The sequence below is a fragment of the Ruegeria sp. CDSC054 genome (assembly GCF_059610645.1).
The window spans coordinates 55,789-113,459 of the sequence record NZ_JBXWOA010000012.1 but is presented as its reverse complement, the minus strand read 5'-3'; the positions used below and the strand labels follow the sequence as shown (position 1 = coordinate 113,459).

The window sequence follows — 57,671 nt, the reverse complement described above, 5'->3', positions numbered from 1 at the left end:
CTCAATCGCCGCAGCCACCACCGTCGCCCGAAGCACAGTCACCTGCATCTTTGTCGGCAAAAGGGTCATCACTTTCAAAAATCAGCGTCAGCTCACTTCTGGAGGTCAGGCAATTGAGGGTGATCGCAAAACAGACAAGCGGTACGCTTAGCCAAAGCACTCCAAACAAAAGATCGCCACTTTGAACAATGGAACTAGCACCGATGCAAATGAACACCAGCAAGAAGATCAGCATTGTGAAAGTACCAACTCTGTCTTTCCGCTTCCAAATCCCTTTTGGGGGTGTTCCAAACAGGTTCGAATAGGCTTTGACTGTGGCTTTATAGTCATCCAGATGTTGGGGCCCTTGACTGCCGGGGTTGTGGTGTACTGTTTTGCCCAGCTTCTTGCAAAAGACATCCCAATAGTCGCGGCTGTGTTGCATGTGCAAATGCCAAACAAAATCGACCGCGCTTGAGGGGACGTTACGCTCTGGTCGCATGGCACAAAGATACATGAACTTTTGATATTCGGCGATAGCCACATTGGCGGTATCGCGAGAGATGCGGTTTTCGGCCATAAGTTGTTCAATGAATGGCTTGCCCGCAGCATCATCAGGCATTTTATGCGTCTTAATCAGCTCCCATAGCTGAGTATTGAGAGAGGTCATCGGAGCCTCCTATGTTTTCTCTTTTTCAATTTTTGACTAGCGCACAAATATGACAAGCATGTGACACCTTGCCGATCTTCTCGGCATGTCGAAGCACTCACAGATTACGTTTGATGTCCCGTTCTACGTTCGTCATCAAAACTTCCTCCACCCCCAATCAGGGAATTTGCAGGAAGCGTCCAGAGAGCCCGTGAATACCCGCACACTTGTAAAAAGTGCCGCTTGGGACACCACTCGCTGTTACACAGTACCCCCGCAATCAAGCGCCAGATTTGAACCCTCGGAAATGCGGCAGTGATTAGCAACAAAATGAGGGCGCGGATTTGGTATTCATTCTTTCATTGCCAAGCGATTATGTTCAAAAACTAGGGTAGCAACACACTGAGATTGGGTGGTTCAGAATTCAATAGACTTTCATTTTGTGTTGGCTAGAAGACGCACTGCGAGTGCTGGGCAACCTCCTGGTGATACAAGTGTAGGGGATTTTCTCGAGATCGCAGAGAAAGGCACCTGGCGAAGAGATCGAAAAAACATCGCTTGCAGTAGATTCGAAGTCTGCTCGGAAATGCGTCGTGCTTTTTACGCAAATCACTGAATAGTTTGTGGGATTCAGCCCTATATGGGTAAAATGCGCACGATCAAGGCATTGGTTGCGAATACTCGTCACAACGAGGTCAATCTCGGCCTCATACCCAACCAATCTTAGTGCTGCCGTCTTGCCGAGCGTCGCAACGCCGCCGCCATACATTTCTCCGGTATAGCGGCACGTGCCATCACCCACAGCAAGGACTTCAAACTCTGCCATGACCGGAACGTTGCCAGCCAGGTCAGACTTTGCGCCGATAGCCAAATTGACCAGCGCGCCTTCACCTGCCACATGGGCCTGATTTGCACTTTCCGGATCATGGAACAGACCCATCAGTACGCCTTTTACCCCGCCTTCAATCAGTGCCGCCAACAGTCCAGTGGTGTCGGACGTCCCGCCTGCCCCAGCATTATCTTGAACATCTGCCAGAACGACTGGCCCTACCCGACTTTGACCGCATGTCGAAACTGCCTCCTCCAAAGACAACATCGTGCAATCAAGATCTGCTTCCCGGGCCGCAAACAAGTTGACGATTTCTTCAGCGGCGGCGGCGGCGCTATCGGCAGTGGCTGCATAAGCAATGCACGATGGGCCGGTGTCGGGGAAATCCGCCGCCGTGAATCCAAGAGCGATCTCCGCCAGAATTCCCTGCTGCTCCAACCTTGTCGGCGTTAGATAAATTTCATCGAAAGGAGGAGAACCAGTGTATTGCGCATGCAGGGGGATGAGGTAAGGCACGGTCCGGAACGCCTTGTATAGGGCTCCGCCAGTTAGCAATCTTTGCAATACCGGAACGCACCTGGCACCTGTCTCTGCCATATCCAAATGAGGGTAAGTGCGAAAAACTGACAGGTAGTCCGCATGCGCCACCATCCGAGCCGAGACGTTGGCGTGTAGATCCAAACTTGCGACTACAGGAACAATGGAACCGACAACCTCTCGGATGCGGCGCAGAATCTCTCCTTCACCGTCAGCATGGCTTTCGGTGACCATTGCCCCATGGAGATCAAGATAGACGCCGTCGATCGGGCCTGCATCGCGAATACCGTCCAAAAGCATCCCGCAAATCGTCTCAAAGGCGTGATCGGTGACATGCGCGGACGGCTCGGCTGAGCACCACAGAATTGGCACAACCTCAAACCCAGCCGCTTTAGCGGTCGCAGCAAATCCTGCGATCGGTAAGTTCATGCCATCGGTTTCCAACAAGACCTTTTCGCCGCGCAACATTCCGGGCCAGGAATCCGCCATCTCAAACTCGTGCAGACCGGCCTTTGTCACACCAAAGCAGTTCGTTTCATGCTGGAACCCTGCGATCACAATACGCCCGGTCGTCATTTCGTACGCTCGATTACTTGTTCAGCATGCGGCACACCAAAGACAATTTGACCATTGCGGATCGTTTCAAGCACCTGTGTATCGGTCAGGTGCTCAGGAGCGATTAGTGGGTTACGCGAAAGGATAACGAAGTCAGCTACTTTACCCGGTTCGATAGACCCACGCTGATCTTCTTTGAAGACCTGCCAAGCGGCATCGATGGTCTGAGAACGCAAAGCTGACAGAACGCTGATCTTCTGATCCTCGCCCAGTACACGGCCTGAAGAGGTTTTCCGATTTACCGCGCAATGGGCCAGGTGGATCGGACGTGTTGGCGTGACCGATGCATCATTGTGGATCGTGTATCGCACGCCAAACCGTTCTGCTGATGCGGCCGGGGATATCCGCTCGGACCGCTCAGGCCCAAGGAAGGAGTCGTAATGGCGATCCCCCCAGAAATACACATGAGCGGGGAAGAAACTAACAGTAAGACCAAGCTGGGCCATGCGCTTAAGCTGATCATCCCGCAGGGCCTGACCGTGGATGATAGTATGACGGTGATCTTGGCGTGGGTGCGCCTGAAGCGCTTTTTCCACCGCATTAATGAACATCTCGGCACCGGCATCACCATTGCAGTGGCAATGAATCTGCAAGCCCGAACAATGGAGTTTGCTGACATCAGCATCCAGCTGCTCTTGCGAGGTGTAAACCATTCCGCAAGGATGATCTGGGTCCGTCGGCCTGAAATAAGGGGTCGACAGAAAGGCGGTCTGCAGTTGAAAGGCTCCATCCGTGAACAGTTTGCGCGGACCCAGTGTGAAATGCGGGTTGCCGGGCCAGTTCGCGCCGATCCATTGGGTACTTAGCTCTGGCTCCAGACTTCCGACGGGTAGCAGCTCGATATCAATTCCCGGATCCTGATCTGCGGGCAGGCTAGCGAAGTGATCCAGCATAGTTTGCGACGTCCAGGCATTTTGGGCATAGGTCACCCCATGGGTCAGATATTCGTCACGGCAGGCGTCAAAGCCCTGCCAGAACCTTTCGCGGTCGATCAGGAAATCGGTATCGCCCATCTCGCCCATGGCCGATAACCCTTCGATCAATCCCGTTAGGGCTCCGGTTTCGGGATCACGGCCAAAGCGGCCGCCCTCTGGGTCAGGTGTGTGACGGGTTACACCGCGCCTTTCCAGCGCAAGAGAATTGGCCACACCATTGTGGCCCGAGGCATGGATTACCCAGATTGGATGACGTTGCGATACGTCGTCCAACTCGGCCCGCGTCGGCATGCGACCTTCGAAAATAGAGGTATTGTCAATCGACACCCCCATGATCCATTCACCCTCGGGCGTTGCGTTGGCCTTTTCCCGAAGCCTGTCCAACGCCTGCGCCATGGTCCGGCAATCCCCTAAAGGAGGCGACGACAAGTCAACTCGGAACAGCCGAATGAACCCCGGATCCGGGAAATGCCCGTGCGGGTCAATAAACGCGGGCATCAGGGTGCGCCCCTGCAGGTTGCGTTCCTGAGTATCTGCAGGCATGCAAGCGCGCAGATCGGCCTCGGTTCCAACGTTCTTGATCTTGTCTCCTTCGGTCAGAACGGCCTCCGGCGAAGAATTCTGCGCATCCATAGTCAGGATTGTGCCGTTGAAAAAAAGTGTACTTGGCATTGGATTTCCTACTACGACAACGGCGCCAGACAACGCAGCCCGTGGCCGCCGTCCACTTCCCATTGTGGGGTCTGAGTGCAAATGTCCTTTGCAAAAGGACAGCGTTCACGGAATTCACATCCAGAGGGGCGTTTGAGCAGGCTGGGAGGCTCACCTTTTAGGGCGATCCGTTCCAACCGCGCATCCGGATCGGGTTCAGGGTTGGCGCTTAACAGGCAGCGGGTGTATGGGTGGCGCGGATCGCTGAAAATCGTCTCGGTTGTGCCTTCTTCTACCAACCGACCCAGATACATGATGCCCATTCTGTCGGCCACGTGGCGTACGACGCTGAGGTTATGGGTGATGATTACCATCGCCAGACCCAGCCGTTCGCGCAGATCGTTGAGTAGATTCAAAAGTTCACCCTGTACCGACACGTCGAGGCCTGCGGTCGGTTCATCCGCGAGGATCAATTTCGGCTCCAGCGCCAGCGCTCGGGCCACGCCTACTCGCCGCGCTTGCCCACCCGACAACTGGTAGGGATAGCGATCTGCAAAATGCGTGGGCAGATTGACCATTTCCAGCAGTCGCTTGGCTTCTGCATCCAGATCTTTGTCTTTCATACCCTGAATACGGTAAGGCTCAGTGATCAGGCTGCGGATTGTCAGACGCGGCGACAGGCTTCCCACCGGATCCTGAAACATCATTGCCATGTCTTTACGCAGCGGACGCATGACACGTTCCGGCGCGCCGCGAATTTCCTGGCCCTCAAAAGTGACTGAGCCGTCTTGCGCAGGCGCAAGACCCGCAATGGCGCGAATAACAGTCGTTTTGCCAGAACCGCTTTCGCCAACCAGCGCGTAAGTCTCGCCGGGTTGCACGGTAAAGCTGACACCAGCCAAAACATTGACTGGGCCATAGCTAGTTTTAAGGTCCACGACGTTCAGCAAGCTCATGTTGTGACCTCCTCGTGGTTTAGCCAGCATGCGGCGTGATGGCCTTCTTTCAATTGATCCAACGGCGGAACTTCGGTGGCGCACCGTGCCATCGCTTGATCACAACGATCGCGGAAGATGCAGCCACCCGGTAGGTTGGCCAGATCAGGCACTTCACCGGGAATGGTCGGCAAAACACGCGCTCGTTCTTTGATATGACCGGGGTCACATTCGATCAGGCGGCGTGTGTAGGGGTGTTTTGGGTTGTGAAAAATCTCACGTACGTCCCCGCTTTCGACAACCGCACCAGCATACATCACCACCACCCGGTCACAGAGTTCCGCGATCACGCCCAAATGGTGCGAAATAAACAGGATGGCACAGTGAAACTCGCGCTGCAGCTCTTGCAGGCGTTCGATGATCTGCACCTCTAACGTTGCGTCCAGCGCTGTCGTCGGCTCATCCGCGATCAAAAGGTCAGGTTCGGACATCAATGCCATTGCAATGGCGATCCGTTGGCGCATCCCGCCCGAGAATTCATGCGGATACTGCTTTAGGCGCGCCTCGGGATCAGGAATGCCAACAGCGCCCAGCATCTTGGCCGCGTGGGCCAGCTTGTCCGCCTTTGACTGTTTGGAGCGGTGCTGAATGTCCAGCATCTGCTGCCCAATGGTCAAAACCGGATTGTGCGTTTGCATCGGGTCCTGAAAAACGATGGAAATGTCCGCCCCGCGCAGATCGCGCATATGTCGTTCGGAGGCCTGCAGCAAATCTTGCCCCTTGAACCTGATCTCTCCTTCGCGGAACCGCGTATTAGGCGCTGTCAAACGCAGGATAGACGAGATCAGAGTGGACTTACCGCAGCCGGATTCCCCGACGATGCCAACGATTTCGCCCTTGTTGACGTCGAATGTAATGTCCCTCAGAGCTTTGAGGTCACCACGGCCTGTTTCGTAATCGACGCTGAGGTGGTCGATTTCCAGAAGTGTCTCGGTCATCGCTGCTTCCTCAGTTTCGGGTCAACCACGTCGCGCAGGCTTTCGCCCAGAAATGTGAAACCAAGCGTTGCCAAGATGATCGGCAGACCCCCGCCCACCACCAGCCACGGCGTTTGACGGATCAGAGAATAGCCATCCTTAAGCAAAGCACCCCAGCTGGGCGTCGGGGGTTTCACACCCAGCCCCAAAAAGGACAGGCCCGCCTCCAGCGCGATGACTGTCGGGATATCCATCGCCGCCAGCACAGCTAGAACGCCGATGATATTGGGCAGCATATGCACGCCTAGAATGCGCGCCATGCTGGCTCCCATCGACCGCTCGGCCAGAATGAATTCAGAATTGCGCAGGGTCAGCGTCTGGGTCCGGGCCACGCGCCCATAGGTCGGGATTGAGGTTGCCATGACCACGAACACCACAGTTTGCAGACTGGGTCCGACAAGAGCCACAACGGCCAAGGCGAACATCACCGTCGGAAAGGACCGGATGGTATCGAAGAACAACATCAGAAGGTTATCCAGCCATTTCGGCCCATACCCGGCAATCATGCCCAATGTCAGGCCAATCGCCATTGCACCGAACACGGCCGGCAATGCAACCTTGAGCGCAACCTGCCCCCCCGCGATGACCCGCGAAAACGTATCGCGCCCCAATTGGTCTGTACCCAGCAGATGTGCGGCGGACGGTCCTTGCAAGCGGGATTTGATATCCATCGCAATCGGATCATATGGAACGATCCAATAGGCGAAGATTGCGCAGAACACGATTACGCCGACGATGATCAGGCCCATAAGTCCAAGCGGGTCACGGGCGACGCCGATGATGATCTGCCCAAGTTCGGAACGAGATTTTTCCATAACGCTCCCTCCTCAATGAGCCGTGCGTGCGCGTGGGTCGAGCAACGCATTGATCAGGTCTGCCAACGCGGTCGACACCACGAACAACGCCGTTGATATGAGGACCGAACCCATAACAATCGGGTAGTTTCGGGTGGTGATGCTATCGATCACCAGTTTGCCCAGACCCGGTCGGGCAAAGACAATTTCTGCAAAAACGGCGGAGCTGAGAAGAAAGCCCATCCCTACCCCGATCACGGTAACGACCGGCAAAATGGCGATCCGCAGTGCATAAACCATGACCACGCGACGCTCGGCGATCCCAAAGGCGCGCGCGGTGCGCACATGGCTTTCGCCCATAACCTCGAGCATCGAAGCGCGTACAAGTCGAGCAATATAGCCGACCCAGCTGAGGCCGATGGCAAAGGCTGGCAGAACCAGATGGTCGAGGCGGTCCCAGAACCCCTCTCCGGCACCGATGGCGGGAAACCATTGCAAATGCACGGCGAATACCAGCAGCGCTAAAAGCGCGACAACAAAGGCCGGGGCAGCCACGAAGCTGACGGATATTGCGGCGGCGATCCGGTCGATCAGCGTGTTGGGATGCGCCGCCGCATAAGCACCAAGTGCAATACCTAGGCTTGCAGACCACAGGATTGATGCAAAAATCAGTTCCAGCGTGAACGGCAATTGCTGGAACACGATATCGGTCACGGAACGGCCCGAGAAAACATCGGTTCCAAGGTCACCCTGCAAAAGGTTTCCGTAAAAGATCAAAAGCTGTTTCCAGATCGGTTGATCAAGCCCCAGCGCCGCTGTGAGTTGGGCCTGAAGTTCGGGCGTGGCACGCGGGCCCAGCATGATCTGGACCGGATCGCCAGGCACGGCGCGGATCATCAGGAACATGACGGTGACCGCCACGAACAGGATAAGCAGCGACAGCCCGAAGCGACGGGTTGCAAAACTTAGCATGGCCAACTGGCTCCTTGTGGCTTGATGGCGTTCAATTTGGCACGGCGAGCGTTATGCGCCCGCCGTACCCGGTCGACCTGGGGAGGTCAGGTCGCCTTGCCGAAATAGCGAAGCAACGACAGGCCATCTGGCCGCAATGCGGGAATGACGCGAGCGCTGTGAATAACCGGCGTTGCCTCATGGGTGATGAAGCGATAGGCGCCGCTTTCTTCCATTAGATCCTGCGCGCGCTGATACATTTCCGCCCGCTTTGCGATATCCGTTTCCGCAGCCGCAGTTTCGTGAATTTCGTTGAATTCCGGGCTGTTAAAGCGTTCCCAGTTCCATTTTCCGATCTGTTCAGGCGTGAACCACGACGTCGCATAATACGGATCTGGGGTCATCGAAAAACGGTTCAAAACGAGCTGCAGGTTTTCATTGTCGCCGGACGCCCAGAATGCACCGGATTCCAAAACGTTCACCTCAACCGTGATCCCGATCTGCGCCAATGTCGCCTGAATGATCTGAGCGGTTGTTGTGAAGGTCGTCTTGTTCAACGTGTCTAGGGTCAGCGTGACGTTGGTTTCACCGGACTCCGCTAGCAACTGCGCCGCTTTTTCAAAGTCTGCCGCGGGTGGCACAAGCGAAGAGGACCGATGCCCAGCAAGACCCGGTGCGATGATGCCGGTTGATGGCTCAGCAGCACCAAAATACGCCGCCTCCAGAATGCTGGGGACATCCACCGCGTGCTGAATCGCCTGCCGCAGTTTTTGATTTTGCAGCTTTGGATGCTCAACGTTCATGCCCATCCAGACATAATAAAGCGACGGTTTCTCGACCAGCGATCCACCATTGGGAACCCCGGCACGATACCGTTCGACCGAACCCAGCGACACGCGGGTGACGTCCAGTTCACCGGCCTCAAAAGCGATCTCGGCGGTGTTTTCATCATCGATCGGATAGATCTCGACGGTGTCCCAAGTGGGCGCGTCCCCTTTCCAGTCGGGGTTGCGCTTAAGAACAGTCTTTTCCTTGGGCGACCAGCTGTCGCGCAGGTAAGGACCGGATTCCGCAACCGGATCAGCGCCGATCCGGCCACCGGCGGCTTCGACCGCGGATTTCGACACGATGTTGCCGGTAATGTACGGAAGGGCGATCGACCAGATCGGTGCGAACGGTTTGTTCAGTACAATCGTGCCTTCACGCTCACCGGTCACATCCACATGGCTGAATGGCCCCAGATCGGGCTTGTTCGGACTGTCGGTCGCGTCGTCCACGATCCGTTCCATGCTGAACTTGACGTCCTCGGCTGTCATGGCGCCAAATCCATTGGTGAACCCGATATCGTCACGCAACGCGAATTTGATATGCGTCGGATCGACCTGCTCGATCATCGTGGCGGCATCCATCTGCCAGCCCCATTCCTCGCCTGGTTTGTACTGGATCAGCTTGTTGTAGATCGAGGCATGAACCTCTTCTTCAACGACACCAACAGAATGGGCTGGGTCCATGTTCTGCGCATCGCCATAGGCTCGCACCCGCAGCACGCCGTCATCTGCAGCAAGCGCACGGTTCGCCCATCCCATCGGAAGCGCCGTAGCGGCCCCAAGCGCCGTTGCACCTTTCAGGAACCTCCGCCGACCTACATTGGCCTTTGTCCATTCGATCTTCATAGTATCCTCCCTTGGATTAAGTCACAGAAGCCCGCGCGGAATGGTTTCGGACCATTCCTTCGTCAAAACTTCGATTTCATCTGCACCTTCAGTGGCGCTTAGTTTGCGGTAGAGATAGAAATTTTGCGTGTCGCAGGTCATCCGGCATTCGGTTGAGATGGCGACCTGCCAATCCGCTCGTTCGAAGGTGAAATTCCAGGCGGTCTCGAAACATGCGGATGCCGGATCATCGGGGTGAATGCCGTAGTGCATGCGCACGTCGCTACCGACAGTCAGATCATGGTAGGGATCGCGCGCTTTGCCATAGTCATCATATGTCTCCAGAACGATCCGACCATTGTCAGTCATGATGCGTTCGGATTGCGCGGATGGCAGACGCAATTGTTCAGCAGCAAGAACCGGATAATCCTGCGCCGGGCCAGGTTCCGAGGCTTGAACCTCGTGCGTGACGCCGCGCACCGGCAGATGCAGGGCGCATTCCTGTAAGTGCAAAGTCACCTCGGCCGAACGGGGCGATGGCCAAACGATCGGCCAGTACGACGTCGTCAGCGCGAGTCGCAACACGTGACCCTCGCGCAGATGATGCGCGCACTCATTTAGGGCAATCTCGGCCTCATAGATTTCACCCGGTTGCAGGGTTTCGGGCGCTTCGTGGCTGCGGTAGTGGCACAGGTTCAACGGACGATAGCTGATGCGCTGCGATACTCCTTCGGGCGAGACATCGCACAGCCTTGCGACAAGCTGGGCAACGGGTTGATCCACCGAGAACCGGAATTTTAGCTTTGCGCGGCCCAGCAGTTCCAGCGGGGCTTGCAGCGGTGCGCTGTCAAAACACACCGACAGGGCATCATCCCTTGCCTGGTCGCCTGCAAGTTCATTGTCGATCCGCATGCCAGCGCAGAAATACCCGCCTTCCCCGCCGACATGACTGGGCGAGGCTATTGAAACCGTATTTGCCGCCGGTTCCTGCGAAAACCCGCCGGGTGTCAAATGCCAGACCTGTTCGGACACGTACGGCGACGGCCAGGTGGTTTCGGCAATCCAACGACCTTGCCGGGCAGAGTTGTGCGCCGTCGGATTAAAATGCTCCTGCATGTACGTTCGGTACGCGGGCAGGTCCTCGGCCCCATTTTCCTGCCCCTTCAGCCAGCGGTCAAACCAGCCGATCACTTCGGAATGAAAGTCTGCAGGATCAAGTTTAGAGATGTGAGGATAACGGTGTTCCCACGGCCCGATGATGGCTTTGGTTGGCACCGTCAGACTTGCCGCCAAAGCCGGGGGCGCATTGACATAAGCATCTGCCCAGCCGGTGATTGCCAAAACGGGGGTTTGGATCGCAGACCAATCCTCGCAAACCGATCCATGTTTCCAAAACGCGTCACGCGTTTGATGGTGCAGCCAATCTGCGGCAGAGAATGGAACGGTTTTTAGCCGAGCCAGCCAGTCCTCTCGCCAGTCTGCACGAAGGTCCGGATCAGCGGGGCGGGTCAAATAGGCAAACATCTGGCTGCCCCAGTTCATGTTGTCACTCAGCAGGCACCCGCCGATAAAATGGATGTCATCCGCATAGCGATCCACGGTCGAGGCGACGCTGACAACGGCCTTCAAAGCAGGTGGTTGCCGAAAGGCCAGTTGCAGGCCGTTGAATCCGCCCCACGATATTCCGATCATCCCGATATGACCGTCGCACCAATCCTGCGCGGCGATCCAGGCCAAGACCTCTTCACCATCGCGCAGTTCCTGCTCGGAGTATTCGTCGTCGAACTGCCCTTCGCTGTCCCCGGTGCCCGCGATGTCGACCCGGACGCAGGCATAACCTGCGTCGGCAAATACGGTGTGTGTCGTTTCATCTCTTGGCGCGGTGCCGTCGCGTTTGCGGTAAGGCAGGTATTCCAGAATTGCAGGGGCGGGACTGGATTCGGGCAACCAGATGCGCGCAGCCAACCGTCGCCCGTCGGCGAGCGTGATCCATGTGTTTTCGATAGGTTCAATTGGCATCTGGTCGCTTGTCTGTTGCAAAGTGATGCCGAAGAAGAAACCGATTTGCAGATAAAACAAATTGTGCGATCTTGCGCGAACTGACGCGAATTGTCGTGATATAGCGTCAGAACGCGAAAGGTTTTGCCTATGTCAGAGAATTTTTCTGCCAACCTGCGATCATTATGCGCAGAGCATGGGAACATTTCGCAGATTTGCCGAGATATCGGCGTCAACAGACAGCAGTTCAATCGCTACCTGAACGGCGCCAGCCTGCCGTCTGCTCACAACATGCGCCGTATTGCGCGTCATTTCGACCTGACAGAAGCCGACCTATTCGCGGAAACAGCAAGTTTCGAACGAATGCTCAAGCGTGCTCTGCCACAAGCCGGGAATACACCTACGGACGCGTTTCTGGGCCCTTTTCGGGGCCAGCAAAAAAACCTGCGACGTTACGTAGGCTTCTATCATTCCTATTTCTGCACGCCGTCCTGGGAAGGTAAGATTTTTTGTTCCCTGATCCGAATTCAGGAAAGTGACGGACTGTTCACTATTCGATCCCGGGAAATTGCCACCTCGCCAGACAAGAGCACACACCAGATTTCGCGTTACTCTGGTCTAGTGACGATGCGGGGTAACAGGATATTCGTGACCGAACATGAGCTGGCGCGCGAAGGCAGCGTCGCCAATACGATTTTGTATTCCGCACACCGCCAGCAACTAAAATATCTGCGCGGCATGACCATGGGCGTCGCCTGGCGCCCATACCCGCACCCCTACGCAGCCAAAACAATCTGGAAGCGCTTGCACGAGCGCGTATCAGCACGCGAGGCCATTGCCTCCTGCGGTATCTACCCTGCCCAAAGCAATAGGATCGATCCAACTGTCCGGAAGCACCTTTACGAGATTTGAAGCGCCGAAGCGACACAAGCGGCGGCACATTTTCTTTGGTGCGGCATCCAATTCCGGTGGCAATTTTTGATCCAAGGTTCGCGAAATCTGATGTGTCGATCAGCCTGATAACGCGACTTCATTTCCTACCGCTCTGATTCCAGGATTTGAAGCCTGAGATAATTTAGCGCCAGCTTTGCAAGAAGGCCCTGTTGACGCCATGGCATGAACCTTCTCCACTGCTTTAGCCAACACTAACCTAGGATCAGGACTCGTTGTTGCTTCATAGCTATCAACCTTGAAAAGTTCTCACCAAAGGCAGAAACCGCTACGATGTTCGGAGGTCTTCACGCTTTTTGCCTTTGATGGTTCCATGCCCCATCGCTAATTCTCTACAAGATTGGGCGGCAGCACTATTGGGATCCAAGCGGCAATCGACTGGGAATACGCAATTGAAAGGCTTTGGCTACGAGAGGGGCTGAAAGTGCCCCTAAAACAACCGATGAAAGGACGGCTCTGGCTGAATCCCTCTCGGGACATTGCGTTGCAATGCCCTGCTGGGCAATGGATAGGTCGCGTGTTCGGCTGGATGGCGCTTAGTAGCTGGGGGTATCACCAGTACCGGTTGTCGGCTTTCCAAGAAGGGGTTTTGTCTCTACGTCCAATCTGAGCGTCGCCAAGGCTCATAACATGAATTTGCCTGGGAAAAGCCCGCCTAAAAACCTTCGAATAAGTTCCGCAGAGCGTCGTCGCGAAAACATCTGCATATCGGTCAGGTAATTTACCCACATACCTTCCAGCAAGGCCAGAGTTCCGCTGGTGGCATCATCCACCAAGTTCGGATCTTGCTCGTTTTGTTGGGCTATCTCCAAGAACGCACGCCGCAAAGTCTCGACAAGTTTGGGGTCCTGAGTGCTGCTGTATCGGGCAATACCTGGGTGTGAACTTGCGATGCCTCGGAATGCATGCCAGATTTTCGTACTTCGTGGATTGAGCAAAGCTTCGGACAGATCCGCCTCGATCACAGCCATCACTCGGTCTTCGGGCGATGCATCCGAGCCCAGATCGGTCATTTTGTCCATCTCGGCATAATACTCAGTACTGAAATGCTGGGCCGCAGCGGTCAGCAAATTGTCCTTCCCCCCGAAATGCAAATGGATCATTCCGCGCGACAGACCTGAGCGCTCGCAGATGCGACTGACCGAGGTATCGGTGACTCCAATATCAGCAATAGTATCCAGTGTCGCCTTGATCAGAAGCTGCCTGTTGGCTTCTGGATCGCGCTTCGAACTACGCTTTCTTCCTTTAGGATCTGTCACTCTATTCAATGATTCCATTATCTTAGGGTCTTCTCATATGGGCCGCTCACAGGGAGATTGACACGAAAGGCCTTTCTGGCGCAACATTAAATGGACGATCGTCCATTAGCGACTCGTAAGTACCGAGATGGGAGATAGGGTGATTTTTCGTAGCGAAGCGTCCCGGGGTTATACCCTCAGCGCACCAGCCACGGCATACGTGGGATTTCTGGTGGCGGCGCCTTTGGTGATCCTGATTGCCTATTCGTTCTGGACCCAAACCTACGTAACGCTCGACAAGACACCGACGTTGAAAAACTATAGCGACGCGTTTGCTGATCCGCTGGTTCGACACTTAATGCTAAGGTCGATCTGGATTGCCGGAGCAGTTACGGTAGTCACTGTCGCATTGGCCTATCCCATTGCGTACTTCATCGCGATGAAGGCCCGGAAAAAGACCATCTGGCTTCTGCTCATCACCATTCCGTTCTGGTCCAGCTATCTGCTGCGCGTATTTGCCTGGAAACTCATCCTTGGGTTCAACGGGGTGATGAATTCTGCACTGCTGATGCTTGGTCTGATTGACGAACCGCTCGACTTCTTGCTTTATAATGAATTCGCAGTCGTGCTGACGCTTGCTCATGCGTGGGCCCCTTTTGCGATCCTGCCGATCTATGTCTCGTTGCAGAAGATCGATCCAAGTCTGTTGGAGGCCGCCACAGACCTCGGCAACAGCCCTTTGCAACGCTTCATGCGGGTGACGCTGCCGCTGACGATCCCGGGGATCATTGCTGCTTGCCTGATCATCTTCATTCCGACTGTCGGCGACTACGTAACGCCCGCACTGGTCGGCGGATCGGACGGGAAGATGATTGCCAATCTTATTCAGGTCCAGTTTGGTGCCGCAAACAATTGGCCGCTCGGAGCTACGCTGTCACTGATCGCAATGCTGTCGGTTGGCTTCGTCGCCATTGTCTTTGTCATTACCGCCACCCGGCTTGGGAGGCGGATCAGATGAAACGTCCTTCGACCCTGACAGCTTACGCTTTCCTGTATTTGGTTTTTCTGTACCTGCCGGTCCTTTTCCTGCCCTTGTTCTCGTTCAACAGCGGTACAATCGTTGCCTTTCCGATCAAGGGCTGGACGCTGGACTGGTATCGGAAGCTGGGCGAGCAGGATACGTTGATCCAGGCCCTTTGGAATTCGCTGGGTGTCGGCACGGTCGTCGCACTTCTATCCACCGCTATGGGGCTTTTTGCTGCTCGTGCCTTTGTTCGCTATCGTTTTCGGGGTCAGCGTGCAGCTGAAGGACTGGTGATGCTGCCTTTGGTTATTCCGGGCATTATCGTGGCTTCGTCAATGCTGGTTCTGTTTCTGTTTCTCGGTCTCAAACCATCTCTGCTCACCGTTGTTCTGGGCCATACGTTCCTCGCCTTGCCATTTTCCGTTTCGATCTTGAAGTCCGCGTTCGATGACTTCGACGCGTCGCTGGAAGAGGCATCTTACGATCTGGGCGTCGGCGTGTTCGAAACCTTCCGCCGCGTGACACTGCCGGTCGTTTCCCCCGGTATCATAGCCAGTATGCTGGTCACTTTTACGGTTAGCTTCGATGAGTTCGTCCTGGCCTTTTTCCTGTCCGGCAACCAGCCAACCCTGCCGGTCTATATCTGGAGCCAGATCCGTTTCCCCGCCAAGCTTCCAAACGTTTTGGCCTTGGGCTCTATCCTGCTGCTCACCTCGGTTCTGCTTTTGGTACTGGCCGAGTACTTCCGCCGCCGCTCATCCGCATCAGAGGTCCGATGACAGACAGAAACATCATAGAACTCAGGGGCGTCGAGAAACGCTATGGCACATTCCTGGCGGCCAGCGGGATCGATCTCGATCTCAAAGAGGGCGAGTTTTTCTCACTCCTCGGCCCCTCGGGATGCGGCAAGACTACGGTATTGCGGATGATCGCGGGTTTCCAGGAACCGACCGAGGGCACTGTGCTGATCGACGGTCAGGATATGGAAGGTGTGCCTGCCAACAACCGCCCAACAAACATGGTCTTTCAAAGCTACGCCATCTTCCCGCACCTGAACGTCGGGAACAACGTGGCCTATGGATTACGGGGCAAGGCCCCCAAGGCAGAGATCGACCAGCGCGTAGCCGAAGCCCTGGAAATGGTCGAGCTAGGAGGTCTTCAGGATCGCGGCGCTAGTGAATTGTCGGGTGGGCAGCGGCAAAGGGTGGCGCTTGCCCGCGCGCTGATCATGCGACCCAAAGTATTGTTGCTGGACGAGCCCTTGTCAGCACTCGACAAGAAGCTGCGCGAACAGATGCAGTTTGAAATGCGCAACCTGCAGCAATCGCTTGGCATCACCTTTGTGATGGTCACCCATGACCAATATGAGGCGATGACCATGTCCGATCGTATTGGCGTGATGTTCAATGGACGGCTCAAGCAGGTGGACACACCAACCACGCTTTATGCCCGGCCTTGTGATCAGCAAGTGGCCAGTTTCATCGGTGAGATGAACATTCTACCTGCCCAGTTATTGGGCGAATCCGGCAATATGTTGTCGATCGATGCAGCCGCCTTCGGGCGGATTGAGATTGAGAGAAATCCCAACGTTGCGACCAGCTCTAAAGACATGAACATCGGTATTCGCCCGGAACAATTGGAAATCGCTGCTGAAAAGCCCGAAGACTATCCATCAACGGTTCAGGGCACTGTCAGCAACGTCGCTTTTTATGGCGAGAACATTCACTACCACATTCGGGTGGCGGGAGCTGAGAAACCAATCTCGGTCTCAGTTCCAAACTATTTCCACACGGTCGATTTCAAACGCGGCGACGCAGTTTGGCTGGGGCTTCAGGGGGCAAGCGTGATCGATCTAGGTACAGACACAAAGTAAAATAGTGGGAGGATAAAATGAGACTTCAGGGAATTGCGGCCTTCGCATGTGCGACGGCGATAAGTACGGGAAGTGCCATAGCAGGTGGCGCCGATCTGACGGTTTTTGACTGGTCGGGATATGAAGATCCCGGGTTCTTTGCCAGCTACATGGAAAAATACGGGAATGAGGCACCAAGCTATTCCTATTTCGGAAGTCAGGAAGAAGCCTTTACGAAACTAAGTTCGGGTTTCACGGCTGATCTGGCGCATCCTTGTTCTGACGCGGTCCGGAAATGGGTCGCAGCCGACCTGATCCAGCCGCTGGATGAAAGCAAACTGACCAACTGGGCCGATGTTCTGCCCGAGATCAAGGAAGTCGACGCCATCGTCCTAGACGGCAAGCTTTACATGTTGCCGTTCGAGTGGGGGAACACGGGCCTTATCTACCGCACCGACAAAATCTCAGGCGATGATATTTCGCTACAAATGCTGGCGGACCCGGCCTATGCAGGCAAGATCGCCGTCCCGGATGCCGCGTCATCTGCGTACGCCCTGGCTGCGCTGGCCACTGGAAACGCCGACGATTATACCAATCTGAGCGACGAGCAGTTCAAGGAAGCATCTGATTTCCTGCGCTCGATCCACCCGAACATGCGCTTTTACTGGTCCGATGCGGGTCAATTTGATCAGGCCATGACCAGCGGTGAGATCGAATTGGGTTGGGCCTGGAACCAGTCAGAACTGAACCTGATCTGGAACGAAGTGCCTGCCGCGATGATGCGTGATGTCGATAAGGGCATCGCGACTTGGGCGTGCGGTTACGTGCATCTGAAGTCTTCCACGACTCCGGTCGATCAGGTCTACGATCTGTTGAACGCGCTCACTGACCCTGCCAGCGGTCAGTACATCATCGACAACTGGGGCTACCCACATTCCAACGCAAAAGCGTTCGAAGTTGCCGATCAGGCCAACATCGAAGCCTATGGTTTTGCTGACCCTAAAAGCTTCTTCGAAGGCAGTTTGTTCTTTGATGCGGTGAATCCCGAGCTTGAGGCGAAAATGCTGGCAGAATTTGAACGGATCAAAGCCGGCTTCTAACACAACCACTTTTCCGGGGCCTTACGGCTCCGGATCCCAGATACAGGAAAACGCGTGAACATGTCGAACGCGAACCCATATGCTCTGCTTTTTGAACCGGTTCAGATTGGACCAGTCACAGCCAGAAATCGCTTTTATCAGGTGCCACATTGCACCGGGCTGGGGCATGTCCGACCGCGGGCGGATGCCGCCGTTCGTGGGATGAAAGCCGAAGGTGGGTGGGCGGTGGTTTCCAATCAGGAGACCGAGATTCACCCAACCTCAGACCTGTCTCCTTACGCCGAGGGGCGGCTATGGGACGGGCGCGATGTTCCCGCATTGCGGCTGATGACGGATGCGGTACATGCGCATGGTGCGCTGGCAGCTATCCAGCTGGTGCACAATGGCAACCATGCGCAGAACCTGCTGACCCGGGCTCCGGTTCTTGCACCTTCCGAGATGTCTGTCGATACGACGCATCCCAAGCAGGCGCAGGCCATGGACAAAGCTGATATTCGCGAGTTCCGCCGCTGGCACCGCGAGGCCGCCCTGCGCGCGAAAGATGCCGGATTTGACATCATTTACGTCTATGCCGGACACAACATGACTTTGGCGCAACATTTCATGCTGCCGCATATGAACCAGCGTAGTGATGAATATGGCGGGTCGCTTGAAAATCGCGTGCGCCTGACACGCGAACTGCTGGAAGATACCCACGAAGCTGTAGGTGACAGCTGCGCTGTGGCGCTCCGTTTTGCCATTGATGAGATGGTGGGCGCTGACGGCATGCAGGCTTCAGAAGAAGGCCGTGCCGTGGTCGAGCTTTTGGCCGATCTTCCTGACCTATGGGATGTGAATGTAGCCGACTGGTCCAATGACAGTGCGACAACCCGTTTTCAGCCAGAAGACGGATATCAGAACGCGTTTCTGTCGCACGTCAAACAGATCACACGGAAACCTGTGGTTGGTGTCGGTCGCCTGACGTCCCCCGACATGATGCTGTCGATGGTCAAAAAGGGAATTGTCGACCTCATCGGAGCGGCGCGACCTTCCATCGCGGACCCATTCATTCCCAAAAAGATTGAAGAGGGTCGCATTGACGAAATCCGCGAATGCATCGGCTGTAATATCTGCGTCTCATCTGACAATCTGGGCATCCCGATCCGTTGCACCCAAAACCCGACCATGGGCGAGGAATGGCGGCGTGGTTGGCACCCCGAGATCATCGCGCCGAAAAAGAGCAACGCGGATACTTTGGTTATTGGCGGTGGCCCTGCTGGTCTTGAATGCGCTACGCAGTTGGCAAGGCGAGGATATCAGGTGACCTTGGCCGAAGCCTCAGCTGAATTTGGTGGACGTGTTGCAATGGAAAGCAAACTTCCCGGCCTCGCGGCTTGGTCCCGCGTCGTCGATTATCGCCTGAATGATCTGAAGCAGCGCGGTAATGTCCAATTGTTCACCAACAGCAGGCTTGATGGCGATCAGGTGGCAGAGCTTGGCGTCGAACATGTCTTTGTGGCCACCGGCAGCCACTGGCGTACCGACGGCATGGGCCGTAGCACGCAGCGCCATATGCCTCAGATCGAGCAAACCGCCAAAGTGTTGACGCCTGATGATATTATGAACGGCCTTTTGCCCCCGGATGGCCCGGTGATGATCTATGATGATGACCACATTTATCTGGCAGGGGTAATCGCCGAAAAGCTGGCGACTGCAGGATACCAGGTGGTCTTTGTCACGCCGGAGAGTTTGGTCTCTGCTTACGCCGTAAATACTTTGGAGCAGCCTCGCATTCAGGCCCGCCTGATCGAACTTGGCGTCGACATTCGCTGCAATCAGGTGCTGACGACGATAGAAGGTGATGTGGCGCGCATCGGGTGCGCCTTTACCGGACGCGAAACGGATATTCCGTGTGCCTCGACAATTCTGGTTACCGAGCGCCACCGAGAGACAGCGCTTTATGACAGCTTGCACGGGATCGGTTTGAAAACCCTCGAACTTATTGGCGATGCCGCGTCTCCGGGGTTGATCGTGGACGCAGTCTTCGCAGGCCACCGCGCGGCACGCGATTTTGAACGCCCAAAGGCAGAAGCAGACAAGGATTGGTTTCGCCGCGAGATAATCGATTTGGAGGATACGTGATGAACAGCCGACCGTTTGAGTTAGATGCTTTGATGGCCTCGCACCAGTACGGCCACGCGCTGCCGCGTGAATTCTATACCTCGCAAGACATCTATAACTATGACATTGCCCAGGTCTGGAACCGTAACTGGCTTTGGGCCGGGCATGTCAGCCAAATCCCAAACCCCGGAGACTATTTTCTGTTCGACTATGGCCCGGAGAGCATCATTATTGTTCGCGACCGCGAAGGAGAAGTTCGCGCTCATTTGAACGTCTGTCGGCATCGGGGATCTCGCGTCTGCACTGAACAATCCGGCAACTCCCGTGTTCTTGTTTGCCCGTATCACGCTTGGACATATGAGCTATCGGGGAAACTTCGTGCGGGCCACAACATGGGAGAACACTTTGACCCATCCAAATTCGGGCTATTTCCCGTTCAGGTGAGTGTCTTCAAAGGCCTGATTTTTGTCTGTGCCGATGCAAACACGCCATCGCTTGATCCTGTCCTCAGCCAACTTGCGCCTTTGGTCGAACCCTATGGTTTAGACGACTTGAAAATTGCGCATACGGCGTCATTTCCGGTTCCAGCGAATTGGAAACTGGCGGTTGAGAACTATCTTGAATGCTACCACTGCGGACCAGCACACAAAGAATACTCTCGCTCTCATAGCCTGAAATCGCCACAAGACATGGCTGGCTTGGTCGAGCCGCTGAATGCAAGGGCTGTAGAAGTCGGGCTGACGCCCGATGAATTGGCGCTTGTTGGCGAGGCTGCGCCCACCCCATTCACCAGCGGGTACTATCGGCGCTACCCGCTTTACCAAGGTTACAAAACCGGCAGCAAATCGGGCGAGGCGCTTGCGCCATTGCTTGGAGCGCTGAAAGGCTTCGACGGTGGCGCAACTGACTTTGATATTGGTCCATTGAATTGGTTCCTGATCTATTCGGATCACATGGTGGGTTACCGCTTTGTTCCACGTGGCCTACAGGAAACCGACATTCAGGTGGTCTGGCTGGTTCGCGCTGACGCCGAAGAAGGCCAGGATTACGACAAGGAAGACCTGACCTGGCTTTGGCATGTCACCTCTTTGGATGACGAGCGCATCATTCGCCACAACCAGTCCGGCGTGAATTCTCAATACTTCCAACCGGGCCCCTTGGGCGAAATGGAAACCTCGATCCAGGATTTTTACGATTTCTATTTCACCATGATCAGCCCGGAACCAGAACAAAGGATGGCCGGTAATGGCTGAGGCAAAATCACGCCGTCGCGGTGGTGGTGGGCGCGCCGCGCGCATAAAGGTGCAACAGGCGACCACGGGCAACGAGGCCGTGCGTGGAGGCTTAAGCGGCGGGCGCTATAAGCCGTTGACCCAATCAGATATGGAGAACATCCACCAAGCGGCCCTGACCGTTCTGGAAAACACCGGCGTCACCGACCATTTCCCGGAACTGCTTGATCTGGTGCTGCCCAAGGGCGCGGTGATGAATGACCTCAATCGACTGTGCTTCCCCCGTGCCCTGATGGAAGACATTCTGGCTGGTGCTGCCAGGGAATTTTACGTCCATGCCCGCGGAGAGCGTGAAGGCAAAGACGACATGCATTGCAAGGCAGAGAGTGTCTATTTCGCCAACTCTGGCACCGCCGTCACCACCTTCGATTCCGAGACCAAAACTTATCGCCCTTCGGTCCTGCGCGATGTTTATGATTTCACTCGCCTGGTTGACCGTTTGGACAATATTCATATGCTGGGCGACACGGTGTTGGCCACCGACGTGACAGATGATTTCGCTCACGACATGAACACCATATATGCGATGCTCGCAGGTAGCCAAAAGCCTGCCTGTCTGACCTTTCGCGACCGCAGCCATATCCCGCACGCCATCCGCATGTTTGATTTGGCTCAGGGTGGTGAAGGCGCTTTCATGAAAAAGCCAAGCGTCATTTTTGGTGGCTGCCCCATGGTTTCGCCCCTGCGGATCGGTAAGGAAAACATGGAAATCCTGATTGATACCGCCAAGCTTGGTCTGACTGTCGATCTGGCCGTGCCTCCTCAGGCCGGGGCCACAGCCCCCGCGACGCTTGCGGGAACACTGGTTCAAACCGTGGCCGAAACACTGGCCTGCGTTGCCATTGTAAACCTCATTACGCCGGGCTGCCCGGTCTGTTTTGCCGCCTGGCCCTTCATCACGGACTTGCGCAGCGGGTCGTTTACCGGCGGCAGCGGTGAACAGGCTCTCATCGGGGCAGCGGCCATTCAGATGGGCAATTTCTATGGCCTGCCCACATCCGTTGGCGCAGGCATGACCGATGCCAAAATACCCGACGCGCAATACGGGTTGGAAAAGGCGCTGACCTTCACACTTGCCGCACATGCCGGTGCCAATCGCCTTTGCGAGTTTGGCGGTATGATCGGCAGCCTGATGGGATGCAGTTTTGAAAGCATGGTTATCGATGACGAAGCGGGTGGTATGATCCTGCGATCATTACGCGGGATAGAAGTCACAGATGAAACCATGGCGGTGGATGTGATCCACCAATGCGCCATCGACCCAGGTCATTTCCTCGGCAACCCACACACGCTGAACTATATGAACACCGAATTTGTCTACCCGCGGCTCATGGATCGTGAGCGTACAGATACATGGGAAAACGAAGGCAAAACTGATCTATTGGACCGCGCCCGTGACAAGGCCAATTCCATTCTCGATAGCCATTTCCCCAACTACTTCGGCGCTTCAGACGCTCAGGTGCGCGAAGAGTTCCCAATTGTGATGAGCGCAGAAAGTATGGCCCGCCGTGGATAATTCTATCGCCAAGCACTGGGACAACGACCATTTCCTGCACCCGTGGGAAGGGATGGCAACTTTGGGCGAAAACGACCGCACTTTTATCGAAGGTGCCAGCGGCATCCATGTGGTGAACGAAAAAGGCGAACGCTTGATCGATGGACCGGGCGGCATGTGGTGCACCCAGATCGGTTATGGGCGCGAGGAGATGGCCGAGGCCATGGCTGAGCAGGCTCGGAACCTTGCCTATTTCTCGCCCTTTAACAACTCCAACTCGACTGCCGCGCGGTTCGCACGCGAAATCGCCAAACGGGCGCCGGGCGACTTGAACAATGTCTTTTTTACCACTGGCGGTTCCACTGCGGTGGATACGGCCATCCGCTTTGTCCACTTTCGAAACAACCTTTTGGGTCTGCCCGAGAAAAAGAAGATCATTTCAAGGCAAAAAGCCTATCACGGAAGCACTTATCTGGCGGCCAGCGTCAGTGGAAAAGAGCGTGACAGGCTTTGGCTAGACAAGGCGGATGACCTCGCACATTTCCTGCCTGACGTGAATCCGCTCTACCGTGCAACTAGTCAAAGCGAAGAGAGCTTTCTGAAAGAGAAGGTTTCCGATCTTGAAAACGCCATTGTGGCACTTGGTCCAGAAAATGTTGCCGCTTTTATCGCCGAACCTGTTCTGGCATCTGGCGGCGTGATCGTACCGCCAAAAGGATATCACGAAGGCTGCCTAAACATCTGCAGGAAGTATGATGTTCTATATATCTCGGACGAAGTGGTGACAGCTTTTGGGCGATTGGGTCATTGGTTTTCGTCTGATGCAGTTTTTGGCATTCAGCCAGACATAATCACCTGTGCCAAAGGAATGACATCCGGGTATGCACCTATGGGCGCCGCGGTTATCTCGGATAGATTGATCGCCGACGTTGCGGGAAAAGATGCTACCTTTTCTAATGGTTACACCTATTCTGGCCACCCGGTCAGCGCGGCCGCTGGTCTAAAAAGTATGGAAATTATTGAACGGGAACAGCTTCTCGAACACGTTCGGAACGTCGCTCCGGTATTTCAGGATCAACTACAGCAGCTGCGTCAGATTGACATCGTTGCCGATGTGCGCGGGATGGGGTTGATGGGATGCGTTCAATGCTCAGTTGATGGTGATCCCCGGAGCGACCTGGGATGCGACTACGAGATTGGCGGCCAAATCGATATTGAATGCCAGAAACGTGGGCTACTTGTTCGACCTGTGATCAACATGTGTGTTCTTTCACCGCCCCTAATGATTAGCGAAAGTGAAATTGAGCAGATGTTTTCTGTCTTGCGCAAAGGGCTTGAAGCGACAAGTGCCTGGCTCGGCGGGATCAGGGACTAATGAAATGCGTGCGCCTTTGTTGTGAATGTCCAGAGATCGGGATGCCATTGAAGCATTTGAGCTTAGAGCTCAAGGTCCGTTTCTCCAATTGAGCGTTTGGGTCAAGCTCGATTTCCTTGATTGTAAGGGGCCATATTCACTCTTCCGGGTCACACTTCTCTTCGCAGTCTGGGTGATGCCGGACGACTCACTTCGTTTTTTACAATTGCCTGGGCCACAGTCGACGGCCGTCCTTCCCAACGGGAATTGAGTAGCCGAACGCATGGAGTTGTTTTGTATTTTCTAATCACTTGTGAACTCACCTAAAGCTTGAGAGTTCATGATGTCTGTTTCCTTTTGAAGGCATCATAAGCTTCTAGGTGCTAGTTCTCACGAACTCTCTCGTCGCGCTCGTTTTCAGCGCCTGTGCGAATGGTCTCTCAGAAGCGCGAGAGAATGCACATAAAAGGAGTTTTCGGCATGTTTCGCCGACCGGTCAGAGTTTTCACACAGCCTCCGGACAAAGCTGCCGTCGGTTAAATGGTTGCTTGTGACGGGTCTATGGCTCAAACCGGACGTTCCCAGCTGAGCTTTGCAAATCCCGAGTTGCTTAAGAAAGCAAAAAAGTCCGTGGCGAAGGCTTTGCCAAAGCCCCGTTCGGGCCAACCATAGACGCAGTTTAGATGAATTCTTCGCCACAACTGAGGTCTTGCGCAGGTCCATCCCTTCGAATCTGGCAATTCGACCGAATGACTGCAAACTGAATTTAGTGCGAGAAACCACCAATGCACTCAATTCAGGACATCAGCGATTGCCCTTATCAGGTTCAACACTTCATAAGTTTCACGGTTTATTTCGTAAACGTAGTTTCCGGCTCGCACGTAATATCCATTGCGCCGTAATCCCCACCGGCTAGGATTATCGACTCGGGCATACCCATCATAAATGTAGTCCCGACGACGGTATTTTTTGGCCTGTCCTGGCGGTACGAACGGGACCGCTTTTTTCGCCAAGCCTGGTGGACAAAGTCCGGATTTGGATTTCACTTGGATTGGCGGGTAGCGCCAACTCCACTAGCTTGCCCTGTGTTATGGCTCCACAAACTGGGATTTGCGTTGGCTGGTGACGCACCTTGTGCGGTCAGTGCCAGCGCCAAAACTCCAATAATTTTTTTCCTAACGAGCACCTTCTCTATCTTAACAGCCTAGATATGAGTTTGAATGGGTAATGGCGAGTTCATCAGCGAAGAGTCGCTTTCCTGTACGATAAATTGCTTACGACCTGAGACCATGTGCTGAGATTGTGATCGCATGATCCAACCAAAGTGCCAGGTTAGGGTGCTCTTCGTCCACCTCGTCGCCCGCTTAATCCTTTGTCTTTATTTCGCGAACAACATTAACCGAACGTGAACAATGTGTTCTCAAAGTGTTCAATCAAACTGAGGCATAGTGCTCATGTTGGATCGAACGAGTTGTAAACCGTTTGATCGCTGACAAGGGGAAACGCATGATTAAGTCTGCCTTTGTGACTGAAGAGTCCAGCCCAACAACTGTGATGCAAACCTCCGGCAAAGTTGCCGTGGAACGTTTGTCAACCACAACAAGGTCGAGCAGTGGTCGCTTCCCTCCTATAGAAAATGCACTGACAGAAATCGTTAAAAACAAGCGGCTTTTTGAGGCACATAACAACGTCTGAAGACAGTTCAGCAGACTCTCAAACAATTCCCGATATTCGTCCTAAATATTGGAATTGATAACTAAATCCTGCTCCGGTTTGGGGCGGGGTTTCTTTTTGTGCGCCCTAGGGAAATTGACGCAACCTTTGGCGAACTCAATGAACTTCGGGCCAGCCGCTTCTCACTCTTGGGAAACATTTGGCTGGCCCGGCGCTGAGTGCTTCCGTGAGTGGTCAGCACTTCGAATTGATTGACGGGAAGAGGCTGGGATCTTTCGTTACAGACCCAACAACGCTTTCACCTCTTCTTCAACTGCGTCGGTGACGGGTTTGTTGGCTGCGGCTTCCAGCGCTTCTCGCTCAGCCAATTCTTGTTCATCAACCAGATCAACGAGTTCTTGCACTTCTTCGGTTGCTTCTTCGTATTCAACAGCAGCTTGTCGTTCGTCGTTCAGGTCCTGTGCTTCTTCGACCGAACTGTCTAAATCCGCACGTGCTTCTTCGAGCTGTTCTTCGATTTCAGGATCCGTTCCACCGGCGTCTTCGAGCGCCTGTTCAAGGTCTTCGACCCTCTCTTGATTCTCTTGAACGTCGACCAGAGCTGTGCGCAAGTCTTCTTCTATCTCCGGAATAGTCCGCTCTGGAGGTTCCAATCCGGCGAGTTCTTCCAATTGTTCCGCAAGCTCCTCGCGCAGCGGCTCTCCGGCTAGAACGGTGTCTCGGTAATTGGCAATTCGACCGACACGGGAATTGGGTGCAGCGTTTTCTAATGCAGTTGCGTTGGCATTGGCTGCGTTAAGCGCTCCTAATTCGGACGGGTGAGCGCCGAGAAGCGCCGCCATACTGTTCCCTTTGGTTCGCACGGCCGGGCGGATGGACTCTTCGACAACCACGGTTGTTGATGATTTCGAATATGTCCTTGGCTTTTGCTTACCGCTATGAGCGGTCGTGTTTTTCTTTGAAGTGTTAAACGTTCTAGTCTTACCTTTTCCGCTCAAGATATCCTTCAATGTAAAACGACCGCTATTCCCAGAAGCAGAGCGCGAGGATTTTGACTTCGAGTTTCCAAAAATGGACTTCCCAGCACTTCGCCCACTCCGGCCTTTGTCGGCATCTTTCTTTCCGCCTTTGTTACCGGCAGAACTGTGGTCGCTACGGTCTCCTTTATCTGAGTTCCCTTTGCCGCTGCTATTACCTTTTCCGCCGCCGTTTCCTCCAGCGTTTCCATTATCGGCGCCCTTGCCGTTTCCGCCAGCGTCACCTTTTCCGCCGCCGTTTCCTCCACCTTTACCGTTTCCTCCGCCATTGCCTTTACCTTCCTTAGCAAAGGCTACATCCGGCGCGGCGATGGTGGCCACGATGGCAGTTGATCCCAGCAACGCGATTGCCAAGGTTGATGCTTTTAACAGTCCAAAATTGGTGGTTTTCATAACAGCCTCCTCAGTGGAAATCAGCGGACGTTAATTCTTTAAATCGGCTCTCTGTGTTCCAAAGTCTCGATTCACGTACGAATCTTCAAAGTTCGTTTCCATTTAACTTGAGGGTGCTTGAACGCAGGGCTAACTGCTTGTTCATCATCGGTTCATGTCGAAAGACGTAGCCTCTAGCCGCGAAATACGAGGACGTTCATGCGTGCGAAGGTGATCTTGATTGTTGCAAGTTTGCTGGTTGCTTTGCCCATTGGGGAAGCGGCTGCCCAGACGCGCGAGCTCATGCAAGGTGAACTGCGCAAGGCGACCTTGACCGGCGGCACCATCCGTTTGAAACGGGTTATCAAAGGCGTCGAGAAAGCCTTTGGTGGCACCCCCGTTGATGCGCGCGCGTTTCAGGCTGATCAAATTTACTATCGCATTCTTGTCAAAAAGCCCGATGGAAAAATTGTCAGTGTAATTGTGAATGCCCAGACCGGAACGGTCGTTTCCAATCGATCCAGTGTTGGTCGACAAATATCGAAAGCAGCGCGTTCGACACCTGCTGACGTCAGCAACAGTCGCAATACTTCTACGAGCCGTGGAAACAATGGCAACGGAGGTGGCAACGCTGGTGGCAACGGGAATGCTGGAGGCAATGGTAACGGCGGCGGCAATGGCAATGCTGGAGGCAACGGCGGCGGCAATGGCAACGCCGGTGGCAATGGCAACGGTGGCGGCAACGGTAACGGCGGCGGCAATGGCAACGGTGGCGGCAACGGTAACGGCGGCGGCAATGGGAACGGCGGTGGTAACGCAGGTGGCAATGGCAACGGCGGTGGGAATTCTGGCGGGAACGGCAAAGGCGATCGTTAAAAATAGTGCTTAAACTAATGCCGTTGCGACTGTAGCTTTTGAATATGAGAGTACTTCTGGCTGAAGATGAACCGCAACTATGCGAGCAGGTTAAAAAACTTCTAATTGCGGAAGGCCGTGTTGTAGATGTGGCCAACAATGGTACAGACGCCCTGCACCTGGGTGCGACAGAACCTTACGACATAATCATCCTCGACATCGGGTTGCCAGAACGCGACGGTATTTCTGTCTTGCGTGAATGGCGTAGTGCAGGCGTTAAGACGCCTGTTTTGATCCTGACGGCTCGCGACGGGTGGAGCGAGCGCGTGGATGGCCTGGATGCCGGCGCTGATGACTACATGACCAAGCCGTTCCACATGCCCGAGTTGGCAGCACGTGTGCGTGCAATCCTGCGCAGACAAAGCGGTCAGTTGAACCCTGTGATCGAAATGGGGGATGTCTCGCTCGACACACGAAACGGGCGCGTCAGTGTTGGTGGAATTCCTGTGGTTCTGACCGCGCAAGAGATCGCCGTTCTTACCTACCTTGCTCACAACATGGGACGCATGGTTTCGCGCACCGAGTTGTCAGAACACATTTACGAATACGACGGCGATCGGGATTCCAACACCATTGCTGTTTTCATAACCCGGCTGCGTAAAAAACTAGGCTCTGAACTTATTACGACTGTCAGAGGGCGCGGCTATATGATCGATACCGCCTGATGTTGTCGCTTCGCCAACGCGCGTTGCTTGGCGGCCTCGCGACTGGCGCCCTTTCTGTGGGTGTCGGAACACTCGTTGTGTTTTCCTACATCAATACCCGCGTCCTGGAACAGTTTGATGAGACGCTGCGCGACAGGCACACGCAACTTATTGTCGGCCTGAGCGCAACCACAGACGACCCTGAGGCTCTGCGTGATCTCATGTTCGACCCGGCCTACGGAACGCCGTACTCCGGCAGGTATTGGCAAGTGACGGATGGCAGCGGCGCCATATTTACGTCCGCATCGCTCTTTGACGAAACAATTTCCGAACCTGCTGGCTTGAGGGAAGAGGCAGTCGTCTGGAACACCGCTGGCCCGGATAATGAGGCCGTGCGAAGTGTGTTTCAGAAGATCACGTTCGAAGACGGAACCGAATGGGGCGTGACTGTCGCTGAAAGCAGAGGAGAGCTGATCAGCGAACGCCGGGCCGCGCAGGACAACTTGCTGCCGGTTTTTGGATTGGTTGGCTTGATCGGAGTTGCTGGTTCATTGATGTTGATGTCTGCAATTGTCGGTCCTCTCAGGAAGCTGCGCGCAGATGTGGCGCATCGCTGGGACAAGGGAGACGATCTTAAGCCGGAGGGCTATCCGGAAGAAGTTTCGCCACTTGTCGAGGACCTCAATCAATTGCTGCACAGAAACCGCGAGATTGTATCTGGTTCTCGACGGCAAGCGGCTGATTTGGCGCATGCGCTAAAAACCCCGACTGCGATCCTCCGAAACGAACTGGCAGCTTTGTCGGACAACGGAGCAGATACCGAACCTGCCGACGACGCGTTGAACAGGATCGATGCTCAGCTCAAGCGCTCCCTTGCACGCATGCGTGCGTCAAACACCGCTGAACTTACATACTCTCGAACTGATCTTACTCATTCGGTTAATAGGCTATCCAGATTGTTCTCGGTCACGGCAGAGCGTGAAGGAAAATCTTTAACGACAGAATGCGAGAGCGGACTTCAGGTCCGAATGGACGCTCAAGACATCGAAGAAGTGATTGGAAACCTCCTCGACAACGCTCTGAAATGGTGTCGGACAAGAATTCACATAGCTGCCAAACGTGTTGCGGGCGGTATTGAGATTTGCATTGAGGATGACGGACCTGGAATTCCAGAAGATGCACGTGAAGGGGTACTGCATTCCGGAGGGCGGCTGGACACTTCTGTTCGAGGAACCGGTTTAGGTTTGGCCATAACAGTTGACTTGTTGAACGCTTACGGCTGCAAGCTAACACTGGATACATCCTCTAGCCTCGGCGGCTTGGCTTGCCGGATTCTAATTTCAGGAAAGACACAAACATAAATAGCCGAGACCAGTCCCTAGCTTCGGGCAATCGAAGTACAACTCATTTGAGAAGAATGGGAATTCGAACGACTTCGACACTTCTCGTACGGGGAACAGTGTGCGTGTTGGCCGCGACTGCGGAATCGTAGCAAGATATAGAATAACGGGCGCATGTCACAGGGCGAACTTTGCAAAGCCCGGTTACTGCGCTTCACTGTTATTCGAACAGCATGCACCATCTTGTCGGTTTTTGACTCATTGCGGCCTTGCGCCAACGCAGCAATGCCGTTGCGCCAGGCAGGTTCACGCTGCACGTCTTGATCCTTAGCGCGGAGTAGATCGGGCCAACGCCAACTAGACCTGTGATGAGCGGGATGATGCCAATAAGCCCCACATCGTCTGAGAGCCGACAAAGGTCAAAGACAGCAACACAAGGTCAAGAATGATACGCGTGCGCGACCAAGTGTTCCTTCATTTCTGGACATCATTAAATCCTCCTTGGTTGATTGATGCCCAATTCTAACCTTTTACGTCGCCGACAGACGGTGACAGAGTCACCGCTAACCTGCGGCAACATGTTCCAGTTCCTTGCGATCAAGTATGGCGATGCCGTCCTCATGCTGCTTTACCCAGCCTTTCTTCGCGAACTCCGCCAATCTGCGGGACACGTAGGCGCGGCCTGAGGCTGTTTCGCTTGTGAGTACGGAGTGGGTTGCCTTCACCCTGCTGCCTGAAGACGCAAGCCTTATCAAGGCCTTGGCGAGTCACGCATCGAAGTTCGTAAGCGCCACATCTTCAATCAACTGCTGTTGTTCCGAAAACCGCGAGGAAACGGACAACATAATCATAACTCGGAACTCAGCGTCCTCGGCGAGCTTCTTTCGAAACTCGTGAGCTAGCACGATTTGCCCGGTCAAGTCGGTCTCTGCAACACCTTCGGCACCGTAGGCCTCGTCCCTTATCAGGCATGACAAAATCTGGAGGCATACGTCGGCCGACGTGACACGATATAGGACCACTTCGCGTCCGCTCGGGCCTGTAAGCGTTACACGACTTGATCCCTCTGACAGAATGATGAAGCTTGGACATGCTTGACCTGGTTGAAAGACTGTTGCGCCACATGGCGCGGCAAAACTGCGGAGGACACTCGTTCTCGCAAATATCCCAAATTCCCGAAGATTAGAAACTCGTGAATTGATCAATTCAAGCCGGATCGCCTTAGATTCTTCTCGTGTGCAGTCTGGGCTCAGTTTTGCCGTTCTCCGCAGCAATCATAATTGATTGGAGGAGCCCAATGCGAACGTTTCCGACTGGACATTGCAAATTTGGAAAGTCAAAAATGTAAGAACTCGAAAGTCTCAGTTGCATAAAATCACTTAGCTAGCGCTTCCGATATACGTTCGACTAGTGCCTTCTGAACTACAGCAAACCTTGGAGTTTGCGAGATTTCTTCTAACGTTGCGACCCACAGCGGAACCTCGAACTTAGGATTCACGTCCTTCGACCGCTTAAGGCGGGTATCCACGTCGCCAAAAAATGACGGCAAAAAGGTTTTACCAGCTCCCGAGGCCGCCATCTGCTGTAGCACCAGAAAACTGTCTGCTCCATTGGTCATTTCGTCGGCGCTTACATTCTGCGCCAGCCATTTGGCAGGAAGTGAACGACTCAACGCTCCGTCTAGCCTCATCCACTTGCGATTGGGGCTACCATCGTCATAGACACCGAAGGACAGCGTTCCTGCACGCTCTCCGATTAACCCTTCCCCGAGCTTTATCGAAGGGCGCACAGCAATGTCTGCTGTCAGTCGGGAAAGATCATGGTGGCTGTTCTGGCTTAGCAGAGTCAGGTTCAAACCTGGGTAAAGGAGTGAGATTTTGTTGAGTATTCTTGGGAGAACAATCTGACAAAGACTATCAGTCGATGTAATGCGCACGTGACCCATTGGCGAGCGATTTGCTCCGACAACCGCCCGCTCCACCGAAAGCACCGCTTCTTCAACGCTTTCCATGGCTGAAAAGATCGCACTGGCTTCGGGGAGAACGGAATATCCTGACGAACTTTTCTGAAAAACCACGCAACTATTGCGTTCTTCGAATGCGGCCACCCTGCGCAAGACTGTGGCGTGCGTGACGCCCATCGCCGCCGCCGCCGCGTTCAACGAACCGTATTTGCTTACGGCTAGTGCGTACCGAATGTCATCCCAGTTTTCATTGTTCATAAATTAACAAGTGACGACCAATAACAAACAATTACAAGAAAATTCGTTCAAGCTAACATTCGGAGCATTGAACAGGGAGACACATCATGATGAAGAAGTTCTCAATCTTCGCGGCAGGTCTTTTGTCATTGGTCGCCATTGGCACAGCCATCGCCCACGAAAGTGAAAACCCGGCTGTGAAAGCTCGAACCTCAATCATGCAACTCTATGCCTTCAATCTTGGTACACTTGGCGGCATGGCCAAAGGCGAAGTGGACTATGATGCCGAAGCCGCAACACGGGCTGCAAACAACCTTGTTGTGCTAACGCAGATCGACCAATCCGCGATGTGGCCCCAGGGATCTGACAATGTGTCCGATCCGTCCACCCGAGCGCTGTCGGCAATCTGGGAAAACTTCCCTGACGTTGGTGCGAAAGGGCAGGCCATGGCAGATGCCGCTATTGCGATGCAGGCTGCGGCTGGCCAAGATGTTGATGCCCTGAAAGCGGCCATGGGCGATCTGGGTGGAAGCTGTTCGGCGTGTCACAAAGCTTACAGAGCACCGAAAGACTAATCGGCAGATAGCTGTGAAGCGGATTTTCCTTTTTACCGCTTTCGTTGCACTTTTGGTTGGGTTGGCCGGTTTGGTTCTGACCCGACCACAAAGAGTGGAGCCGTCTCAACTCGACGGTTTGAACCCAGATCACGCCAGAGGTGAAATCGTGTTCTACGCGGCAGGATGCGCATCCTGTCATGCAGCGCCTGATGCAGTTGGCGAGGACAAGCTCATGCTCTCCGGTGGTCGCCGGTTTGAGACGGATTTCGGCACGTTCACTGCCCCCAACATTTCCAGTGACCCAGAAGTCGGTATTGGGTCCTGGTCTGCCCTGGATCTGGCCAACGCCTTGATCCAGGGGACCGGACCCGAAGGGCAGCACTATTTTCCAGCGTTTCCCTATACATCTTACGCCAACATGTCAGCACACGACGTCGTTTCGCTTCACGCATTCCTCGGCACTCTGCCAGCAGCCACAACTGCAAGCGTTCCGCATGAGGTAGGTTTTCCTTTCAATGTTCGTCGTGGATTGGGGGGATGGAAACTGTTGTTCATGACACCAGGCTGGGTAGTCGAAAGTGATTTGACCGACCAACAAAGACATGGCAGGTATTTAGTCGAGGCGCTGGGTCATTGCGCTGAATGCCATACCCCGCGAAATGGTCTAGGTGGTTTAAAACGAGACCTTTGGCTAACGGGCGCTCCAAATCCAAACGGGAAAGGTCGTATCCCCGGCCTTACTTCAGACCAGCTTGATTGGTCCGAGGCTGACATTGCCGAGTACCTCAAATCTGGCTTCACGCCGGATTATGACAGTGCTGGTGGTGAAATGGTGGAGGTCATCGAGAACACGTCTCGCCTTACAGATGAGGACCGTTTGGCGATTGCCGCATATCTCAAAGCTGTTCCTGTTTCGTCGACGGGGCTTCCATCAGAGTAACGTCGTTGGCACCATGCAGGGGGACCAGATGCTGTCGTCGGTCGTTGTTAGGAAGCCGCGGGGCATATTCCCTTTTCACCAAACACCTGTTTTTCGTGCTGAACACCGGAGTTCACCAGTCACCCGAGTTTCTGTTCATGATTGACAAAGGCTCGTGGCCAAATGACACAAAAAATCGCTCTTTGGTCCATTCCAATATCCATTGTGGTACTGGCCTTGTAACTGCTGACCCGGTAGCTGACGGGCTCGGTGGCGTTGTTGTCAGACGCAATGGAATCAACTGTAAATGTCGTTGCAGCGCTGCTGGCGTATTTTGCAGTTCGGATTTCCAATATACCCCTGACGAAAAACACCTCTTTGGTCACAAAAAGGCCGAGTATCTTTCCGCCGTCGCCGAGGGCGTACTGATTGTGCTGGCGGCATTCTTAATCATCAGAGAAGCTGTGCTGGCACTCCCAAACCCGCATCTTGAGGATGCGCCACTTCTTGGAATCGTTGTCAATGTCATCGCAACTGGTGTGAATGGCGCATGGGCTTACCCACTGTTCGGAAATTGTGCGTTTCCTTGCAAGCCATGGTGAGAAAATTTTACAATTGAACTTGAGCAACCACGCATGTGTTGATGCCCTTCCGTCCATTGGCGTAAGGAAGTTGATGAGTTCGTGCTCAAGGGAAACTGAACGTTCTGGCGATCCAGCGCCGGGAACCTGAAACTGATACGTACTCTTCGCAAAGAATACCTCCGCTTCCCTCAAACCGACACGTATAAGGAAAGAGCACTAAATGACCCAGACCACTGATACTAATCGCCGGATCGTATTGAATGAGCGTCCCAGTGGCGAGCCCGACGCCAGTACGCTCCGTTTGGAAACCGCAGATATCCCTACGCCGGGCGCAGGTGAAATGCTGGTCCGCTCACATTACCTGTCGCTCGACCCCTACATGCGTGGGCGGATGAACGACGCTAAATCCTATACCGAACCCGTAGCAATAGGAGAAGTGATGACGGGACAGGTTGTAGGGGAAGTCATTGCTGCAAATCTCGATGGTTTCGAAGTTGGCGACTTTGTCCTCTCAAACAGTGGGTGGCAAGATTATGCAATCTCCGATGGTCACGAGGTCATCAACATGGGTAAATCTCCTCAAAACCCGTCTTGGGCTCTTGGGATACTTGGGATGCCTGGCTATACTGCCTATGCAGGGTTATTGCAGATAGGCGAACCAAAACCCGGCGAAACCGTTGTTGTTGCCGCAGCCTCCGGCCCTGTTGGAGCTACCGTGGGTCAGATTGCCAAACTCAAGGGTTGCCGAGTTGTCGGGATTGCTGGTGGGGCCGAAAAGTGTGCCCATGTGGTCGAAAACCTCGGTTTCGACGCCTGTATTGATCATAAGACCACCGATTTTGCCGACCAGCTACGCGCAGCATGCCCCGATGGGATCGATGTCTACTTCGAGAATGTTGGTGGCAAGGTGCTTTATGCTGTTTTACCCTTGCTCAACCCCTTTGCCCGTATGCCAATCTGCGGCGTAGTTTCGTGGTACAATTTGTCGGATCTACCCAAAGGTCCCGACATGGGACCAGCAATAATGGGCACCTTGCTGAGGCAGAAGGTGAAAGCACAGGGTTTCATCATTTTCGACAGCTTTCCAATATCGCTTTACCAAGAGTTCACACGCGATATGACAAGTTGGATTCAGGATGGTGCGGTTAAGTATCGCGAGCACATGGTGGATGGGTTGGAGGCCGCACCAGAAGCCCTGAACCAGCTACTTCGCGGGGAGAATTTTGGCAAAATGGTTGTGAATGTTGGTGCCTGAAGAGGCCAAGGAAAGTTCTAACGAACAAGTGCCAATCGATTTTTTGGTTGGCACTAATAGTACTTAGGGTCAGGACTCATAGCCAATAGAAGACGGTAGCCGCCAGTGCGATGGCTGAGAGGAAGACGTTTGGGCACCTGTCGTATCGGGTTGCCACTCGCCGCCAATCTTTCAGCCTTCCGAACATGATCTCGATCCGATTGCGACGTTTGTAGCGGCGCTTGTCGTACTTCACCGCTTTCTTCCGCTGCTTCCGGCCTGGGATGCACGAGCGTATGAGGATTTTGCCACGCGACCAAACGAGGCTTTGAAACAGAAACGATAAAACCTGTTGTGACGTTTGTTCCGCCGTTTAGAACAACTGCTTCTCTTTCGCCAGCAGCGCGGCTTGCGTTCGATTGGAAACGCCCAGTTTTGCCAGCACGTTTTTTACATGCAGCTTTACCGTAACCTCTTGGATTCCTAGATTTCGGGCAATTTCCTTGTTGGAAAGGCCGATGCAGAGCTGTTCCAGCGCCTGCATCTCCCGGCCGGACAGGGTGGCAAAAACGCCAGATGACTCCACTGGCTCATCTGCCTGTCCGAAATCAAAGGGAAAATACCGTTCGCCTGACAGTACAAACTTGATGGCGTTGACCAGCGACACGGCTTTCAAGGACTTGGGAATAAACCCGTTTGCACCGTTCTCCATTGCCTTGTTGGCAACCTCCCGGTTGGCGACACCTGACATCAGTGCAACCTTAGTAGCAGGAAAGGCCTGACGGGCGCGACTGAGACCATTCAAACCGTCCATTCCCGGCATGTGATAGTCGAGGATAAGCAGATCGATGGAATCCAGACCGCGCATCAATTCCAACGCTTCTTCCAAATTGGCAGCGGTTTGGACTTTGAAGTCGTCTACGGTTTCCAGATAGGCCGCGATTGTGTCGCGGACCAGATCATGGTCGTCAGCTAAGAGGATATTAGGCATGTCCACAGTGTCCTTACGCTGAACGCATTCACAACCAAAAAATCAGGCCAAAACATGACAGAACTATACTTTGGTATAGTTGCCTATGCCAATGCTCTGATGACCGTGGGGGATCAATAGTTATAACCCAGTTGACCTGACCCGGAGTCTATTCAATGGCACAAAAACACTACTCGCGGATTTACGTCGTGCTGTTCATACTATTGCTGAGTTTTATCACTCCGGCTACAGCTCGGGCAGAGATGACGTTGGAAGTAACAACCTCAGGCTCTAACTCCGCAACCGTCGAATTCAGCCTTCAAGATCTTGACGCAATGGACCAGGTGACATTCAGCACCTCAACGATCTGGACAGATGATAAAGTTACGTTCTCGGGGGTGCCGTTAAAAGCCCTGCTTACCGAATTGAACACAGACGGCACCAGTATCGAGATGGTGGCCTTAAACGACTACAAGGTCACGATGCCGCTGGCGGAACTTGAAAACGAAGCTCCGATCATCGCCACTCGCATGGATGGCGAGACGATGTCTGTTAGGGACAAGGGACCTTATTGGGTTGTTTTCCCATACGATCAGGATCCCAAATACCGGGCTGAAACGATCTACACGTTCAGCATATGGCAGCTTAAGCATTTGAAAGTCGTAGATTAACACGCTGAAGGTGCTTACGGTGACCTCAAGCAGGAGGTTGCAATTGAAGCCAGGGTTGAACCGATACCGTCTCTTGGTATTGGCAGGCATCTGCCTGTTGATCATCTTGTTCGCAACAATGGTCTCGAATCTGTTAACACAGGTACGCGACTTGTCGAGCGCTGATGAAGACAACATACAGTGGAGCATTTCGCAGCTTGACATCGAGTTTGCGAACCTCGACGCCGTTCTAACCGAGCAAATTGCTGCACAGACAGGCTTCTCTGACCAATTACAGTTGCGTGCAGATATTGCCTTAAGTCGTTTGAACGTTGTCAATTCTGGGCGGGCTCGCGAAATTTATGGTGACAGTAGCGAAGCGGCTGAATTAATTGAGAAAATCGAGGGCTTTGCGGACGATGCCGTTGCAATTTTGGATTCGTCCGAGCCACTGGACGAAACTGATTTACTTGAGCTGAAACGCTTGGTTCGTGACGTTCGCCCTGTTGTTCGAGAGCTTGCATTGCTGGGCGTCCGGATAGTCGCCGAGCGTTCCGAAGACCGGCGTGCTGAATTGGCCGGCCAGTTGTCTCGAACCGGGGGAATTGCAGTCGGTTTGCTGATCCTTATGGCACTCTTGTTACTCTTCATGGATCGACTTTTGCAGCGCTCCGTTCGCAGGGACGCGGCACTATCTGCATCGTCAAAGCAACTTGCATCGACCGTCGCTGCATCACTAGATGCGATTGTAACTTCAGATAGCTCCGGACGTATTATCGAATTCAACGCTTCGGCCGAGCGCGTTTTTGGTTGGACCCGAGACGAAATTGTTGGGTTGACGATGGAGGACACCTTCATCCCTCAGCGTATGCGCGATGCGCACCACAATGGTATGAAGCGTTACCTAGAAACGGGCGCGCCACGTGTCGTTGATGCCGGCCGTGTCGAGCTTGCCGCTTTGCGCAAAAGTGGCGAAGAGTTCCCAGTCGAACTAAACGTTACAACCACTCATGATGGTGATGACACCAAGTTCATTGCCTACATCCGTGACATCAGCGAGCGTAAGATCAACGAGCAGAAGCTGATTGATGCCCGCGACCGAGCCGAGAGGACGGACAAGGCCAAGTCACAATTCATGACAGTGATGAGCCACGAAATGCGCACCCCCCTGAACGGTATTCTGGGTGTGCTTGATCTGCTTAAGACTACCCCCCTAAACGACCAACAGGCTCGCTATACCCGCATTGCAACATCTTCCAGCGAGGTTTTGCTGGAACATGTGAACGAAGCCCTCGATATCACTCGTATTGAAACGGGCAACCTTCAACTGAACTCCGAAGTCTTTGATCTAACAGACCTAATGCAAGCGTTGGTCGATTTGTTTGAACCGCTCGCCAATGAGAAAAATTTGGCTGTGAAACTCGACATAAACCCTACAATGCAAGGGCCATATCACGGTGATTCCGGGAGAACTCGCCAGGTACTTACCAATCTGATCGGAAACGCAATTAAGTTCACTGAAGATGGCGAAGTCACTTTACGCGTCACCGGCATTCATGGCCCCGAAACCTCTTCACTTCGTATTGAAGTGATCGATACCGGCATCGGAATTCCCGCCGAACAGCACGAACAGGTGTTTGAGGATTTTATTGCCCTCGCGAATAGTGAAGGTCGCCAGGCTCGTGGGGATGGTTTGGGTTTGTCCATCTCTCGTCGCATCGCGCGGGCGATGGGCGGGGATGTGTCCCTAAAAAGTGTCGAAGGTGCGGGATCGGTGTTCATCTTAACTTTGCCTTTAAGACGCACGGAACCTGAGACGCGAGACGACAGTGACAATCTGGCCCAAAACGCCAAGCAAGCGCCCTCATGCAATATCCTTATTGTCGAAGATAACAGCATCAACCGCAGTGTCCTGTGCGACATGCTAACGACCATGGGTCACACTGTACGCGAGGCTGTTAACGGCGAAGGTTGCCTACAAAAAGCCAAGGACGAGGTGTTCGATATCATCTTGATGGACATCAGCATGCCAGTCATGGACGGGATTGAAGCGACCGAACGCTTACGCCGCAGTAACGGGATAAACGCCGGGACACATATTGTCGGATTAACAGCTCATGGGCGCGAAGAATACCGTGAAAGATCTGTAGCTGCGGGTATGGATCGCTTTCATACCAAGCCCATCAGGCTAGAGGCTCTGCAAAATATTGTTGCAGAAGTCAGCTCAAAGCACTTGTCGAAACCGGATACGGCACACTTTCCCGAAGCGCTTTCCGAGATGATCGACTTGTTAGGCAGAGCCAAGGTCGCAAATATCGCGGAGAAATTTCTGTCCGAGATAGCTGCATTTACGGCGGACCTTCGCATAGCGAGCGACCCGCTCGATACGCTGGCTTTTGCAGAAGCAGCCCATAGAGCCAAGGGCGCGGCGTCTCTATTGGGGCAGATTGAACTACACGATGCTTTGGAAAAGCTGGAACTTGACGCGCGCGATGGAAATCTCACGGCAACGCAGATCTGGGCCGAAACACTGGAAGCTGAGGCAGCAAAGTCCAAATCGGTACTTGATGGGGCCATCAACCGCCACGCCAACACCCCATAGGCCTATCCGCCCTACCCGTTGGGATAGCTGCCCCAGCCTTAATCTCCCCAATCTATACTCTCGCACCCCGGCACGTTTCGCTCCGGGCCTCTACAACTGAGTTCATCTTGAACAGGGTCGCCTGGAGGGGCCCGTGCAGAGGAACATCAAAATGAAAGATTCAAAAAAAATCATAGTGGTCGGTGGCGACGGATTCTGTGGCTGGCCAACGGCGCTCCACTTATCAAATCTGGGTCATAACATTACTATCGTCGACAACATGTCGCGCCGTGAAATTGATGCGGCGTTGGGCTCTGACAGCCTGACGCCAATTGCCTCCATGGATGATCGACTTGCCGCATGGAAAGAGCATTCAGGCAATACCATTGCATTTGAAAACATCGACATTGCACAGGATTTTGGCGCCGTCACCACTTTGCTGGACACGATCAAACCAGACACCATTGTGCACTTTGGCGAGCAACGCGCCGCACCATATTCGATGAAGGGTGTCGGTGAGAAACGCTACACAGTCGACAACAACATTTCGGGCACTCACAACTTACTGGCGGCATCGGTCGCTCTGGGTTTAGACCCACACTTCGTCCACCTCGGGACTATGGGCGTCTATGGATACGATGATGACGGGTTGGAAATTCCTGAAGGCTACTTGCCGGTCTATGTCCCCGGTGACGATAAGCAGATCACGAAGCGTGATATCTTGTACCCGACCAACCCCGGCAGCGTGTACCATCTGACCAAATCCATGGATCAACTGCTGTTCCAGTTCTACGCAAAAAACGACCGGTTGCGCATTACTGACCTGCACCAAGGCATCGTTTGGGGAACTCAAACGGACGAGACTAAACTGGACGAGCGCCTGATAAATCGCTTCGACTATGACGGAGATTACGGAACGGTATTGAACCGCTTTTTGATGCAGGCCGTCGTTGGTCACCCGCTGACGGTGCACGGAACAGGTGGCCAGACACGGGCGTTCATCCATATTCAGGACACTGTGAAGTGCCTTGCCCTGGCCGTTGAAAATCCGCCTGAAAAGGACGGCAAAGTTGCAATCCTAAACCAGATGACTGAAACACATACCGTGCGCGAGCTAGCCAAACTGGTTGCAGATATTTCCGACGCGCGGATAGCCAACGTGGACAACCCACGCAACGAAGCCGCTGAAAATGATCTGCGAGTTTCGAACAAAACCTTTCTCTCATTGGGGCTGAAGCCGATCACACTGGCCGAAGGGTTGATCGACGAAACACAAAAGATAGCTGCAAAATACGCCGGCCGGTGCATTCACAAGATGATCCCATGTGTTTCAACCTGGACCCACAAACAACGGCCCGGCGTTGTCTTTCCAAAGGCACACAAAGTGGCCTAACCCTCTGCACCGCCCGTGTTGGTCCCGCTTGGAGGTGGGGTCAGCGCGATCGTTTACTTAAAACCATAAAATTACAGTGAAAAACATGCGCATGATTGGCATTGGGCTCATGGGATTTCTTTTGGCAGGCATAGCCCTCCTGCTATCGACAATGAACATTCTGGAACAAGGAAAACGCTACCTCCATGAAGTAACGTCCGGCCCGCAACTGGTGTTTGAGCACCGCACACCCGCCCAAGCGCAGGATGTGTACGAAGCCGTGGTTATGCGTGCCGATCCGGACCATCCGGTCATTTTATCCGGTTTTCCCGCCTACCAGAGCGTCACATTCATAATGCCAGTGGATGCACGCCCGACGTCTGGATACCTCCAAATCGATGCAACGTCTCAGGTTCTGGATGGGGTTGAAGGGGTGCTGCGCATCTCCATCAACAACACCCGCCGAGGCGAGATGCTGCTGCGTTCAGGCGAGGTGGGACGTTCCCTGCAAATTCCTCTTTCACAGGCGGACTTTGCAGGGAACCAACTGGTCGTTTCTTTCTCGCTGCAGGGCACTGGCCCTCAAATCCAGTGTGGTTCGCAGGACGGTTTCGAAGCCGTTGTTGAGATTGAGACGACCAGCGCCGTTTTTTTGACGCTGGATCGGCCACTGCACAGTGTACGCGATCAGGTGCATGCCTGGGGTCATGTCGTGCGTGTTGCTTGGCCCGACTGGCTGAAAAAGGACGAACAGCTTCGCCGCTTGGTGTTGGCAACCCAGTTCCAGCGAAGGGGCCTTGCAACCGTGTTTGCTCCGTCCCCACAAGAACCAGCCTTAAACACACTCGAGCTACGCACGGTACTTCCAGCCTTTCCTGAAACCGATGTACGTGGGCGAACGATGGGCGCGTTGGCACTAAAAGGAACGAATGGCGGTTTGCGCCGCTTTTACAGACAAGCTGTATGGCGTGAGCGTTTCGATTTGGGAGGGCGCAGCGGACAGTACATACCCAGCCAGTTGGACCTGCGCATGCAGCTTGGGCACCTCATGCATGGTCAGAATTGGTCGCTCACCGTGACGCTGAACAACCGACTTGTTTTTCAAGAACACACCAAAGGGTCTAACGCCGAGTACCAAACGTTAATTGACCTCCCGGTTGATATTCAGGTCGCCACAAATACGCTCGAAGTAGTGGCGACAACGACCGCTCAGAAAGACGGCGTGTGTGATCAGGGCCCTGAACTGGTGGCGGAGTTACTACCACATTCCCGTTTGATCGCTAGTGACATGCCCTTTGCCAACGCAATGTCCGAACTACACACCGCCTTGCATAGTGTTGGGCCGGTCAACATTGCCGTTACTTCAGAACTGACCGCGCCGGACGCTGCCGCGGCAAGCCGCATGTTGGACCTAGTGGTACCGGCTGGCGTTGAACTCAAACCGGCTGGAAGGAAGGTTCACATCAATGTTCTGGGCCCAGGTCACCCTGCCCCGCTTTTACCTCATGCTGGCACCACCTGGTTAGTCACGCTAGTCAGTGCCACCCAAGGCTTGTCCATTAGAAAACTATTGCCGAACGAACCAATGTCGCATGTCGGCCTTGCACTGCTGGTGACGCCCGCCGCCCCGGTACTACCGGAGGCAAAAGGATGAGTGACCTTGATGACAAGCGCGAACAGATCAACTTTGTCTCGGTCGACAGCGCACCCAAACGTTTTGCCGGATCGGTTTCAGAATGGCAGGCACCCAAGATGCTGGCGGTGTTTGCGATGCTTGCCACAACACAACTTTGGATCGTGAACACTGATTTTGTCGCACAGGTGTTTCCAAACCGTGACTATGTGTTTTCGGCCCATTCGGGGCGGCACTCCATTGCGATCCGGATTTTCCTGATCTCGTTCTTTGTTGCTTTTGCTGCATTCAGCTCCGGCGATTTCCGTGGGCGTTCGATGTTTGGCCTGGATCTGGTACTGACCTTCCTGGCAGGCTGCGCGGTATTCGATCTGGCAAATGTCATGGCAGAAGACACCCTCGGATCATCCTTCTCCCTGCATTTCAGTGCCATTGCGTCTGGTTTGTTCGGCTTTGCGGTGTATTCGTTCAAACTGCTGGAGCGTGGTTTCATGCCGGCCCGCATACGTGTCCAACATATTCCAGTTAGTCAGATGCGTGCCTTGTTGCGCCTTGGTGTCACAATTGCCATCGCGGCAGGAGTCGCGATGTGGGTTGGCGGTTTGGATCTGCATGTGGTCGAAGTGATGCGCAGCCTGACGCTGTTGGGTGGCATTGGTCCGGGCGTATTTCTGTTCCTGCCCGTGCTTTTTGGGCAACTTTATGTGCTTGCTATCTACGATGTGGCGACCGCCAAGAAACCCAAGTTTAATCCACCCGTCTCGGTCATCGTGCCCGCGCATAATGAGTCTTACATTATAAAAGACACGATCAACGCGATGGATCGCGCTGCACAACATTATGGTGGCGAAGTTAACGTTCTAATCATGAACAACAATTCGACCGACGACACAGAAGAAATCGCGCGCGAGACACTCTTGTCATGCAAGGCCGCAAAGGGGCGCGTGATCAATGTTCCGAAGCCCGGCAAATCTAACGCTCTCAACGCAGGTCTTGATGCCTGCGAGACCGAGTTTCTTGTGCGTGTCGATGCCGACACTCTTGTGGGCAAAGATAACTTTTCCCGAGCTATGCCATACTTCACAGATCCCTCCGTAGGTGTTGTAGGCGGCGTGCCTGTACCACCAGGTGGAGCCCTTTTTGACCGGGCTCGCCTGTTGGAAGTTCTTGTGAAGCACGGCTTTTACTCAGTTGCCATGGGGGCAGTGAACGGCGTTGTGGGTATCCCCGGCATGTTCGTCGTCTACCGCACGCAACACCCACGCCAACTGGGCGGTTTTGTTGAAGGGATGAATGGTGAAGACACCGACATCTCGCTCCGCATTGGTGAGTTGGGCTTCCACTCGGTTGTTGATCCCAAAATCCGCTACATCTCTGAAGTGCCGTCATCTTACAGCCATATGCGTGAGCAACGCATGCGCTGGTTCCGCTCAATCTATCACATCTCGTCGCGCTGTCGGGACCTGATCTATGGACCAAACGTGACTTTGAGGGGGAAGGTTATCCTACCCTACATGCTGGTAAACTCCGCACGCCGCGCGATGCTTGTCCCCTTGATAATCTTTGGGGTCCTTGAGTGGGGCGTCGCGTTTAACGAAAATACCCCTATCGTATGGCAATCCATCGTGGCCGTGACCACAGGTGCGCCTGCGATCGTGGCAGTGGTTGCTTCGCTGCTAAACGGTGTGCCGCGCGGCGTCCTTGCGCTACCAGAATACCTGATCTTTCGGGTCTTGCGGGCCTATTTCACACTCGAATCCATGCTCAGCATTTTGATCGATATCCGCGCCGAAAACCTTGAGCTCGCGATCCGACGCGACATCGTTCCCGACAAGCCCATACGCGTAGCATGATGACGACATTTCATTCTCTGCCACAGAAGATTGGCCGACACCAACCACGAGACGCAGTAGAGGAGCGTAAAATGAGACAAATAGCTTTGGCCGCTACCTTAGCTTTGATTTTGGCAAGTGTGGGCGCTGCACAGGAACAACGCTTACAATTCAAGGCTCTTATCAAGCAAGAGCAGGCCGATCCAGTTGCGGTGCATGCCGCAATGACGTCATTGGCAGAAAGTGGGTACGCTCCAGCAATAGATCGGGTCGGATACTATTTCCGAAATGGGATCGGCTCGCAAAAAGATCTAAAAGCAGCGCGTCAATGGTATGCGAGCGCCGTCGATGCTGGTCACCCTTGGTCCACTGCATCTCTGGCACGAGTTGAAATGGAGATGGGGCGGGGTGACGTTGCATTGGAGCTCCTCCGGGCTGGCGCTCGCGACAACCAACCCGGCGCAGAACGGCTTTTGGCAACGGCACACATTGATCGAAAGTTAGGCGCTGCTTCAGACGTCAATCAGGGACGAGCGATCTTGGAGCGTATAGCGGAGAGCGGTGATCAAAACGCAGCGCGCGATTTAGTGGTGCGCATAAACTGGAAACGTTTAAGAGGACCGGCGCCTGATACAGCCGTAGAGCAAGTTGTGCGTGCAGGCCTTGGGGGTGACGCGAGATACGCCGCAGTTGCACTGGTCTATCTGTCTTCGCAGCCTGATAGAAGCGAAGAGGCTATTCAAACACGTGCAATGCTCGCCGAAGTTCCAGGCATTTCTGATCGGGTGTTGTCGCCAGAACTGATTAAGCTTGCCGCAGAAATAAACCCCACTCAATTCTGGTTGGAAGTCGAAGATATTCTTGAAGACACTCAACCAGAAAACTACGCCAAGGCAGCAAGCACGGCCTTTTGGATCAACAAGAATGCGTGGGTTCGCGTGTTACAGAAAGAACTTCGCGCTTTCGGGTATTATCAAGGTCGGATCGATGGGATGATGACCACACGTACAATCAAGGCACAGAACCGTTTTTGCAGGGATCGCGATCTTTGGTCAATTTGCGCATCAGGTCCACTGCGCGGAGCAACTGTACGGACCATGGCAGGTGCAATTGCACAGGAAAAACATACCGGCAAAATTGACAATATTGCGCATCCGGGTTCGTGAAATGGGGCGGAGTAAATGGGAGGTTTTAGGCATTCAGGTACGGACTTTTGCGATCCGACCGAAGAGTTCCGAGCGCGCACCTCGTTTTGGCCTCGGAGAAACACAACTACTTGGTGTTTCACTTCGCCGCTACTAGCCATTAACGTCGCTGAAGGGGTGTTATGTGAAGCGATCCCTGCTTGAATGGTCTGCTCCCCTGCGAAGCTAACGCACCATCACTTATATCTTTCTGGCACCAGACATTGATCCCAATTGTAGAGAACGGCCGCCTTGAGCCCAAAGCGGACGACGTGGAGGCAGAAAAATAGTATTAGCTTCAAAACTGTGTATTGAAGCCCGCAAATATCTGCCACTTTGGCTGACCTGTCCCCTTGCTCGCGACGGAGTACTGCGGTTCGACAAAGACGTTGTAGGTGATCTCTTTCTTGCCAAAAACTTGCCCGATACCTAAGCCGATTGGCACATTGTAACTGTCTGTTTCGAAGTCGTAGGTCATGATTGGTGCTGACCTTAAGTAGGTTCCTCCACCGAGTTGATAGAACAGGAAGGGTTGAAAGGCTCCGATGTTTACGTCCTTTGCATCGCTGTCGCCGGCAAAACTTGCTTGCCACGTGAGTAGGTAACCGTATTGGAACTTCGGAGAAGACGCATTGAACAACACATTTGCAATGCCAGCTGACCATTTCTTTGATCCCGACCCGTCTGTCGAGCCAGTCGGAGCTGTTAATTGTGGGCCGACACCAAAGCTTAAGGCCGGATTTCCGGTATCGATCAGGTAAGCAGCAAACACATTTAGGTCACCAACACCTGTCGATTTTCCGTCCGGCCCGGGGAATGAATTGACGGGTAGAGAAGCTCTCAAGATCCAATTGGATTCCCCCAAACTCACCGGTTGCGCATATCTTAGCCAAAACTGATTACCTGTCTGATCCGTTCCTGAAATATCGCCAATGTAGTAGTTTTGCACATTGACGGCCTTGAAGTTTGCCAGGGGATTATTCGCTTGGGCTGCGGCTGATGCCGCGTCGTTCTCTTGTGCTTCCGCGCGGTTAGCTGGTGCTGTCAATACACCCAGAACAACGAAAAGACTTGTGCATATCCTGATAAGGAAATCTCGGGTCGAACCTAAAGTTGTGGATGGTATCTTCGGGGTAGTATCCATTTTGCTTCTCCTTTGCGAAGTCACATCGTCACTATAAACTGCGTAATCGGGCGACTATGCGGGTTGGCAACATACGATTGAGGCGACAAAGAGCGCCTCGCGAGTTTACTTCAGAGCTAGCCAATAGGATCATTCCGACCCGTCTGCCCGGACCTTATTCCAATCCTTTACCATATCCACCACCGCCCAATCTTCCTCGGTTGCAAGCGGCATGACTTTGTCTGTGTGTTTGTCATAGGCATACTCCCGATCTTCGTCGGTGTGATGCACCAGTATGGACATTCCGCCGCCCAATGCTGTGTTTTGCAGCATCTGTTGATCACCGTTAGAGTTTCCCGCTGCAAATATGGGTGTGCGGCCGATAACCTTTTGGATCAGGCGTGGTTTTCCATCCCAGTTGTTCAAGTGATCGGCGCGATAGGTTCGTACAAACTGCGGCTCGCCGTTTTCGATTACGAATTCCTCGCGCACGGAGGTGCCGAACACGCGTTGTGGTGGAATGCCATAAAGGTCGTCAGAGACAACTCTTAAGAAAGCACCTTCATCGGCGGTAATTTTATAAACGGTGAATTGGTTTGCTTCTAGATAGCGTATCAGCTCCAGCATCGGCTGGTAGATCAGCCCTTCAATGCCAACTCCTAGCTCAGGATGTTTGAAATTCGCCGCGAAATCTTGCGCCCAACTTGCGTAGTCTGCCGCAGACAACCCGCCAAATGGCGCAGCAAACAACTGACTGGCGAGGCTTTCATATTCCGAATTGGCATATAGCTGCTTGAAATACGCAACATCTTTTTTGGCTACCGATTTCCAGGGCTCTCGCTTTACGAGTGTTTTATCAGCCTCAATTTGCCGTTTGATCTCCGAAAAAATGCCAAATGCGTGAATGTACATTGGCTTTTCAGTCCACAGCGTTCCGTCATTGTAAAAGACGGCAAAACGCTGCTCCGCGGGGGTGTATTTGTCTGAGTCAGGATCAATTGTCTCTTGGACAAACGCGATAATCGCCTGTTTGGTTACACCGTCGTTCCATGATGCAAGCGGGTCCGCAATCGCTTTCGTAGAAAGTGCAACGGCAATCACTGCTCCAAACAAAAAGGCAGAGACTGGGCTGCAAAATCGCGTCTTCATCCGGACCTCCGAAAAGTGGGTATTCCAATCTTTTCTGAGTACGGGGCGAAGTATGACGCCCCGCACCTAGGCATTTAGTTTCCGGATGGAACTCCGATGCTGAACCCTTGTGCCTTCAACTGGTCGCGAACTTGTTCAAAACGACCATACTGACTCAATGTGAGCGGTCCTGTGTAAGTTTCACTTTGAAGCGGGCGTGGGGGATACTCCACGTAGGACTTGACCGCATCGGCCATCACGACATTGAACGTAGGCATAGTCCAAGTGTTTTCACGACCGCTAGTCATGAAGATGTCATAGCGCTCCATCGGGTCTTCCCACAGGTTAAAGACCTGAGGAACGGTCGCGACGTACTTTTGGGCACCGCGCCAGCCCAGTTCCGCTGCTGGCGCCTCGGAGCCCGCACGAGCACCGTTGTCGCCACGAATATTGAACACGGCCTTCCATGGGCCCACGCGAATTGCGCCCGGCGACAGTTCGTTCTCTGTGAAGTACAACCAAAAATCGCGCTGGGGATCGGCCTCGCCAAACAGCACCGGGGCCATATCGATACTGTCGAAGTTCATCGGCTGGCCATCACGGTCTTCTGTAGGAAGTTCTGTTCCGGCCAGATGGGCAAACGTCGCCATCAGATCAGTTCCGCCAACGATGTCAGATGACTTGGAACCCGCTTCGATCTTGCCTTTCCACTTGAAGAAAGCGGGAACGCGCCAACCGCCTTCGCGGTCCGTCCCCTTGGTTCCACGAAATGGTGTCATCCCACTGTCAGGATGAACATCCTGCCAGGCGCGGTTATCGACGGTATAGATGATCAAGGTGTTGTCTTCGATTCCCAGGTCTTTGACTTTACCCAGAAGCTTTCCTGTGACGCTGTCCAGTTCGACCACTTTATCGCCGAACTTGTTTTTCACATCCGACGCACCTTCGAAGTCAGGAGAAGGAAGGTTCGGCTGGTGGTTCGCTGCAAAGTTAACTGACATGAAGAACGGCGCATCAAGGGCAGCCAACCTTTCCAATTCCGCCACGCCTTTGTCTGCTGTGACTTGATCAAGATTGGCCAGATCTGCTGTGGTCATATCCTTAATCGTAAGGACCTCAACCGCCGCTTCGCCAGCGTCGCCCTCCAAAACACCGATAGTGTTGTCCACAAAGAACTTCTTTTGGTCCGGTGTCATCTGTGGAAACCAGTCGGGCAGCGCGTAGGTGAAGGCATTCAGATGATAGAGGAAAACGTTTTCCATCTTGTCGTAGCCATGCGCGTTGGGTAACGCATAGTCGGATTCACCCAGATGCCATTTGCCAGAGAAATACGTATTGTAACCAGCTTCTTTCAGCACCGAAGCGAGCGTCCATTCGGCTGCTGGCAGACCTCCGCCTTGTCCCTGGAACGCAACCGTCGTCATGCCAGAGCGGTTCGGATAGCGTCCGGTTTGCATCGCGGCGCGACCCGGTGTGCAGGATGCCTGAGCATAGAAATCAGTGAACATCATGCCTTCTTTGGCAAGCTGATCCAGGTTGGGCGTATCCATGCCCCGTGCTTTACCGCCGTTATACGCCCCGAGGTCCCAGTAGCCGGTGTCGTCGGACACGATCATTAGGATGTTGGGTTTCGACCCATATGTAGAAAGGGATGAAGGATCAAAATCGTCCGCTTTGGTAGACGTAGAAATTCCAAAGGAAATTGCGGCAGTAAGTGCTGCTGGTAGCATTAATCTCGGCATCAGTTTCCTCCCTAGGCACCGAATCGTATTTTCAAATTTAGATGTTTAAAAACGAAACATGGAATAACACGCAAATTTGAAATTGTGGCATTAGGTTAGGGTCAGGACTCATAGCCAATAGATGACGGTAGCCGCCAGTGCGATGGCTGAGAGGAAGACGTTTGGGCACCTGTCGTATCGGGTTGCCACTCGCCGCCAATCTTTCAGCCTTCCGAACATGATCTCGATCCGATTGCGACGTTTGTAGCGGCGCTTGTCGTACTTCACCGCTTTCTTCCGCTGCTTCCGGCCTGGGATGCACGAGCGTATACCTTTGTCTTTCAATGCTTCCCGGAACCAATCAGCATCATATCCGCGATCCCCAAGCAGCCATTCGACATCTGGCAGGCTGCTCAACAATGCCCGTGCGTCGATATAATCGCTGACCTGCCCGGCCGTCACAAACAAGTTGAGTGGGCGTCCCTTGCTGTCGCAGATAGCGTGCAGCTTCGTGTTCATGCGACCCTTGGTCCGACCGATCAGGCGTCCACGCCCCCCTTTTTGACGCCCAAACTGGTCGCTGTGCGGTGTGCCTTCAGGTAGGTCGCATCTATCATCACGGTCTTATCTTCGCCGTGCTCAGCGGCCAATCCGGCCATCATCCGGGCGAAGATGCCCTTGCCGCTCCAACGTTTCCAGCGGTTGTAGAGCGTCTTGTGCGGGCCGAATTCCTTCGGCGCATCGCGCCAGCGCAAGCCATTGCGATTAATGAAGACTATCCCGCTCAACACCCCCCGGTCATCGACGCGGGGTTTGCCGTGAGACTTTGGGAAGAAGGGCTCAAGACGCGCCATCTGGGCGTCGGTCAACCAAAATAGATCAGACATGTTCGCCGCTCGTTTTTCGAACCGTGAATCACGCAACCCCGCAGAAATCAATGGGTCCTGACACTAGAAATTCTATCTCTTTCAGAACCATGCCACATCGCAACTAACTTCATTGAGCCGCTTGGCGCTCTTTCTCCGGCCAAAATTCATCCACCACAACATATGCGATGATTACAAAAAAAGCGGCGCTGGCAACTTGCAATACGCGAGTGATGCTCTTGACGTCAGCCTCGTCTGAAAACGGTGCAACCGACCCGCCATATACAATCAGAGCCGTTGTAATAGCGGAACCGGCGGCGGCGGCGAGCGGGACTTTTGACTTTCCAAGTGCTCCGAGTGTTAGGCAAAAGAAAAAACACAGCAAAATGGGGGTGAGAATAACCGGAGCTATTACGTTTATCTCATAACAAATGATGGATACTGCCGCCCCAAGAAGGTTTGCCGTCAGCATAGCCTTTGCAACTGTTTTGCCTGCAGCGGGCATTGCCGCGAGTTGCTGGCTCAGCAGGGCGACAAAAAACAAAACTAGTAATGCAGATGCGCCGGAAACAAAAAACGCCAAGGCAAACGGCACTGTTACAAGCGACATCCTGACTATTCGGCGATGTGGGTCGAAGTTCGACGACGATGCGGCCTTCTTCTGGGCCGCTGATTGAGGTTCGGCGGGGATCAGCACGAACATTAGCGTCGATACGAAGCCCGCAAACAGCAGATTCAAAGGTATCCAGTACACAAGCACCAAGGCCAGATCCTGGGATTGCAGAACCAAATTTGGGATCATCAATGCTCCCATGAGAGCGATGACACCTGGTAAAACTCCGGCGCCAGAAACTGACCACATGAAAGACAGGATTATTCCAATGGCCACCAGAATGAGAAAAACAAGAGGATATGGTGAGAAGATTGACGACACCAGGAACGAAATGAACATCAATCCAATCGAAAAAACAAACAGCTTAGCAAATGCTGCCAGAGGCAATGCGGCGGGCGCCTGCAAAAACAGTGCGGCGAACACCGCCCCAACGACGGCGAGTGGCCAGCCAAGAAACAAGCCCAAGGAAAAGACGCCGGTAACGCCCACCGCAAGCCGGGCGACAGAGCGTTGGTCCTCAATACGCATAGGACAGTATTGAAACCACGCGGATGTAGGTGCGGCCTACCAGGTTCAGCAATGAGTTGTCACTTAGATACATGATCACATCGGCCTGCCCGTTCAACTGAAAGCGAAGATCATCTTCGGCACTTCCAGCTTCATAGCCCGGCAATACGATCCTGACTGGGAACCTTTCCGGCTCCCGCAAGAAACCTTTGGTACTGGGCGGACTCGCCAGTTGCCCGGGCACATCACCGCCACTTAGGGAAACGGCCGCGCTAAAGCTCTCAATGACGCCAGGAACAATCTGACCGGGATGCATATCCAAAACCACATCAACCGGAGACCCTACCGAAGCTCTTCCTAGGTTGTTCTCGGTAAAATACGCCTCGATCCAGACGTCAGTCGCGTCCAGAAATGTCAACAGATCCTGACCGGATCGCGCATACGTTCCAGGGGCTATCAACAGATTAGAGATCACGCCTGTCGCCGGAGCACGCAGTTCAGTCCATTCCAGGTTCAGTTCCGCATCCGCCAAGGCCGCCAACGCGCGCTGGATTTTCGGGTTTTCAATCCCATCGTCACCAAGCCTCTGTTTTGCTTTTTCCAGATCCGCTTTTGCGTTCTCATAGTTTGCCTCGGACTCTGCCAGTTGCCCTCGCGCATCATCGGCCTTAGTGACGGCGATCAACCCTTTCTTTTCGAGCGCAAATACGCGTTCCGTCTGAATGCGCATTGTATCCAGATCGCTTTGCGCCCTTGCGAGTTTGGCCTGTGCCGCTCTTACCTCTGCCGAAGATGCACCCACCTCTTGAGTGGCTGCCTCGAGATCAGCTTCCGCCTTGTCGCGCTGAATCTCGTAGGGTCGCGCGTCGATCCGGACAAGGACATCTCCGGCCGAGACAACCTCACCGTTTTCGACCAAAACTTCAGTCACAGTGCCAGTCACCTGCGGGACGATCTGGGTCGCCACGGCTTTTACTCTGGCGTTCCCGGTAAATGGTGTTTTCCGATCAGCGACCAGGTACCAGACAAGGAAAATCAGAATGACAGCCAGGGTTGTCCATATTGTCTTCCTCATTTCGCCGCACCTTCAGCAGCGCCCTCGGCTTCGGGCGAGGTATCAATCCAAACTTTGAATAGCTCATAGAAAACAGCGAAGAGAACCGGCCCCATAAAGACGCCGATCAAACCGTACGCCATCATACCTCCGAGAACACCGATGAGGATGACCAACATGGGAGTCTCAAGGCCTTTTGAAATGAATACGGGTCTTAGGAAACTGTCCATTATCATGACTGGAACGGCCAAAACGGTGAAGATCAAAGCAGTTCCGCCAGACATGGAACTCCATGCGTAAATAATAACCGGTATAAGAACCAATCCGGGCCCGATTTGGATAATCGAAAGTATCAGGCAGATAAATGCCAGCGTGGCGGCCGAAGAAATCCCAAACAAAGCCAACAGTATCCAAACGCAGACCGCCTGAATGGCTGCTACACCAATCACGCCTTTTGTCACGTTCCTAATAGTTGCGCCTGCCAGTGTTACGAATTCACCGCCGCGCGGTGCGAAGACACGGTTTGCAAAGCGCTGAAGACCCTGGACCAAACTTGGCCCGGGGCTGAACAAAGCCCCCATAATCAGTACGGAAAGAGCTAAACCAAGCAGCCCGATTCCGATGCCCAGCACCTTTCCGAAGAGCGATTTGGTGATCTCAAGGATTTGCGTGCCGTATTTTGCAAGCGCGCCGTCAAGATTGCGCTCAAACATCCCCCAGACATCGGCTATTTTGTCTCCCACCAAGGGCAACTCCTTGAGACCCTCTGGCGCAGGTGGGACTTTCAAGTCACCTTTGTCTGCTTGTTCCGCGAATTCAGACCCAAGTTCTGCGGCACCAGACACCGCGGTAGCGACTGGCCCGAGGGTCAGAACAAGGCCCAGCAAAACCAAGATCGTCGTGGCAAGTTTTTTCCGCCCTCCCAGCTTGGACTGAAGCCAATCAAATGCCGGATATAGCGCCACACAGAGGATCGTTGCCCAGATAACCACGCTCGCAAGCGGGGCCACCATGACCAGGGCGCTGTAGAGGAATAGTCCGAGAAAGAGCAATCGTATTGCCAGATCGACAATCTTTGCGTCCTGTGTCTTTTCCATTCCATCCCTCCATGTGTTTTTCGAATGTTACACTCAAAAAACATAATATGTACATTTTTTTGAATTTTAGTGATCATCTATCAGCTTGAAGACACTAATGAATCCGAGCCACGGCTTGAGGTGCCCAGTCAAACCAATGCCTGGGCATGAACTCGACTTGGCCGAATTGGGATAATCTACTTGTCCGCTTTTTTGTCGTCCTGGGACAAGATTGTATCCGCCACTGTGGTCGCCGCGGTCACGAAGACACCGAGGCCCACGACGATGTAAATCATTGTGAAGATCTTCCCTGCCGCGGTTTCGGGTGAGAAGTCACCAAACCCCACGGTCGAAATGGTCACGACAGAAAAGTAGATTGAGTCGAGCCAACTCCAACCTTCGACAAAGTGGTAAAAGACCGAGGCCCATAAAATCATTCCAACTGTGAAGGCAAGAATGCCTTTCACTCTACCGTCTTTGAGAGCGACGCCTATCCCACGTGTTATTCTGGTTAGTGAATTCATCATGTCCTCATTCTTTGATGAATTCACACATAGCAGTAATTAGATAAATATGGAAAACCGGAGGCACTTGGCTGCCTGCCGCTTGAAGCTTACGTCGTGCCGCCTTGGTCAAAGCTCATGCAGCGCATCCGCTTTAGCTAGGGTCCTGACCCTACACCGCACGACTCATGATCTCCGTGGTGTGCATAGCGTTCATTTCGAAGTGAGATTATTTCATCATGTGCATGCTTATGTTCCTCTGGGACGTTTTTTCTAACGTACTTTGTCACTCCGGTAGTGGATGAAAACAGCCGTCCATACGAAATCACAAAGGCGGCGGTCATTGCCTCAATTTCCATTAACGATGGAAGTGAAACTGTAGTTCTGTCGACTTCCACCTTATTCAGATCAAGCCAGTCGAGATAGAACTTAAGTTGATGCACTGTCATGATATTGGTTGTTGTCATTCTGAGTCGGTTGATGTCCCGTTTATTCTCATTAATGACGTCGGCTGCGTCTTCTTGGGTGAAGCTCCTTGTTACGTCTCCGTTAGTATGGTCAAAATATACCCTACGTTCACACCACTGAAACCAAAGTCTGCATTGGGCTCACTGCCGATGTTCTCTGTGGTGAGCTTGAATATGTCCTTTGAGCCCTTACTTGACCTTGGACAACACCTAAAGTCTCGCTCGTGCAGCAAGTCGCGAACCGCACATTCCAGACGTTCAGAACGAGGTGGCAAATAGCAGGTGAGCAGACAAAGAGGTCCTTCGCTATGGTGGATTAAACGACCGCTATTGATGCGGTCTTACAAAACGGGGAAAATTTTTTTAATTTTCAACGATCAAAGACCGCTTCCCAAACATGTTTGCGGAAATATTTGGTTGCAACTAATCGTTTCACGTCCTCGCCTTTCTTCCATTTTCCAGAGCCAGGGCCGGCGTGCAAACTTTGACTCGATAGTTCCGGATGGTTTGGAGCGCTATAGTTTCGGTCGCACGGCAGTTTCCAAGCGTTAGCCTGTTTTTGTGGAGCGGACCAAAAGAGGAGCGTAGCACAAAACAAACCCACCAAAAGACAGAAGCCAGAAGATGCCCGAAAGATCGGTTAGGCTCGGTACTTTATCAGCGAATAGCCGCGCGGCAACTGCCACCAAAAGCGCAAAATAGATTGTAACCGTCATACGGTCTGCGCGCAGTGGACGGCCGGTGTGGCCCAAAGTGGCTCTGGTCATGACGGCAAGTGTCATCCCGCCGATAGCGCCAACCATCCAAAGATGTTGTGCTGCAGCAAGCCCGGAGCTGCCCGATAATATGGCCGCTCCCAGCGCAAATGCACCCAATGGAATGAAAGCGTAACAGACATGCAGCATCCAAAGCAGCGGTTCTGGTGCGGTCTGATGACCTTGCCAACGCAATAGACGTACCAGATGGAGGACACTCAGCAAAAGAAGCAGCACAGCGGAGACTTTCAGGGCCGGCTGAACCGCCCACAGCATTAGAATTGCCATCGTCGCCACAAGCACGACTTTGTCAAATGACTGCATCGGAGGCGCCGGGAGTTTATTGTGCTGCCGCTGAACCAACCAGTTGCGCGTGAACGAAGGGATGATCCGACCGCCAATTACTGCAACCATCATCAATGCAGTGGCGAGCCCCATACGTAACCCAATGCCTTGGGCTGCAAAGCCGCCACGTGCGTTCTCGATGTGGAACAGCGCGTTTGCAATCGTGAACAGGGCCAGCAACCCCAGAACCAACAGATTGCGCCAGTTCCCGCCTGCCACGATCTCACGCAATATCAGCCCGCCAAGGATTATCGGAAATATCAGATCAATGGCGGCGGCCCATCCAAGCGGAAGGAATGCAGAGGTCAGAACCGCGACGCGTCCTGCACACCAGATCGCAAAAAGCGCGATCAGAGGCCAGCCCACCAGAGGCAATCGACCGGTCCAGTTTGGCACTGCGGTCAGCAGAAATCCTGCGAGCACAGCACCAAGGTAGCCAAACAAAAAAGCGTGGGCGTGCCACGATACCGGATCAAACCGCGTAGGCAATGTCAGCACACCAGACAATATCAGGATCCAAAGCAGCATGGACAGCACAGCCCAGACCGAAGCGAACAGGAAGAACGGGCGAAATCCGTAACTGAACAGCGCCAGTCCACGCCAGGCGCGCATCTGTTGCATTGATGAGTTTGCCACAGCTAATCCCTAGCCCTCTGTTCTGCCATCGGCGATATCCATCAGGTGCCGTATGTGACTGGCAAAATACCATGTCGCAGGTCCACCAATTACACAGCCCAACGCGATGGACCATCCGGTCGACAGAACCGGTCCGCCTATCCAGCTGAATATCAGAGACAAGAAGAAAACGTTAACTGCCATGGCGCCTGCCCCTAACGGGTACAGAACCAGGGTAATACGGGTAACTGTCCAACTCTCCTGGGTCATCGGCGCGACACCAGCCAATGCACAACCCCCAGCGCGGCGATCAACGTGACGCTGCCAACTGCGAACCAGAACTCGGCGGTAGCGGATTGGGCCTGCGGGATCGGGCGGTCAAAACTTTCGGCCCAAACCGGGGATGCGAGAAGGGTCAGGAAAAAGGGAAGGACACGCATGTCAAGTTTCCTTTGTCAGAGTGCGATAAATATCGGGCAATGCCCGGGTTAGCCGTTCGGGGTTGGGCAGCAGGGTGAAACCGCCGCGCCCGAAGATGCGCGCGAACCAGTCCTGCCCGTCTTCGTCGATGACGACGCCATGCAGGCTCTGCCCTGCGCGTCGGGCTTCGCGGACGGCCATGTGACTGTCTTCGATCCCGTGCTGGCCCTCGTAATGATCAAGGTCGTTGGGCTTGCCGTCGGTCAGCACGATGAGCAGCTTGTGGGCCGAGGGTTCCTCGGCCAGTTGCGCGCTGACATGCCGGATGGCGGCGCCCAGCCGTGTGTAGTGGCCCGGCTTCAGCGCGCCAATATTGGCGGTGATGTCGGGGCTCATGGGGGTGTCGAAGGTCTTGCAGCGGGTCAGGAACACCCGGTCGCGGCGCAGTGAGGAAAAGCCCCAGATGCCCAGCCGGTCACCCGCCGCGTCGATGCCTGCGGCCAGCGCGCCGATCGCCTCGCGCGCCACTTCGATAACCGAGGTGTCGCCGATAGCGGCTTCGGTCGAGCGGGAATTGTCGATCAGGAAGGCGACCGACAGATCACGCTCGGTCTGGCGCACGGCCTGCCAGATGCGGTCGGAACCGCGCCCGGTTGCGGCCAGATCCGCCCGTGTGGTCAGCAGGGCATCGAGGTCAAGCTCCGATCCGTCGACCTGCCTCGGCTGTTTGATGCGGCGCGGGCGCAGGGCTTCGAACTGGCGGCGCACTTCGCGGACGCGGCGCTCGTTCGGGTGGAAGGGATGCGCGGCGT

General features: G+C 53.9%; 52 protein-coding genes (1 of these 52 running past the window's edge). 23 read left to right on the top strand and 29 right to left on the bottom strand.

All coding sequences use genetic code 11. From position 1 onward, the window contains the following. Position 1: 1 nt before the first annotated feature. The 9 genes from AC2FGC_RS19195 to AC2FGC_RS19155 all read right to left on the bottom strand — a co-directional run bounded on the left by AC2FGC_RS19195 (position 2) and on the right by AC2FGC_RS19155 (position 11,583). Positions 2-649 carry a glycine-rich domain-containing protein gene (locus AC2FGC_RS19195; protein WP_496725601.1) on the bottom strand — a complete coding sequence of 216 codons (648 nt, stop codon included), beginning with the start codon at positions 647-649 and terminating at the stop codon, positions 2-4. A 403-nt stretch (positions 650-1,052) separates the two neighbouring features. Next, positions 1,053-2,570, bottom strand: coding sequence for a M81 family metallopeptidase (locus AC2FGC_RS19190; RefSeq protein WP_496725602.1), 1,518 nt, complete (start codon positions 2,568-2,570; stop codon positions 1,053-1,055). After that, positions 2,567-4,216 (bottom strand): amidohydrolase, encoded by a 1,650-nt coding sequence (locus tag AC2FGC_RS19185; RefSeq protein ID WP_496725603.1) that lies wholly within the window; start codon positions 4,214-4,216, stop codon positions 2,567-2,569. Before AC2FGC_RS19185 ends, AC2FGC_RS19190 begins: the two co-directional genes overlap by 4 nt. 11 nt (positions 4,217-4,227) lie before the next feature. After that, positions 4,228-5,151: an oligopeptide/dipeptide ABC transporter ATP-binding protein gene (locus AC2FGC_RS19180; RefSeq protein WP_496725604.1), complete on the bottom strand. Its 924-nt coding sequence runs from the start codon at positions 5,149-5,151 to the stop codon at positions 4,228-4,230. Then, positions 5,148-6,128, bottom strand: a complete 981-nt coding sequence (locus AC2FGC_RS19175) for an ABC transporter ATP-binding protein (RefSeq protein ID WP_496725605.1) — start codon at positions 6,126-6,128, stop codon at positions 5,148-5,150. The genes AC2FGC_RS19180 and AC2FGC_RS19175 overlap by 4 nt, the downstream gene beginning before the upstream one ends. Next, positions 6,125-6,982 (bottom strand): ABC transporter permease, encoded by an 858-nt coding sequence (locus tag AC2FGC_RS19170; RefSeq protein WP_496725606.1) that lies wholly within the window; start codon positions 6,980-6,982, stop codon positions 6,125-6,127. Before AC2FGC_RS19170 ends, AC2FGC_RS19175 begins: the two co-directional genes overlap by 4 nt. Before the next feature lie 12 nt (positions 6,983-6,994). Then, positions 6,995-7,933, bottom strand: coding sequence for an ABC transporter permease (locus tag AC2FGC_RS19165; protein ID WP_108859860.1), 939 nt, complete (start codon positions 7,931-7,933; stop codon positions 6,995-6,997). Between the two features lie 86 nt (positions 7,934-8,019). Then, on the bottom strand, positions 8,020-9,585 hold the full coding sequence (locus tag AC2FGC_RS19160; protein WP_496783178.1) for an ABC transporter substrate-binding protein: 1,566 nt from the start codon (positions 9,583-9,585) through the stop codon (positions 8,020-8,022). Positions 9,586-9,606: 21 nt separating this feature from the next. Then, on the bottom strand, positions 9,607-11,583 hold the full coding sequence (locus AC2FGC_RS19155) for a CocE/NonD family hydrolase (protein WP_496783176.1): 1,977 nt from the start codon (positions 11,581-11,583) through the stop codon (positions 9,607-9,609). A 129-nt stretch (positions 11,584-11,712) separates the two neighbouring features. Here AC2FGC_RS19155 and AC2FGC_RS19150 point away from each other — a divergent pair, with 129 nt between their 5' ends. Continuing rightward, positions 11,713-12,474, top strand: coding sequence for a helix-turn-helix transcriptional regulator (locus AC2FGC_RS19150; RefSeq protein WP_496725609.1), 762 nt, complete (start codon positions 11,713-11,715; stop codon positions 12,472-12,474). A 662-nt stretch (positions 12,475-13,136) separates the two neighbouring features. Here the strand turns inward: AC2FGC_RS19150 and AC2FGC_RS19145 are convergent. Beyond that, positions 13,137-13,790, bottom strand: a complete 654-nt coding sequence (locus AC2FGC_RS19145; RefSeq protein WP_496725610.1) for a TetR family transcriptional regulator C-terminal domain-containing protein — start codon at positions 13,788-13,790, stop codon at positions 13,137-13,139. Between the two features lie 109 nt (positions 13,791-13,899). On the opposite strand from AC2FGC_RS19145, the gene AC2FGC_RS19140 reads away from it, so the two are divergent. From AC2FGC_RS19140 to AC2FGC_RS19100, 9 genes are all read left to right on the top strand, one after another. Then, entirely contained in the window at positions 13,900-14,769 is an 870-nt protein-coding gene (locus AC2FGC_RS19140) for an ABC transporter permease (RefSeq protein ID WP_496702811.1), read from the top strand. Continuing rightward, entirely contained in the window at positions 14,766-15,554 is a 789-nt protein-coding gene (locus AC2FGC_RS19135; RefSeq protein ID WP_109310914.1) for an ABC transporter permease, read from the top strand. Before AC2FGC_RS19140 ends, AC2FGC_RS19135 begins: the two co-directional genes overlap by 4 nt. Beyond that, the gene (locus tag AC2FGC_RS19130) at positions 15,551-16,648 is read left to right on the top strand and encodes an ABC transporter ATP-binding protein (RefSeq protein WP_496725611.1); all 1,098 of its coding nucleotides are present in this window, start codon (positions 15,551-15,553) and stop codon (positions 16,646-16,648) included. The genes AC2FGC_RS19135 and AC2FGC_RS19130 overlap by 4 nt, the downstream gene beginning before the upstream one ends. Before the next feature lie 17 nt (positions 16,649-16,665). Further along, a complete protein-coding gene (locus tag AC2FGC_RS19125) occupies positions 16,666-17,727 on the top strand; it encodes an extracellular solute-binding protein (RefSeq protein ID WP_109310916.1) in 1,062 nt (353 codons plus the stop codon). Between the two features lie 60 nt (positions 17,728-17,787). Continuing rightward, positions 17,788-19,848, top strand: coding sequence for an oxidoreductase (locus tag AC2FGC_RS19120; protein WP_496725612.1), 2,061 nt, complete (start codon positions 17,788-17,790; stop codon positions 19,846-19,848). Then, positions 19,848-21,080: an aromatic ring-hydroxylating oxygenase subunit alpha gene (locus AC2FGC_RS19115; protein WP_496725613.1), complete on the top strand. Its 1,233-nt coding sequence runs from the start codon at positions 19,848-19,850 to the stop codon at positions 21,078-21,080. Before AC2FGC_RS19120 ends, AC2FGC_RS19115 begins: the two co-directional genes overlap by 1 nt. Next, positions 21,073-22,635: a trimethylamine methyltransferase family protein gene (locus AC2FGC_RS19110; RefSeq protein WP_496725614.1), complete on the top strand. Its 1,563-nt coding sequence runs from the start codon at positions 21,073-21,075 to the stop codon at positions 22,633-22,635. The genes AC2FGC_RS19115 and AC2FGC_RS19110 overlap by 8 nt, the downstream gene beginning before the upstream one ends. After that, the gene (locus AC2FGC_RS19105) at positions 22,628-23,989 is read left to right on the top strand and encodes an aminotransferase (protein ID WP_496725615.1); all 1,362 of its coding nucleotides are present in this window, start codon (positions 22,628-22,630) and stop codon (positions 23,987-23,989) included. The genes AC2FGC_RS19110 and AC2FGC_RS19105 overlap by 8 nt, the downstream gene beginning before the upstream one ends. A gap of 1,485 nt (positions 23,990-25,474) precedes the next feature. Continuing rightward, a complete protein-coding gene (locus tag AC2FGC_RS19100) occupies positions 25,475-25,663 on the top strand; it encodes a hypothetical protein (RefSeq protein ID WP_480794126.1) in 189 nt (62 codons plus the stop codon). Positions 25,664-25,920: 257 nt separating this feature from the next. Here AC2FGC_RS19100 and AC2FGC_RS19095 read toward each other — a convergent pair whose 3' ends face one another. Then, on the bottom strand, positions 25,921-27,072 hold the full coding sequence (locus tag AC2FGC_RS19095) for a hypothetical protein (protein ID WP_496783173.1): 1,152 nt from the start codon (positions 27,070-27,072) through the stop codon (positions 25,921-25,923). A 198-nt stretch (positions 27,073-27,270) separates the two neighbouring features. Between AC2FGC_RS19095 and AC2FGC_RS19090 the strand changes: the two genes are divergently transcribed. Genes AC2FGC_RS19090 through AC2FGC_RS19080 form a run of 3 tightly spaced genes read left to right on the top strand, consistent with a single transcriptional unit; the run spans position 27,271 to position 29,971 of the window. Then, positions 27,271-27,927 carry a PepSY domain-containing protein gene (locus AC2FGC_RS19090; protein ID WP_496783172.1) on the top strand — a complete coding sequence of 219 codons (657 nt, stop codon included), beginning with the start codon at positions 27,271-27,273 and terminating at the stop codon, positions 27,925-27,927. A gap of 44 nt (positions 27,928-27,971) precedes the next feature. Then, a complete protein-coding gene (locus AC2FGC_RS19085) occupies positions 27,972-28,631 on the top strand; it encodes a response regulator transcription factor (RefSeq protein WP_496725618.1) in 660 nt (219 codons plus the stop codon). Beyond that, positions 28,631-29,971: a sensor histidine kinase gene (locus tag AC2FGC_RS19080; protein WP_496725619.1), complete on the top strand. Its 1,341-nt coding sequence runs from the start codon at positions 28,631-28,633 to the stop codon at positions 29,969-29,971. Before AC2FGC_RS19085 ends, AC2FGC_RS19080 begins: the two co-directional genes overlap by 1 nt. A 199-nt stretch (positions 29,972-30,170) precedes the next feature. Here the strand turns inward: AC2FGC_RS19080 and AC2FGC_RS19075 are convergent, their stop codons facing one another. The 4 genes from AC2FGC_RS19075 to AC2FGC_RS19060 all read right to left on the bottom strand — a co-directional run bounded on the left by AC2FGC_RS19075 (position 30,171) and on the right by AC2FGC_RS19060 (position 32,171). Beyond that, a complete protein-coding gene (locus AC2FGC_RS19075; protein WP_496725620.1) occupies positions 30,171-30,347 on the bottom strand; it encodes a YgaP family membrane protein in 177 nt (58 codons plus the stop codon). A 166-nt stretch (positions 30,348-30,513) separates the two neighbouring features. Beyond that, the gene (locus AC2FGC_RS19070) at positions 30,514-30,705 is read right to left on the bottom strand and encodes a helix-turn-helix domain-containing protein (RefSeq protein ID WP_496725621.1); all 192 of its coding nucleotides are present in this window, start codon (positions 30,703-30,705) and stop codon (positions 30,514-30,516) included. Between the two features lie 12 nt (positions 30,706-30,717). Continuing rightward, the gene (locus AC2FGC_RS19065; RefSeq protein ID WP_496783170.1) at positions 30,718-31,155 is read right to left on the bottom strand and encodes a Crp/Fnr family transcriptional regulator; all 438 of its coding nucleotides are present in this window, start codon (positions 31,153-31,155) and stop codon (positions 30,718-30,720) included. 170 nt (positions 31,156-31,325) lie between these two features. After that, the gene (locus AC2FGC_RS19060; RefSeq protein ID WP_496783168.1) at positions 31,326-32,171 is read right to left on the bottom strand and encodes a LysR family transcriptional regulator; all 846 of its coding nucleotides are present in this window, start codon (positions 32,169-32,171) and stop codon (positions 31,326-31,328) included. Positions 32,172-32,257: 86 nt separating this feature from the next. Here AC2FGC_RS19060 and AC2FGC_RS19055 point away from each other — a divergent pair, with 86 nt between their 5' ends. The 4 genes from AC2FGC_RS19055 to curA all read left to right on the top strand — a co-directional run bounded on the left by AC2FGC_RS19055 (position 32,258) and on the right by curA (position 35,465). Beyond that, positions 32,258-32,725: a c-type cytochrome gene (locus tag AC2FGC_RS19055; protein WP_496725623.1), complete on the top strand. Its 468-nt coding sequence runs from the start codon at positions 32,258-32,260 to the stop codon at positions 32,723-32,725. 13 nt (positions 32,726-32,738) lie between these two features. Further along, entirely contained in the window at positions 32,739-33,647 is a 909-nt protein-coding gene (locus AC2FGC_RS19050) for a c-type cytochrome (RefSeq protein WP_496779753.1), read from the top strand. A gap of 137 nt (positions 33,648-33,784) precedes the next feature. Continuing rightward, positions 33,785-34,228: a cation efflux transmembrane domain-containing protein gene (locus AC2FGC_RS19045; RefSeq protein ID WP_496783166.1), complete on the top strand. Its 444-nt coding sequence runs from the start codon at positions 33,785-33,787 to the stop codon at positions 34,226-34,228. Positions 34,229-34,430: 202 nt separating this feature from the next. After that, positions 34,431-35,465 (top strand): NADPH-dependent curcumin/dihydrocurcumin reductase, encoded by a 1,035-nt coding sequence (gene curA, locus AC2FGC_RS19040; RefSeq protein ID WP_496783164.1) that lies wholly within the window; start codon positions 34,431-34,433, stop codon positions 35,463-35,465. 76 nt (positions 35,466-35,541) lie between these two features. On the opposite strand, the gene AC2FGC_RS19035 is transcribed toward curA, so the two are convergent. Both AC2FGC_RS19035 and AC2FGC_RS19030 read right to left on the bottom strand, forming a co-directional pair. After that, the gene (locus tag AC2FGC_RS19035; RefSeq protein ID WP_496783184.1) at positions 35,542-35,781 is read right to left on the bottom strand and encodes a transposase; all 240 of its coding nucleotides are present in this window, start codon (positions 35,779-35,781) and stop codon (positions 35,542-35,544) included. Positions 35,782-35,817: 36 nt separating this feature from the next. Then, positions 35,818-36,435 (bottom strand): response regulator, encoded by a 618-nt coding sequence (locus AC2FGC_RS19030; RefSeq protein WP_496783162.1) that lies wholly within the window; start codon positions 36,433-36,435, stop codon positions 35,818-35,820. Between the two features lie 155 nt (positions 36,436-36,590). On the opposite strand from AC2FGC_RS19030, the gene AC2FGC_RS19025 reads away from it, so the two are divergent. The 6 genes from AC2FGC_RS19025 to AC2FGC_RS19000 all read left to right on the top strand — a co-directional run bounded on the left by AC2FGC_RS19025 (position 36,591) and on the right by AC2FGC_RS19000 (position 45,648). Then, on the top strand, positions 36,591-37,085 hold the full coding sequence (locus AC2FGC_RS19025; protein WP_496783160.1) for a putative pterin-binding protein: 495 nt from the start codon (positions 36,591-36,593) through the stop codon (positions 37,083-37,085). A 43-nt stretch (positions 37,086-37,128) separates the two neighbouring features. Further along, entirely contained in the window at positions 37,129-39,666 is a 2,538-nt protein-coding gene (locus tag AC2FGC_RS19020; RefSeq protein ID WP_496783157.1) for a hybrid sensor histidine kinase/response regulator, read from the top strand. Between the two features lie 151 nt (positions 39,667-39,817). After that, a complete protein-coding gene (locus AC2FGC_RS19015; protein ID WP_496783155.1) occupies positions 39,818-41,038 on the top strand; it encodes an NAD-dependent epimerase/dehydratase family protein in 1,221 nt (406 codons plus the stop codon). Positions 41,039-41,123: 85 nt separating this feature from the next. After that, complete coding sequence (locus AC2FGC_RS19010; RefSeq protein WP_496783153.1) at positions 41,124-42,671, top strand: cellulose biosynthesis cyclic di-GMP-binding regulatory protein BcsB; 1,548 nt, start codon at positions 41,124-41,126, stop codon at positions 42,669-42,671. Beyond that, positions 42,668-44,503 carry a glycosyltransferase family 2 protein gene (locus AC2FGC_RS19005; protein ID WP_496783152.1) on the top strand — a complete coding sequence of 612 codons (1,836 nt, stop codon included), beginning with the start codon at positions 42,668-42,670 and terminating at the stop codon, positions 44,501-44,503. Before AC2FGC_RS19010 ends, AC2FGC_RS19005 begins: the two co-directional genes overlap by 4 nt. 71 nt (positions 44,504-44,574) lie before the next feature. Continuing rightward, positions 44,575-45,648 carry a tetratricopeptide repeat protein gene (locus AC2FGC_RS19000; protein WP_496783150.1) on the top strand — a complete coding sequence of 358 codons (1,074 nt, stop codon included), beginning with the start codon at positions 44,575-44,577 and terminating at the stop codon, positions 45,646-45,648. 316 nt (positions 45,649-45,964) lie between these two features. Here the strand turns inward: AC2FGC_RS19000 and AC2FGC_RS18995 are convergent, their stop codons facing one another. The 12 genes from AC2FGC_RS18995 to AC2FGC_RS18940 form a co-directional block, all read right to left on the bottom strand. Then, positions 45,965-46,810, bottom strand: coding sequence for a hypothetical protein (locus AC2FGC_RS18995; protein ID WP_496783149.1), 846 nt, complete (start codon positions 46,808-46,810; stop codon positions 45,965-45,967). A 129-nt stretch (positions 46,811-46,939) separates the two neighbouring features. Beyond that, a complete protein-coding gene (locus AC2FGC_RS18990; RefSeq protein ID WP_496783147.1) occupies positions 46,940-47,938 on the bottom strand; it encodes an HAD family hydrolase in 999 nt (332 codons plus the stop codon). A gap of 74 nt (positions 47,939-48,012) precedes the next feature. Beyond that, positions 48,013-49,659 (bottom strand): arylsulfatase, encoded by a 1,647-nt coding sequence (locus AC2FGC_RS18985; RefSeq protein WP_496783146.1) that lies wholly within the window; start codon positions 49,657-49,659, stop codon positions 48,013-48,015. Positions 49,660-49,767: 108 nt separating this feature from the next. Continuing rightward, positions 49,768-50,525 (bottom strand): IS5 family transposase gene (locus tag AC2FGC_RS18980; RefSeq protein WP_496783144.1). Its coding sequence is split into 2 segments (ribosomal slippage): positions 49,768-50,204 and positions 50,204-50,525, totalling 759 coding nucleotides; the frame shifts between segments, so codons are not numbered across the junction. Between the two features lie 109 nt (positions 50,526-50,634). Next, positions 50,635-51,645 (bottom strand): DUF2955 domain-containing protein, encoded by a 1,011-nt coding sequence (locus AC2FGC_RS18975; protein ID WP_496725628.1) that lies wholly within the window; start codon positions 51,643-51,645, stop codon positions 50,635-50,637. Next, entirely contained in the window at positions 51,635-52,699 is a 1,065-nt protein-coding gene (locus AC2FGC_RS18970) for an HlyD family secretion protein (RefSeq protein ID WP_496725629.1), read from the bottom strand. Before AC2FGC_RS18970 ends, AC2FGC_RS18975 begins: the two co-directional genes overlap by 11 nt. Beyond that, the gene (locus AC2FGC_RS18965; protein WP_496769418.1) at positions 52,696-53,775 is read right to left on the bottom strand and encodes an AI-2E family transporter; all 1,080 of its coding nucleotides are present in this window, start codon (positions 53,773-53,775) and stop codon (positions 52,696-52,698) included. Before AC2FGC_RS18965 ends, AC2FGC_RS18970 begins: the two co-directional genes overlap by 4 nt. A gap of 176 nt (positions 53,776-53,951) precedes the next feature. Further along, on the bottom strand, positions 53,952-54,221 hold the full coding sequence (locus tag AC2FGC_RS18960; protein WP_234416729.1) for a potassium channel family protein: 270 nt from the start codon (positions 54,219-54,221) through the stop codon (positions 53,952-53,954). Between the two features lie 1,051 nt (positions 54,222-55,272). Beyond that, entirely contained in the window at positions 55,273-56,460 is a 1,188-nt protein-coding gene (locus AC2FGC_RS18955; protein WP_496783142.1) for an NnrS family protein, read from the bottom strand. Between the two features lie 9 nt (positions 56,461-56,469). Further along, a complete protein-coding gene (locus AC2FGC_RS18950) occupies positions 56,470-56,643 on the bottom strand; it encodes an NnrT protein (RefSeq protein WP_496725632.1) in 174 nt (57 codons plus the stop codon). A 62-nt stretch (positions 56,644-56,705) separates the two neighbouring features. Further along, positions 56,706-56,879 carry a protein NnrT gene (locus AC2FGC_RS18945; protein WP_496725217.1) on the bottom strand — a complete coding sequence of 58 codons (174 nt, stop codon included), beginning with the start codon at positions 56,877-56,879 and terminating at the stop codon, positions 56,706-56,708. Between the two features lies 1 nt (position 56,880). Next, a protein-coding gene (locus tag AC2FGC_RS18940; RefSeq protein WP_496783140.1) for a nitric oxide reductase activation protein NorD crosses the window boundary here: on the bottom strand, positions 56,881-57,671 show its end. It continues 1,096 nt past the right edge of the window; the window shows 791 of its 1,887 coding nt (coding positions 1,097-1,887); its start codon lies beyond the right edge, outside the window — the gene reads right to left on this strand; the stop codon is at positions 56,881-56,883.

Bases quoted from the DNA above. Each gene is read 5' to 3' on its own strand.
- AC2FGC_RS19150 (WP_496725609.1), top strand. From the start codon at position 11,713: ATGTCAGAGAATTTTTCTGCCAACCTGCGATCATTATGCGCAGAGCAT.
- AC2FGC_RS19000 (WP_496783150.1), top strand. From the start codon at position 44,575: ATGAGACAAATAGCTTTGGCCGCTACCTTAGCTTTGATTTTGGCAAGT.
- AC2FGC_RS19155 (WP_496783176.1), bottom strand. From the start codon at position 11,583: ATGCCAATTGAACCTATCGAAAACACATGGATCACGCTCGCCGACGGG.
- AC2FGC_RS19195 (WP_496725601.1), bottom strand. From the start codon at position 649: ATGACCTCTCTCAATACTCAGCTATGGGAGCTGATTAAGACGCATAAA.
- curA (WP_496783164.1), top strand. From the start codon at position 34,431: ATGACCCAGACCACTGATACTAATCGCCGGATCGTATTGAATGAGCGT.
- AC2FGC_RS19120 (WP_496725612.1), top strand. From the start codon at position 17,788: ATGTCGAACGCGAACCCATATGCTCTGCTTTTTGAACCGGTTCAGATT.
- AC2FGC_RS18990 (WP_496783147.1), bottom strand. From the start codon at position 47,938: ATGAAGACGCGATTTTGCAGCCCAGTCTCTGCCTTTTTGTTTGGAGCA.
- AC2FGC_RS19115 (WP_496725613.1), top strand. From the start codon at position 19,848: ATGAACAGCCGACCGTTTGAGTTAGATGCTTTGATGGCCTCGCACCAG.
- AC2FGC_RS19030 (WP_496783162.1), bottom strand. From the start codon at position 36,435: ATGCCTAATATCCTCTTAGCTGACGACCATGATCTGGTCCGCGACACA.
- AC2FGC_RS19185 (WP_496725603.1), bottom strand. From the start codon at position 4,216: ATGCCAAGTACACTTTTTTTCAACGGCACAATCCTGACTATGGATGCG.
- AC2FGC_RS19180 (WP_496725604.1), bottom strand. From the start codon at position 5,151: ATGAGCTTGCTGAACGTCGTGGACCTTAAAACTAGCTATGGCCCAGTC.
- AC2FGC_RS19135 (WP_109310914.1), top strand. From the start codon at position 14,766: ATGAAACGTCCTTCGACCCTGACAGCTTACGCTTTCCTGTATTTGGTT.
- AC2FGC_RS19165 (WP_108859860.1), bottom strand. From the start codon at position 7,933: ATGCTAAGTTTTGCAACCCGTCGCTTCGGGCTGTCGCTGCTTATCCTG.
- AC2FGC_RS19060 (WP_496783168.1), bottom strand. From the start codon at position 32,171: ATGAACAATGAAAACTGGGATGACATTCGGTACGCACTAGCCGTAAGC.
- AC2FGC_RS19190 (WP_496725602.1), bottom strand. From the start codon at position 2,570: ATGACGACCGGGCGTATTGTGATCGCAGGGTTCCAGCATGAAACGAAC.
- AC2FGC_RS19095 (WP_496783173.1), bottom strand. From the start codon at position 27,072: ATGAAAACCACCAATTTTGGACTGTTAAAAGCATCAACCTTGGCAATC.
- AC2FGC_RS19045 (WP_496783166.1), top strand. From the start codon at position 33,785: ATGATTGACAAAGGCTCGTGGCCAAATGACACAAAAAATCGCTCTTTG.
- AC2FGC_RS19170 (WP_496725606.1), bottom strand. From the start codon at position 6,982: ATGGAAAAATCTCGTTCCGAACTTGGGCAGATCATCATCGGCGTCGCC.
- AC2FGC_RS18945 (WP_496725217.1), bottom strand. From the start codon at position 56,879: ATGCGTGTCCTTCCCTTTTTCCTGACCCTTCTCGCATCCCCGGTTTGG.
- AC2FGC_RS18950 (WP_496725632.1), bottom strand. From the start codon at position 56,643: ATGGCAGTTAACGTTTTCTTCTTGTCTCTGATATTCAGCTGGATAGGC.
- AC2FGC_RS19140 (WP_496702811.1), top strand. From the start codon at position 13,900: ATGGGAGATAGGGTGATTTTTCGTAGCGAAGCGTCCCGGGGTTATACC.
- AC2FGC_RS19085 (WP_496725618.1), top strand. From the start codon at position 27,972: ATGAGAGTACTTCTGGCTGAAGATGAACCGCAACTATGCGAGCAGGTT.
- AC2FGC_RS19090 (WP_496783172.1), top strand. From the start codon at position 27,271: ATGCGTGCGAAGGTGATCTTGATTGTTGCAAGTTTGCTGGTTGCTTTG.
- AC2FGC_RS19160 (WP_496783178.1), bottom strand. From the start codon at position 9,585: ATGAAGATCGAATGGACAAAGGCCAATGTAGGTCGGCGGAGGTTCCTG.
- AC2FGC_RS19005 (WP_496783152.1), top strand. From the start codon at position 42,668: ATGAGTGACCTTGATGACAAGCGCGAACAGATCAACTTTGTCTCGGTC.
- AC2FGC_RS19025 (WP_496783160.1), top strand. From the start codon at position 36,591: ATGGCACAAAAACACTACTCGCGGATTTACGTCGTGCTGTTCATACTA.
- AC2FGC_RS18985 (WP_496783146.1), bottom strand. From the start codon at position 49,659: ATGCCGAGATTAATGCTACCAGCAGCACTTACTGCCGCAATTTCCTTT.
- AC2FGC_RS19055 (WP_496725623.1), top strand. From the start codon at position 32,258: ATGATGAAGAAGTTCTCAATCTTCGCGGCAGGTCTTTTGTCATTGGTC.
- AC2FGC_RS18965 (WP_496769418.1), bottom strand. From the start codon at position 53,775: ATGGAAAAGACACAGGACGCAAAGATTGTCGATCTGGCAATACGATTG.
- AC2FGC_RS19145 (WP_496725610.1), bottom strand. From the start codon at position 13,790: ATGGAATCATTGAATAGAGTGACAGATCCTAAAGGAAGAAAGCGTAGT.
- AC2FGC_RS19100 (WP_480794126.1), top strand. From the start codon at position 25,475: ATGATTAAGTCTGCCTTTGTGACTGAAGAGTCCAGCCCAACAACTGTG.
- AC2FGC_RS19015 (WP_496783155.1), top strand. From the start codon at position 39,818: ATGAAAGATTCAAAAAAAATCATAGTGGTCGGTGGCGACGGATTCTGT.
- AC2FGC_RS18970 (WP_496725629.1), bottom strand. From the start codon at position 52,699: ATGAGGAAGACAATATGGACAACCCTGGCTGTCATTCTGATTTTCCTT.
- AC2FGC_RS19110 (WP_496725614.1), top strand. From the start codon at position 21,073: ATGGCTGAGGCAAAATCACGCCGTCGCGGTGGTGGTGGGCGCGCCGCG.
- AC2FGC_RS19175 (WP_496725605.1), bottom strand. From the start codon at position 6,128: ATGACCGAGACACTTCTGGAAATCGACCACCTCAGCGTCGATTACGAA.
- AC2FGC_RS19125 (WP_109310916.1), top strand. From the start codon at position 16,666: ATGAGACTTCAGGGAATTGCGGCCTTCGCATGTGCGACGGCGATAAGT.
- AC2FGC_RS19080 (WP_496725619.1), top strand. From the start codon at position 28,631: ATGTTGTCGCTTCGCCAACGCGCGTTGCTTGGCGGCCTCGCGACTGGC.
- AC2FGC_RS18995 (WP_496783149.1), bottom strand. From the start codon at position 46,810: ATGGATACTACCCCGAAGATACCATCCACAACTTTAGGTTCGACCCGA.
- AC2FGC_RS18975 (WP_496725628.1), bottom strand. From the start codon at position 51,645: ATGCGTATTGAGGACCAACGCTCTGTCGCCCGGCTTGCGGTGGGCGTT.
- AC2FGC_RS19010 (WP_496783153.1), top strand. From the start codon at position 41,124: ATGCGCATGATTGGCATTGGGCTCATGGGATTTCTTTTGGCAGGCATA.
- AC2FGC_RS19130 (WP_496725611.1), top strand. From the start codon at position 15,551: ATGACAGACAGAAACATCATAGAACTCAGGGGCGTCGAGAAACGCTAT.